Origin of the sequence: Clostridioides sp. ZZV14-6153 (assembly GCF_020657855.1) — a bacterium.
Taxonomy (GTDB): domain Bacteria; phylum Bacillota; class Clostridia; order Peptostreptococcales; family Peptostreptococcaceae; genus Clostridioides.
In genome coordinates this window covers 1-57,671 of sequence record NZ_JAGWCZ010000007.1, presented here as the reverse complement: position 1 = coordinate 57,671, position 57,671 = coordinate 1, and the positions used below count along the sequence as shown (strand labels likewise).

Genomic DNA, 57,671 nt, shown 5'->3' with positions numbered 1-57,671 from the left:
CTAGTTCATTCTAAAAATTCAGCCTGTACTGGAATAGTAGTAGTTTTAAATGGTCAGCTTAGAAGTTTTATGACTTCAAATTCAGGTAAAGAAATTACTCTTTTTAAATTGTTTGAACGTGATATTTGTATGTTATCTTCTTCTTGTGTATATCAAGATCTTACTTATGATATCAATTTAGAAGCCGAAAAAGATTCTTCAGTTATTATAATTGATAGTAAATTTTTCAAAGAAATTTCTAGTAACAATCTTAGCATACAAAACTTCTTTCTTACTTTAACTCAAGATAAATTGTCTCAAATTATGTGGGTTCTTGAGCAAGTTGTATTTTTTAGCTTAGATAGTAGAGTAGCTAATTTTTTAATAGACCAATACTATTTAAATGATTCTATAAACATTAATATAACTCATGATACTATAGCTAACAATTTAGGCTCCGCCCGAGAAGCTATAAGTCGAATGCTTAAGAGGTTTGAAAATGATAAAATAGTAGAACTTTCAAGAGGAAGTATCAAAATAATTGATATAGAAAAATTAAAATTTTTATCAAGTCCGTAAAATCGAGTCTATAAAATAAAATGTGTATTCTTCTAAAAAATGGTGATAAGCAGGGTATTAATCCAATTATCAAAATAGGAGGTACACATTTTTATGTGTAATAAAACAGGACTATCAAAACATTTAATCCAAGATTATGGAAATGACATATCTGTAATAGAAAACTAATTTATTGGTATGTATTCAAAAGGTATGTCAACCTTGAGACAACTAATTTTAATGTTTAAGATTAAACTATATTTGGCTCTAGAAAATATTTCAAAATATTTAAAGAGAGAATAAACAAAAACCAAAATTGACAAAATATGGTACATAATCTAAAATAATAACAGTAATCGTTATTAATATTGAAAATTAAAGCGTAATTACGAGAAAGTCAAAATTATAAGGAGAAAGATTAGATGAAACACTCATTTACTGAAATTAGAATTCCTATTGAAAAGGATAACCCTGCAATATTTAGGGATGAATCAAAATGTGTAAAATGTGGTCAGTGTAGAACTGTTTGTGAGAAAGAAATCGCTGTAGGGAAAATGTATGACTTAGATAAGACAGGAGATAATGCCATCTGTATCCATTGTGGGCAATGTGCAGTTGTATGTCCAGTTGAATCAATTACACAAGTGTATGATTATGAAAAAGTGAAAAGTTCTATTAATGATTCAGAAAAAATAGTTATATTCAGTACATCCCCATCTGTAAGAGTTGCACTTGGTGAAGAATTTGGTATGGAACCTGGTACATATGTTGAGGAAAAGATGGTTTCTGCTTTAAGAAAATTAGGGGCAGATTATGTATTTGATACTACATTTTCAGCTGATTTAACCATTATGGAAGAAGCATCTGAATTAATAGAGCGTATAACAAAGAATGATAAATCACTACCTCAATTTACAAGTTGCTGTCCAGCTTGGGTTAAGTTTGTAGAAACATTTTATCCAGAACTGATACCAAATTTATCTACTGCTAAAAGTCCAATAGGTATGCAAGGTCCAACGATAAAAACGTATTTTGCTAAAAAGAAAGGTCTTAATCCAAAACAAATTGTAAATGTAGCTGTAACTCCATGTACAGCTAAAAAATATGAAATATTAAGACCAGAAATGAATGATTCAGGAAAATACTATAAAGATGAATCCATACGTGATATGGACTATGTGATTACAACTAAAGAATTAGCAAAGTGGTTAAAAGAAGAAGAAATTTCATTTGAAAATCTAGAGCATTCATCATATGATGATTTACTAGGTAGAGGAAGTGGAGCAGGAATTATATTTGGCAATACTGGTGGAGTTATGGAAGCAGCTATAAGAACTGCCTATTATCTAATTACAGGAGAGCAACCTCCTCAAAATATACTAAATTTCACTCCTATTAGAGGAATTGATGGAATAAAGGAGGCAGAAGTTAAAGTAGCTGATAAAGTCATAAATGTAGCAGTAATACATGGTACTGCTAATGCTAAAAGTCTAATAGAGAGTATGAATGATAATAAACATAAATATGATTTTATAGAGGTCATGACATGTAGAGGTGGATGTATAAGTGGGGCAGGTCAGCCAAAAACATCTTTTGAAGTCACAGATATGATTAGGTTTAAGCGTATAGCTGGTCTGTATAATAAGGATAATACTATAAAAATAAAATCTAGCTATGAAAATCTAGATATAAAACAAGTTTATAAAGAATTTTATGGAAGTCCACTTTCTGATTTAGCAGAAAGTATGTTACATACAGCATATAATTCTAAAAATTATATGCTAAATAATATATTAGAAAATGAGAATATTTAAATAAAAAAAATAATATTATATATAGTTGACAAAAAGTGGAAATTAATATATTATATAAATATAGAAATAGTAATCATTACTATTATTAAAAAGGGAGGAATTAATTATGAACTTAAAAGGAACTAAAACAGAGAAGAATCTAATGGCAGGATTTGCAGGGGAATCAGAAGCAAGAAATAAATATACATACTATGCATCAAAAGCTAAAAAAGAAGGGTACAATCAAATAGCTGCTATATTTGAAGAAACTGCTAACAACGAAAAGGAACATGCTAAACTATGGTTTAAACTTTTACATGATGGAATGCCTTCAACAGAAGAAAATTTAAAAGATGCAGCAGCAGGTGAAAATTATGAGTGGACTGACATGTATGCAACATTTGCTAAAGAAGCTAGAGAAGAAGGATTTGACAAAATAGCTTATTTATTTGAAGCTGTTGGAAGAATAGAAAAAGAACATGAAGAAAGATACTTAAAACTTTTAGAAAACCTAAATGAAGGAAAAATCTTTAAAAGAGAAGAAGAAGTTGTTTGGCAATGTCAAAACTGTGGTCATGTGTATGTAGGTACTGAAGCACCAGAAAAATGCCCTGTATGTGACCATCCAAAGGCTTATTTCAATATAAAAGCTGAAAACTATTAAAAATTATTATAATTAAAAAGGAATGTTAACTATGAAATTTTCTAAACAAAGAGAACTGATTTTAAATGAAATATTAAATAATCCAGTTCATCCTACTGCTGATTGTTTGTATGAAAATCTAAAAAAAGATAATCCGAGTTTAAGCTTAGGGACTGTGTATAGAAATTTAGCTCAGCTAACAGAACATGGTTTTATAAAAAAAGTTAGTATTCCAGGAAATCCAGATAGATTTGATGGTAGAACAGAAAATCACTATCATATTATATGTGAAGTATGTGGAGAGGTGTACGATTTAGAATCTGAAATTCTTAGCAATTTAAAAGAATCAATATCAGAAGAAACAGACATAAAAATAACATCTTATAACATAAGTTTTAAAGGGATTTGTAATAATTGTAGAAAGTGTAGCCAAGTAGGTTAACTTTTCAAATTCTAAAAATAATTAATGAGGTGAGTTTATGTGTAGTGAAAAAAGATTTTTTATATGTGAGACTTGTGGTAATCTTATAGGGATGATACACAGTGCAGGTGTTCCTGTTTTATGTTGTGGAAAGCCTATGAAAGAGCTTGTTCCTAATACAACAGATGCAGCAGTTGAAAAACATGTGCCTGTGATTGAAGTAGACGGAAATAATGTTACTGTTAAAGTAAGTAGTGTTGCTCATCCAATGACTAAAGAACATCATATAGCATGGGTGTATCTTATGACTGAACAAGGAGGTCAACGTAAATGTCTAGCAGTAGATGGAGAGCCTGTAGTTAAATTTGCTTTGAATGATGATGATAAAGTAGTATCTGCATATGCTTATTGTAATTTACATGGATTATGGAAAGCTGAATTGTAATATTTAAATAAACTGAATTAAAAAGGAGGCTAAAAAATAGAAATTTATTTCTATAAAAATAGCCTCCTATAAATTTATATAATTTCAAATCTTAATTTGTTTTTTTTATTTGTTTTGAGATTAATAGAGTATAAGGAGAAAATAATATGTCAATTTATAAATGTAGTGTTTGTGGATATATTTATGATGAATCTAAAAATGATAAAACATGGGATGAGTTAAGTGAAGACTGGACATGTCCTGTATGTACAAAAGGTCGTAGTTATTTTGGAAAAATAAGTACTGTGTATTTTGAAGGTGAAGAAAATAAAGAAAATAAAATAGAAGCATCTGTTCAAGAAAAATCTGATGTAAATAGTGAAAAAACAGGTGATTTAAATTATTTAAATACATATTTAAGAAGAGATGATGAAGTTGAGCAACATATGGATATAATTCATGAAATGGCTGTTACAGGAAAGTCTATAATAGAGCCTATGAAAACTAAACTACCAGTAATTTCTTGGGATGATATTTTAATTATGGGAGCTCAATTAAATCCATTACCTCTAAATGAACATGATGAAGTAAATACAACAACAATAATAGGAAAAAAAGCAAAAAAGCCTATGGTAATAGAAAATCCAGTTTATATTTCTCATATGTCATTTGGCGCTTTGTCTAAAGAATTAAAAATAGCTTTAGCAAAAGGTGCAGCTAAAAATAAAACAGCTATGTGTAGTGGTGAGGGTGGTATATTACCAGAAGAAATGGAAGCTTCATATAAGTATATTTTTGAATATGTCCCAAATAAGTATAGTGTAACTGAAGAAAATCTTAAAAATTCTGATGCTATAGAGATAAAAATTGGTCAGGGAACAAAACCTGGTATGGGAGGTCATCTTCCAGGTGAAAAAGTAACTGAAGAAATTGCCAAAGTTAGAAATAAGCCTGTAGGACAAGATGTTATAAGTCCATCTTGTTTTGAAGAAATACAATCAAAAGAAGACTTAAAGAAACTTGTAGATGAGCTTAGAGAGGTCTCAGAAGGACGTCCAATTGGTATTAAAATTTCAGCTGGGCACATTGAGAGAGATATGGAATTTATAGCTTATGCTAAACCTGACTTTATGACTATTGATGGACGTGGTGGAGCTACTGGAGCAAGTCCAAAGTTACTTAAGGATGCAACTTCAGTTCCAACAATATTTGCTCTTTATCGTGCTAGAAAATACATAGATACACATGGATTAGATATAGACTTAGTTATAACAGGTGGTCTTCGTATATCTACTGACTTTGCTAAGGCCATAGCTATGGGAGCTGATGCAATTGCAATTGCTAGTTCTGCTCTTATGGCAGCAGCATGTCAACAATATCGTATATGTGGTTCTGGTAAGTGTCCTGTAGGAGTAGCTACTCAAGATGAGGAATTAAGAAAAAGATTACATATGGAAAATAGTGCAAATAGAGTGGCAAATTTCTTAAATGTTAGTTTAGAAGAGCTTAAGACTTTTGCTAGAATTTCTGGTCATAAAGATATACATGATTTGAGCGTTGATGATTTATATACAGTTAACTCTGAGATATCAAATTATACGAATATACAACATGTATAAATTTTTAATTTAAAACTATCTAATAATACGAGTTTATAAAAGAAAATAGATTTAATAAAAAGAGAATTTTATATTATAGAATTCTCTTTTTTAATATGAAATTGAAGAGATTAAATTGTAAAATACATTGTAATATCGTACTATTAAACTAAACAACAATTTAAGGAGTGATTATTATGGAAAAGATGCAGATACAAGTTCTCGTTGATAATAATACATATATTGATAGGTACTTTGTTGGAGAACCAGCAGTTAGTTATTATATTGAGATTGATGGAAATAGAATTTTATTTGATGCAGGCTATTCAGAGGTATTTATATCAAATGCTGAAAAAATGGATATAGATTTAGGAGACTTGACTCATGTTATTTTTTCTCATGGACATAATGACCATACAAGGGGTATTCAATTTTTAGAAAATAAATATGATTTATCTAAAGTTAAGCTTATAGCACACCCTAATTGTTTTGAAACTAAAAAATGTGGAGATGATAATATAGGAGCACCATTTTCTATTGAGAAAGCTAGAAATACTTTTATGTATAAACCAAAGAGTAAACCTTTTAAGATAAGTGAAAATTGTATATTCTTAGGAGAGATTCCCTCTATAAATAAATTTGAAAAAAGAGCAAAAATAGGAAAATATAAATCAGAAAATTTATGGGATGATGATTATGTTTTAGATGATTCGGCTATAGCATGTAAGACTGATAAAGGTATTTTTATTGTTACAGGATGTTCTCATAGTGGAATTTGTAATATAGTGGAATATGCCAAAAAAGTATGTGGTGATGATAGAATTGTTGGAATCTTGGGTGGTTTTCATCTTTTTGAATTAGATGATAGACTAAGTAGTACTATTCAATATTTGAAAAAAGAAGAAATAAACATGTTGTATCCTTGTCACTGTGTTTCTTTTAAGGTAAAGGCTAAGATGAATGAAATGTTAAATGTAAATGAAGTTGGAGTAGGATTAACTATAAGTATATAGGACTTGAATTAAGTTATATAGTTTTAGAAAAGCCAATAATGAGTTTGAAAAAAATAAGTTTGTTTCAAAAAAATTAAGGGAATTAACAACAACTACATAGGTATAAATTAAAAGCAAAAGGGGCTGTCTCAAAATAGAGATAAGCCTCTTTTTCATTGTTGAAATGATGAAAATATATCTGATTTCATACAAAAAGAGTGCCTCATGAACTAAAAAGTTCATTTTGAGACACCCCCCTTTTTATATTATGTATTTATTTTAAGATAAAAGGAGATGTATAGTATTAATTAAAAAAAAAGATGTTTTTAATTATTTAATATTTTCATTAGTAGATAATTTTATTATGTATTAATAATGATGATATAAAGAGAAGTAAATTAAATTAGTTTATCTAAATACAATATTATTTTAAATATAAATTTATTTTTATATATAAGTCTTAACGATTTCAATAAGAATGCAAATATAGTAATAAATGATTATAACTATTATAGGTATGTTAAGCATTATCTAATTACATAAGTTCGTTTGTAAAAAATTTAACGTTATAAAAACAGTTTCATATAAAAAAATATAATATAAAAATATTATTAATTCATAATAATAAAATAAACGCATGAAATTTACCTGATTAGAAATAAAAAAATTAAAATTGTAAATTTTTAGAAAAATTACTGTTGAATTAACTTGACAAAAATGTTATTATTTTGTCAAATGTATGTTAAATTATAAATTTTTTACTATTATTTCTAGAGAGGATGATTTTATGCAAAAAAATGTAAAAAAAGCAAAAGCAACAGGCTCTATTCTAGCTATATTTGGAGTTGCAAGTGTTCTTTTTAGTTCGCATGCAGGTGGAGGATTTGCTACAGGAAATCAAGAAACTCAGTATTATGTGCAATATGGATGGATTGCACCACTCATGGCAATTTTAGCAATGATTATACTTACTGCTACTATGAGAGAAGTTATTATAATGTATAATAATAATAATTGTAAGAATTATAAGGATTTATTTTGTGAACTTTGGAGTCCATATCCAAAACTTGAAATAATATGGGAGATATATTATTATCTAATGGTTTTAATAGCTGTAAGCGCTGTTATAGCAGGTGCAGCAGCAGTTTTTCAGAGTATAGGAATTAATTATTTTATAGCCGTCTTTATTATCGGAATTGTACTTCTTATTTTTACTATATTTGGAGCTATGCTTGTATCTAAAGCAGCAACAGCAATGACCATAGCTATATTAGTATGTACTCTTACTATTTTTATAGTGGGTATAAAAGCTAAGGTACCAGAAATATCTGAAATATTCTCAAACAGAACAAGCTTCACACCTGGATACTTTAAGCCAATACTTAATACTTTTATTTATGCAGGATTCCAATCAGTTGTTATACCTACACTTGCAAGTTGTTCAAGACCACTTCTTAAAAATTCTAAAGAAGCTACTAAAGCAATGATAATTTCATTTGCTATGAATGCAGTTGCGTTGGGGCTTGCTGTAACTATGCTAATGGGATGGTATAGAGAATTTACTGCTGCTGGACAAACAACGCTTCCTACTCTTTATGTTGCAGGTCAATCTGGAAATAACACTATATACATAATTTATAATGTAGCACTATTCCTTTGTTTGATGTCTACAGGAGTAACTACAATATTTGGTCTTGTAAATAGATTTGAAGACCATAAAGCACTTTCTTTCCTTTCTTCAAAAATGAAAAGAAGAGTATTTACAGCATGTGCAATAATGGTAGTATCAATGCTTATATCTCTTACAGGGTTAAGTAACATAGTTAAGTATGGATATGGATATTGTGGTTATCTTGGTCTATTCACTATAGTTATACCTTTTCTAACATTGGGTCATTATAAGAATAAGAAATTTGCAAAAGAACATCCAGAGGCTAAATGGCCAGCAGATTTAGATGAGAATGTTGAGAATTTATAGTATAAATTAGTAGCTTAAGTATAAAAAGATGGTCTATAAAAGATTCATTAATGATGACTTAAGTGCAAAATTAATATAAGATTAATATCAGAAAAAATTTAAAATGATATTAACAATATTATTAAAATGAAACAATATAAAAATGTATGTGAATTTATCTAAGATAAGTACACATACGTTTTTATTTATTCAATTTTTATAAATTAAGGCGTAAAACCACTATACCTTTAGGTTAGTGGATGTAAGCCTATCCCTGACTTTGTATATATCTTTCAATAGTTTCTTTAGAAACATTTCCTATACTACAAGCAAAGTATCCATCTGACCAAAAAGTTTTTTCCTTCCAGAAATATTTGTTAAGATATAATTGGTTATTGTTAATTCTCCAAATCCTATAAGTTGAAATTTGCTTAAACCATCTTACTATCTCTAATATAGAAATTGTTGGTCTATATTTAACTAATAGATGCACATGATTTTTATCAACTTCCATTTCACTATGATTAAATCTTTTTCTTTTGCTATATTACTAAGAATATGTTTAATTTCATCACCAAATTTAATTAACAAGTTTTTTCTGTATTTACATACAAATATCAGATGTACCAATAACAAACACTTAGAATGATTTCTACTAACATAATCCACAACTCCAATTCAATCCCTTCTTAAATATATATGGTTTAATTAGTTTTACATTTGGCACTTTTTTGATTTCTTTTAAAGCTATATATTGCCCCTCATTTTGACTGCCTTTAACTGTATAAACTTTTCCATCATATTTAATCAAGTCATTTGGCTGATACAATGATTTTTGCTTCCTTATTCTTCTTTGACCTTTAGATATTTTCTGACCTCTGAACACTCTAAGATTTTCAGAATTTAAATTCTTGTTTCTAGTTCTTCTTCCACAATTAAGTTCACTTGCAGAAACTTTCTCACCAGTTCTATTATCTATATATTTAGCATCATAGAATTTTTCAAGACTTCTATTGTTTAATCTTGATTGTTCAACTTTAAATACTTCTAAATTTCTAACTTGATTAACACCTTTAGCTATAGCAAAAGCATCATTAAAATGACTTTTTTCTATACCATGTTCAATTCTATGATTTTTAGTCAAATAACCATAAGTTGCTTTAATGTTAGTATATTTTTCTTTCAACTGTTCCAATAAGTACCATCTTATCATTGACATAAATGTAGCATCTTTAAAATCTTTAACCTTTTTACCATTTTCACACCAATCATACAGAAATTTACCCTTTTTATGATTAGGAGATGTATGACACTTATTACACAAAGTTATTAAATTACTAGGAGCATCAGAACCACTATCACTCTTGTACTTAATATGATGAATTTCTAATATCTGTTCTTTATTCTTATTCTTACAATTAGGATTTTGACATTTATGTCCATCTCTATGAAGTACATATTCCCTTACATTCCAAAAACCAATTTGTTCTCCCTGCTGATACTTTACTCCATATATATCAGGATTCTTGATTTTTTGTATATCAAAGTTGGCAACCTCTATTACTATATTTTTAATAGGCAGTATTGAATTAAGATAATCTATAAATTTAACATGAGTATCTAACTTATGTTGTAAACTTGGTGCTAACCATCCATTTTCTATTTTTCTATTGTTCCATCTAGGTTTTCTATATCTTAATCTTTGTCTTCTAATTCTTCTATATTGACTTTTTTCTAATAATCTATCTTTCATACCTTGAAGCAACTTTACTTCTCCAACTATCAATTCTTTACTATCTGTTATAGCTGAAAATCCTATATTTAAATATCCGCTATCTATCCCTAATGTTACAGATTGAATATATTCAGTATCCGTTTTATACAGTAATTGTATAGTAAATGGATTAACTCTTTTAACAGTAGCTTTCTTTTGTTTTAATAATTTTCTAGCTTTTGCATTATTAGTAGGCATTAACGGTTTTCCTTCAAAGCTAATTACATACACCATAATATTAATCCTTTCAGATAATTTAACCTCACCTTACGGTGGTAAGCTCTCTTCGCCAATGTTATGAAAGGTTTTAAATATACCACACTTCGCCTGCCATCAGTGATGTTTAATGATACACCGTAGAGTTTAGGACTAGAGAAGTATCCTAAAGTACCTATATATTCTTACATAACGTAGTTAAAACTTAGGCTATTCAACTAACTTGTAATCTCCTACAAGCCACTACCCTTTAGGGTAGTTGACAATTTGATAGTTAGCCTATATATTATAATTTTACAATTCTTCTATTAATTTTAGATTCTATAGCTGTTTCAATTTCACTTAATATTCTCTCGTTTTTAGGGTCAATAAAAGCACAAGTATAACCCTGTTCTCCAGCTCTACCAGTTCTACCAATACGGTGAATATAGTCTTCAGGCGTTTCTGGTAAATCGTAATTATATATGTGACTTACTCCTGATATATCAAGACCTCGAGAAGCTACGTCTGTAGCTATTAAATATTGTATTTCTAAATTTCTAAATGATTTCATTATTCTTTCTCGCTTTGATTGGGCGATATCACTATGCAACTTTTGACAATTATATCCTCGTATAGCAAGAGCCTCTTCAAGGTTGTCAACTCTTCTTTTAGTTCTACAGAATATTATAGCCATAAAAGGATTGTCTTCGTTTAAAACACTGCATAAAGCATCTAATTTCTTTCTATCTGTAGTTTCTACTACTTCTTGTTTTATATTAGTAAGAGTAATTTCTTCTTTTTCAATAGAAACAACAACAGGATTTTTTGTATATCTATAAGCTAATTTTTTAACTTGAGAATCCATAGTTGCAGAAAAGCATAATGTCTGTTTTTTATTTGAAGTTTCTTTTAAAATAGCTTCAACCTCATTTTTAAATCCCATAAGCAACATTTGGTCTGCTTCATCTAAAACAAAAGTTTTTAATTTGCTAAGGTCAATTGTTTTTCTATTTAAGTGGTCTAGAAGTCTACCTGGTGTTGCTATAATCATATGAATATTTCCTTTTAGTTTTTTTATCTGAGAACCAATGTCTTTTCCACCATAAGCTGCTAGAATATTTATATCCTTAGATTCTTTAAGTTTTATAGCTTCTTCTGTTATTTGAATAGCAAGTTCTCTAGTTGGAGACAGTATAAGTACTTGTATATCATCTATATCCAATGATATATTCTCAAATATCGGAAGCAAGAAAGCAAGTGTTTTACCTGTCCCAGTCTGAGCTTCTGCTATGACATCTTTTCCTGATTTTATTAAAGGAATACTTTCTTTTTGTATAGGTGTAGGTGTTGTTATTCCTGATGTTTTTATAATATTTATAGTATCTTCGCTAATTCCTAAGCTCTTAAAATCCATTATTATCTTACCTTTCATGAAAAATTTTCTATTTTATTAATCAATTAATAATATCATATTTGTAAGTATTTTTAGTAATTTTTTCGATTATTATTTATATAGTTTAAAAATATAGTGTATAACTCTTAAAATATAGTGTAGATTAAATTAAATTTTAGCTAGAATTTTAGAGGTTTAATTTAAAAGGTTTTTTGAAAATAAATCTATTTATAAATTAAATTAAAATGCAAGAAAAACATAATAACTTTCATTTTTAAGAAGTTTTCACAAAAAGGAAAAAATATAGTGCAATAATTAATATAAAGTAATATAATAGATTACAAGATATGAAAAGCTAAAAAAATAAATTGCAAATGAAATTAAAATGAATAAAAAATAAAAAAATAATCAAAAGTTAGAGACATCACTGAAAAATAAGACCTAATATTATTAAAACTAAATGTATACTAAGGGGGGCATTAATATGTGCATTATATCAAAAGATAGAGCAAAGGAAATCAAAATAGTAGATACTACTTTAAGAGATGGGGAACAAACAGCTGGGGTTGTATTTGCGAATAGAGAAAAAATAATGATTGCTGAAATGTTAAGTGATTTAGGTGTCGACCAAATTGAAGTTGGTATACCTACTATGGGTGGAGACGAAAAAAATGTAATAAAGCACATATGCAATAGAAATTTAAAAGCAGATATAATGGCTTGGAATAGAGCAGTGATAAAAGATGTTGAAGAATCTATTTCTTGTGGTGTTGATGCAGTAGCCATATCAATATCAGTATCTGATATTCATATAGAAAATAAACTTAGAACTTCTAGAGGTTGGGTTTTAGAGAATATGGCTAAGACAGTTGAATTTGCAAAGAAAAATGGATTATATGTTTCAGTAAATGGAGAAGATGCTTCAAGAGCGGATATCGACTTCTTAACTGAATTTATAAATGTTGGAAAGCAAGCAGGAGCAGATAGATTTAGATATTGTGATACTGTAGGAGTTATGAATCCTTTTTCTATAAAAAATGCAATAGAAACTCTTTATGAAAGAACTAATTTTGACATAGAAATGCATACACATAATGATTTTGGTATGGCAACAGCAAATGCACTTGCAGGATTAGCAGCAGGAGCAAACTATGTTGGAGTTACAGTTAATGGCTTAGGTGAGAGAGCTGGAAATGCAGCGTTAGAAGAAGTTTTAATGGCACTTAAATGCATCTATAAATGTGATTTAAATAACGTAGATACTAGAAAGTTTAGAGGGATATGTGAGTATGTGTCACAAGCATCAGGAAGAATACTTCCTACATGGAAACCAGTAGTTGGAGATAATATGTTTATACATGAATCAGGTATACATGCAGATGGAGCTTTAAAAGACCCACATAACTATGAGCCATTTGACCCAAGTGAAGTAAATCTTGAAAGAAAGATAGTAATAGGAAAGCATTCAGGAAGAGCAGCAGTAATAAATAAATTGAGTGAATATGAAATGTATATTTCTCCAGAAAACGCTACCAAATTATTAAATGCCATAAGAGCTACATCTATAAGATTGAAAAGAAGTTTGATGGATAAAGAGATTCTTCAATTATATTGTGATATACTAGCACATGAAAAAGGTACAACAGAAGAAGAAGCAGTTAGAGGTTCATATATTTAAGATATAATTGTTTAGGAGGAAAGTATGGGAGATAATATAGTTTATAAAATAATCAAAAAACATATAGTGGATGGAGAGGCTGTTGCTGGCAATTCAATTGGGATAAAAATAGACCAGACTTTAACACAAGATTCCACTGGAACAATGACATATCTTCAATTAGAAGCTATGGGCATAGATAAAGTAAAAACAAAAAGAAGCGTTGCATTTGTAGACCATAATATGTTACAACAAGGATTTGAAAATGCAGATGACCATAAATATATACAAACAGTAGCTGATAAATATGGTGTTTATTTTTCTAAACCAGGAAATGGTATCTGCCATCAAGTGTTTTTAGAAAGATTTTCAACACCAGGAGATACACTTTTGGGTTCTGATAGCCACACACCTACTGCTGGTGGTGTTGGTATGATGGCTATTGGTGCTGGGGGATTGGATGTTGCTCTAGCTATGGCAGGAGGAGCATACTATATAAAAGCACCAAAAGTCTGTAAGGTAAACTTAGTTGGAAAATTAAATAATATGGTATCTTCAAAAGATATAATATTAGAAGTGTTGAGAAAACAAACTGTAAAAGGAGGCGTAGGTAAAGTCTATGAATATGGAGGAGAAGGTGTCAAAAATCTATCTGTTCCACAAAGAGCCACAATAACAAATATGGGAGCTGAACTTGGAGCAACTACTTCAATATTCCCAAGTGATGAAAAAACACTAGAGTTTTTTAAGAGTCAAGGAAGAGAAGATGTTTGGATGGAGCTAAAATCTGATTCAGATGCAATTTATGATGAAGAGATTACTATAAACTTAGATGAATTAAAACCATTAGCTGCAAAGCCTCATAGTCCAGACAATGTAGATGAAGTCGAAAATATAGGAAAGATTAAAATAGACCAAGTTGCGATAGGAAGCTGTACAAATTCTTCTTATGAAGACTTAATGAAAGTAGCCCAAATTTTAAAAGGCAACAAAGTTCATAAGAATGTAAGTTTGGTAATAGCACCAGGCTCAAGACAGGTTATGGAAATGATAGCTAGAAATGGAGCTTTAGGAGATATAATAAGTGCTGGAGCTAGAATATTAGAAAATTCTTGTGGGCCATGTATAGGTATGGGTCAATCTCCAGGAACTGATTCTGTATCTTTAAGAACTTTCAATAGAAACTTCTATGGAAGAAGTGGAACTCTATCAGCACAAGTATATTTAGTGAGCCCAGAAGTAGCAGCAGTAAGTGCTATAAAAGGAGAACTTACAGACCCAAGAGAATTTGATGTTAAATTTGAAAACTTAGATGTAAATGAATTTTTAATAGATGATAGTATGATAATAAAGCCTTCTGATGTAGGAAGCGATGTAGAAGTAGTTAGAGGTCCTAATATAAAGCCTTTCCCTCTTAATACAGAACTAAGTGAGTCTATAAGTGGAAAAGTAATATTGAAGACAGAAGATAATATAACTACTGACCATATAATGCCATCAAATGCTAAGTTACTTCCTTTTAGAAGTAACATACCATATCTTGCAAATTATTGTTTTAATACTGTAGATACAGAGTTTCCTCAAAGAGCAAAAGATAATGATGGTGGATTTATAATTGGTGGAGACAACTATGGACAAGGTTCAAGTAGAGAACATGCTGCCTTAGCACCATTATATCTTGGTGTTAAAGGAGTAATAGTAAAAAGTTTTGCAAGAATACACAAAGCCAATTTAATAAACAGTGGTATAATTCCAATGGAGTTTTGTGATGAAAAAGATTATGAAAATTTATCTCTTTTAGATAGTCTGGAAATACCAAATATTTTAGATAATTTAGATAGTGGTGTTTTAGAGGTTAAGAATTTAAGCAAAGGAACTTCTTTCAAAGTTAAAGTAGAATTATCATCAAAAGAAGTTGATGTATTAAAAGCAGGTGGAAAATTAAATTACACTAAGAATCAAGCTAATTAATATGAAAAGAGGGAATATTAATGTATAAAGTGACACTTATACCAGGAGATGGAATAGGACCAGAAGTTGCGAAAGCTATGAAAAAGGTTGTAGAAGCTACTGGGGTAGAGATAGAATGGGAAGAAGTTAATGCAGGAGAAGCAGTTATTGAAGAATATGGAACTCCACTTCCTCAATATATTATAGATAGTATAAAAAAGAACAAAATAGCTATAAAAGGTCCAATCACTACTCCTGTAGGGAAAGGATTTAGAAGTGTAAATGTAACTTTAAGACAAGCATTAGATTTATATGTTAACTTAAGACCAATTAAGAGTTTTAAAGGTATAAAGTCAAGATATGAAGATGTTGATTTAGTGGTAGTAAGAGAAAATACAGAAGACTTATATGCTGGTATAGAACATAAGATAGGTGATTATGCAGCTGAAAGTATAAAGATAATAACAAGAGGTGCAAGTGAGAGAATTGTTGACTTTGCATGTAACTATGTTAAAGATAACAAGAGAAAAAAAGTTACAGCTATACATAAAGCAAACATAATGAAAATGTCTGATGGCTTGTTTTTAGATGTATTTAGAGAAGTAGCATCAAAACATGGTGTCGAGTATGATGATTTAATTGTAGATGCAGCAGCTATGAACTTAGTTTTAAATCCAGAAAACTACGATGTAATGGTAATGCCAAATCTTTATGGAGACATACTATCTGATTTGGGAGCTGGTCTTGTTGGAGGCTTAGGTATAATTCCAAGTGCAAATATTGGTAAAGATTGTGCTATATTTGAAGCTGTTCATGGAAGTGCTCCACAAATAGCTGGGCAAAATAAAGCTAATCCAACAGCTCTTATTCAATCGTCAGTAATGATGCTTAGATACCTAGGGGAATATGAAAATGCACAAAAGATAGAAACAGCTTTAGAAAAAGTATTTCTTGATGGAAGTAAATTAACTGTAGATTTAGGTGGTTCAGCTTCAACTACTGAATTTGCAGATGAGGTATGTAAATATATTTAGTTGTTATTTATAGTAATAATATGATGTAAGCCTAAAAAGAGCTGTTAATTGTATATGGGACAATTAACAGCTCTTTTTTTAGCTCTGTAATTATATATTTATAAGCATCCATTCAAAAATATGAATAAAAATAAATGTAAAAAAGTTATTTTTTTAGTTGAATATTCAACCAATATATGGTAATATACAAATATAGTTGAAAATTCAACTAAATATATTTTAAACTTAGAGGTATTGATTGGAGGTGTATTTGATTAAAACTTTAGACAGTAATATATTAAGAGAAGTTGGTACTTTATCTAGAGCAGTAAATTCAATAAATGATATGAAGTACAAAGAATTAAAGTTACAAAAAGGGCAATTTACTTTTTTAACACGAATTTGTGAAAATCCTGGTATAAACCTTGTAGAATTATCAAATGTGTTAAAAGTAGATAAGGCTACTACAACCAAAGCTATACAGAAGTTAATAAAAGCAGGATATGTGGATAAAAAGCAAGATGAGTTTGATAAAAGAGGATACAATTTAACTCCAACTAATAAATCTTTAGAAGTATATGAGTTAATAATTGAAGAAGAAAATAGAAGTATAGAAATCTGTTTTAATAATCTTACAGATGAAGAGAAGCAAACAGCAAACAATATACTAGAGAAAATGAGAAAAAATATAGAAGAAGAATGGTTTAAAGTAAAAAGGTAGTAAATTAATATATGAATATAAGGAGATATTTTTATGATTAGAAAAGCAAATATAAATGATTTAGATAGTATCATGGGAATTATAAAATCAACAGTAGAGGAAATGAAAGGCTATAATAATACACAATGGGATGAAAACTATCCATCAGATAAAGACTTTGTTTCTGATATTGAGAAACAAGATTTATATGTAGAAGAAGTAGATGGAAAGATAGCAGGATTTATATGTATTAATTATGATGAACCTAAAGAATACATAGATTTAAATTGGTCGTCTAATGAGAAGGCTATGGTAGTACATAGAATGGCAGTAAATCCAAGTTTTAGAAAGATGGGAATTGCATCTAAACTAGTTGATTTTGCTGAAGAATTAGCTAAAGAAAACGATGTATCATATTTAAAGAGTGATACATATTCAATAAACTCAAAGATGAATTCATTGCTTATAAAATGTGGATTTATCAAAATTGGTGAAATGAGTTTCCTAGGAAAAGAGAAATCTTTCTATTGTTATGATAAAATATTATAAAAAGTATTTATCATACAAAGGCTAGAGAATACATTTTCAGTATTAGTAGGGGCATGATGTAAGCCAGATGTATGCTATTATGAAAGGGTTGATTTAGATGATTGAATTTCTAAAAAAAAGAAGAAGTAACTTCAATCTCATGAGCTTGGATTAGGTTCTTGCTGGATACAAGTAAGAAATAGGATGCATGATGATAGTATAGATGCTGATAAATATATTAGAGATGAACTGAACATACCTGATAAGTACAGTGTAGAATGTATAATTTCTATAGGCTACCCTGATGAAGAAAAAAAATCATACTGTGACTCTGATTTGGACTATGAAAAAGTTCATTTTAATAAATTTTAATGTATAATATATTATATTAAGACAGTATGTTTTTTTGATATTGTTAATATATATTTAAAATTGTAAAAATATATCTGAATTTTACTAACTTATATAGGGGTTATGTACAAGGATTTTAAAGATAAGTATAGAAATTAATGTTTATAATCGATACATAACTAGAGTAACAAAATTTAAGGAGGTTCAAATATGGGTATATTTAAAACAAAGATTGATGAGGATTGGAAAGTAAACTACATCAAAGAATTTAATGAAATGAGAGACTCTTATGAGAGTAAGCTTCAAAAAAAACAGTTTGAAGTAGATAGTTTAAAATCAGAATTAGATAGACTTAGAAGCTACAAAAATAGTCTTAAGCCAAAGGAAAAACAAATTACTGATGATGATATAAATAATATAAAAAACTTGAGAAGAGATGGTTTAAGCTATAAAGAAATTTCAAGTGAAACAAGTTGGAGTAAAGCAACTGTGAGTAGAGTATTAAATGGACTTTACGATTAGTATATACATGGGGTGATTTAAATTGGGGATGAAGTATAGTTATAAAAAATGTATAATGGATTCTATTTCATTGATGTTCATAGTTCAGATAGTAAGGATGATTTTAAATTATATACTTCTAAGTCAATTTGAATTTACCCTTGAAAATTTTAACATTGTAAATTTAATTTCTTTTACAATAGTTGGGTTATCATTAATTTTATTTTTAAAAAATAGTCCTTTGTATAATAAGGTGAGAAATAGAAAAATCACAGAAGCTTTCAATGAAAATAAAGATAATGTACTTATAAAAAGATGTAAGTTGATACTTTTTATAGTAGCTTTATCTCTAGTGGTAATCTCAATTTATTACAATAGAGGCTATATGTTTTTTTATGTAACTATGATGACTTTATCTGTATTAATAGTTCCAGTATTTGAAGAATTATTTTTTAGAGAGTACATATGGAATTATTTAAACAATTTTATAAAATCAAAGAGTAAAGTTATATGTATAACATCTATATTATCTGGTATTTATAATATAGGATATATAGATGTTATACATAATTACATAATGTTATATAATAACTCTTACTATACATTTGAAGTTATTATTTCAAAAATTATTATAGGTACTGTTTTTGGTATTGTACTTGGTATTGTTAAGTCAAGATTTAAAGATGTAAGCTTTTGTATAATATTGAGAAGTCTGTTTACTATACTTATTAGACAGATAATATGATTATATCTACTTAAATAATATAATTATCTTGTAATAAGTATATAAATAATATCTACTTAGATAATATAATTATCTTGTAACAAGCATATAAAGGTAATGAATGATAGCTATATATATAAAATAAACTCTAATATTTGGAGTTTATTTTTTTGTAGGAAATTATTTTAAGAAATTAATTATATTACTTATGTAATTTATTGCTTTAAAGATTAACAAGACTATTTGACAGCTTAGCCCATAATATGATATTTATATAAAATGAGATGAGTGTACAAACTAAAACTAATTATGAATGAGAGTGATTTACTTGAAGAAATTTTATGAAATATATTTAGATTTAGAGAAAGATATAAGAAATAATGTATATGCAGTAGGAGAGCTTTTACCAACCGAAGTAAAGCTTGCTCAAAAATATCGAGTATCAAGAGAAACTATTAGAAAAGCGCAGTCGCTTTTATTGGAGAAGGGGTTTATACAAAAAAAACAAGGTAAAGGGGCTATTGTTTTAGATATAAATAAATTTGAAATAGAAGGGTCAGGGTTGATTAGTTTCAATGAATTACAAAAGAATAAAAATTTAGATACAGAAATAAGTGTACTAAAAAATAAAAAGGAGATTATGCCTTTAGAAATTTGTAAAAAACTAGATATAGACACAAAAACTAAGGTTATAGCAGTTGAAAGACTTAGAAAAATTAATGGAGAAGCTGTTATTTTAGATAAAGATTACTTTATATCTGAAATAATACCAGAAATACCATTAACAGCAGTTCAAAGTTCAATATTTAATTATATAGAGAAAAATCTAGAACTAAAAATAGGTTATGCAAATAAAGAAGTAACAGTAGCTCCTGTTACAGAAGAAGATAAAATATTGCTAGATATTGGAACAGATACACATGTTGTAGTGATACGAAGTGAAGTTTACTTAGAAGATACAAGATTATTTCAGTATCATGAATCTAGACATAGAGTTGATACATTTAGATTTGTAGATTTTGCAAGAAGAAGAAATCTTTAATTATATAAAAGAGTGTCTGTTTTGTACTGTACCCTCAATTGTTGAATCAAAATTCTAATGATTGGATTTCAGTATATTTAGACACTCTTTTTTTATTAGACCATATATTATTTAATTTTCTATAAATTCTTTATTAAAGTATTTGCTCTTTGAGAATATGTATGTAAGGATACAAGTAATGGCTATAGAAAGCCCCATTGCTAAGAAGTAAACATTCCATTGGTCTGTAAATATAGATAAAAACGCTGGTAACCCTGATATACCTATAGAACTTGCTTTAACATTAAAGTAAGATACAACTCCTCCAGCTATACCTGCACCTATCATAGATGCTATGAATGGGAAACGATAACGTAAGTTTATACCAAATATTGCAGGTTCAGTAATACCTAACCAAGCTGAAATTGAAGCTGTTAATGCAACACCCTTGATTTTTTTATTTTTTAATATAAAAAACATTGTCAAAGCTGCTGCGCCTTGCCCAAGGCTAGCCATAACTTGTATTGGCCATAATGTAGCAAATCCTAAAGTACCTATCATTTGTAAATTTATACCTAAGAATAAGTGATGCATACCTGTTATAACTAATGGAGACAATATGAATCCAAAAAGTGCTCCTGCAAGTACTGCATTAATTTCAAACAATCCAAGAATTCCACTTGTAATTAAATTGGCAAATGACATTGTTATAGGTCCTATGATAGAGAATGTTAAGAAACCAGTTATTAACAATGTAAGAGGAGCAACAAAAATAAGCTGAACCATCTCAGGAATTTTTTTAGTTAAGAACTTTTCGATTGTCGCTAAAAGATAAGAAGAACATAAAACAGGGATTACTTGTCCTTGATAGCCTATTTTAGCAATATTAAAACCTAATATATTCCAGTAAGTAACAGCTTCAGGTGTTTTAGAGTATTGTGCACCAGGCATTAAATCTGGATTAATTAAAATAAGACCTAATACAATACCAAGTACAGGATTTCCTCCAAACTTTTTGACAGCTGACCAACCTATTAGTGCAGGTAAAAATGAAAAAGAAGTATTTGCTATAAGATTAATCATATTAGATATACCAGCCCAATTACTATGAACTTCTAAAAAGGGTTGTTCATAGAAAATTCCTGGGTTAGCAAGTAGATTATTTATCCCCATCAATAAACCAGAGGCAACTATAGCAGGCAATATAGGAATGAATATATCTGCCAACACCTTTATAGCTTTTTGAAGTGGATTTAATTTTTTATTAGAAATCTCTTTAACCTCAGCCTTTGTTGCTTCTTTAAGTCCAGTAATTTCTATTAATGTAGCATAAACTTTATTTACAAGACCTGGCCCTATAATAACTTGAAATTGACCATTTGAGGTAAAGCTTCCTTTCACTATATCTATTTGTTCTAATTGCTTTATATTAACTTTACTTTCTGAGTTTAGAGCAAATCTTAATCTAGTAATACAGTGTGTTGCAGAGATTATATTCTCTACTCCCCCAATTGCTTCAAGGATTTGCTCAACCTGCTCTTTATGATGTGTATTTTCTTTTAATGTGCTCATAAAATTACCTCCCTCTTAAAATACGATGTTGTATAGACAAATCTTGAAAATAATATACCATAGAGAAATTTTTATGTCAACGTTATCCTAAATATTTTTAAAATTTAATTGCTAAAAGATAAATTGTATATTATTGGAAAATCAGAAAAATAAGAGAAAATATGGAAGGATTATAGGGAATATATTTTTTTGTTTAGAGTAAATATTGATTTTAACAAAAAAAAGGTTTATTATAAAAATATAAAAGTTGTCTAGACAAAAATGAAAGGGGAAATTTGCATATGGATTTTAAGAAGAAAGTTATTTATCAAATATATCCAAAATCATTTAATGATTCTAATGATGATGGGATAGGAGATTTAAAAGGAATTATAGAGAAATTACCTTATTTATATAAATTAGGTGTAGATATAATTTGGATTAACCCATTTTTTGTTTCTCCACAAAGGGATAATGGATATGATATTGCTGACTATACATCAATAGATTCTATGTTTGGAACTATGGAGGATTTTGAAGAGTTAGTAGATGAAAGTAAAAAATATAATATAGAATTGATGCTGGATATGGTCTTAAATCACACATCAACAGAACATGAATGGTTTAAAAAAGCTTTGGCAGGAGATAAAAAGTATCAAGATTTCTATTTTATTAGAGAGGGCAAAGAAAATAATCAACTACCGACAAATTGGAAATCTAAATTTGGAGGAAATGCTTGGGGAAAATTTGGAAATACAGATAAGTACTACTTACACTTATATGATGTTACACAAGCTGACCTCAACTGGCGTAATCCTAATGTTAGAGAAGAATTATATAAAGTTGTAAATTTTTGGATAGATAAAGGTGTTAAGGGGTTTAGGTTTGATGTAATAAATGTGATTGGTAAAGATGAAGAATTGAACGATTCTACAAATAATATAGGAAAAGAAATGTATACAGATAAACCTATTGTCCATGAATTTATTAAAGAAATGAACAAAGAAACTTTTGGAAGAGTTGAGGGCATAACAACTGTTGGAGAAATGTCTTCAACAACTATTGAAAATTGTATCTTATATTCTTCTCCAGAAGAAAAAGAGCTTTCAATGACATTTAATTTTCACCATTTAAAAGTAGATTATAAAAATGGAGAAAAGTGGAGCGATATACCTTTTGACTTTATGATGCTGAAAAAACTCTTAAATGAATGGCAAGAAAATATTGAAAGTGGTGGTGGATGGAATGCACTATTTTGGAATAATCATGACCAACCAAGAGCTATTAGCAGATTTTGTAATGAAGAATATAGAGTGGAAGCATCGAAAATGTTAGCTGCTACAATACATCTATTAAGAGGAACTCCGTATATATATCAAGGTGAAGAAATAGGTATGACAAATCCAAACTTTGAAAAAATAGATGATTATTTAGATGTTGAAACTCATAACGCGTATAATGAATTTTTAAAAAATAAAATCGAAAAAGAAACAATAATGAATATTATAAAGTCCAAATCCAGAGATAATAGTCGTACACCTATGCAGTGGTCAGACAAATTAAATTCAGGTTTTACAAATGGAAAGCCATGGATTAGAATAGCAGAAAATTATAAAGAGATAAATGTTGAAAAGGAACTTAAAGAAGGGTCAATTTTTAATTTCTATCAAAAGTTAATATCTTTAAGAAAGCAATTAAATATTATATCTGAAGGCTCTTATAAGGGAATTTTACTAGATGATGATAAAGTTTATGCTTATGTTAGAAGCTTAGAAAATGAAAGATTAATAGTATTTAACAACTTCTATGATTGTGAAGTTGAAGTTGAGATTAGTGAGGAATTTTTAGGAAAATCACTTACATATTTGATAGGGAATTATGAAAAGCGAGATTTAGAACCTAAGTTAAAGTTAAGACCTTATGAAACAGTAGCATTTTATAGTAAGGATATAAAAAAATAATGGAAAGAGGTAGTATTAATGAAACCAAATATTTTACTTATGATTTCTCATGATAGTGGTAGAAAATTCAGTAACTATGGATATAATGTGGAAACTCCATGTATAAATAAATTAGCTCAAGAAGGAATTCAATTTGATAATTATTTTTGTGCAGCACCTCAATGCAGTCCAAGTAGAGGAAGTATATTAACTGGATTATACCCTCATAATAATGGGTTAATGGGACTTGCACATCTAGGTTTTTGTATAGATTCTAAACATACAACACTTCCTATGGAGTTACAAAAAAACGGATATGAAACAACATTAATAGGGCTAAGCCATGAAACAATAAATGAAGCACCACCAATAAAAGATAGAGTATTTTCTTCAACCTATGACTTAGGATATGATAATTTTATAGCGGTTCCAGGGGATAGAGCTCCTAAGGTTGCTAAAGAGGTAGTTAAATTCTTAGAGGAATATAAAGAAAATCAAGAAAAGCCATTTTACTTAAGTGTAGGATTTTTTGAAACACATAGAGATTTTGATGAATATGAACCTTATGCAGATAAATTGGATGAAGTAGAAGTATTTAAGTTTTTACCTGATACAGAAGATGTAAGAAAAGATATAGCTTTATATAATGGTTCAGCAAAAGTACTGGATGAGGCAATAGGCAAAATATACAATAAATTACAAGAAACAGGATTAGATAAAAATACAATTGTTATACTGACAACAGACCATGGAGTTGCATTTCCAGGAGCGAAAGGAATGCTAAAAGAAGCAGGATTAGAGACAGCGCTTATAATTTTATTACCTAATTCTTCTCAAAAAAATGTGAAAAAAGAAGCACTATTATGTAATGTTGATTTATTGCCAACTATACTAGATTTAATTGAAGCTGAAATTCCTAAGAATATAGATGGAGAAAGTTTTGCCAATTTATTAAAAACAAATGAAGATATAGGTAGAGACTCATTCTTTACAGAGATGACATGGCATGATCAATATAGACCAATGAGAGGCATAAGGACTAATGAATATAGCTATGTTAGAAATTTTGAAGATGGGCCTAAAGTATATATTACAGTTGATTCACATTTGAGTTTATCAGGTAAAGCTGTTAGAGATAAATTTTATGTTCCTAATGATAAAGAAGAACTTTATGATTTAAGAAAAGACCCACTAGAAGAAAATAATCTAATAAATGATTCAGATTATCAAGACATAGCAAATGAATTGAGAAAGAAAGTTGATAATTGGATGTTAGAAACGAATGACCCACTTTTAAAAGGACCTGTAAAAGGGACAGGTTCAAGTAGATGGAAAACAGAAATAGAAGAGGGTAGAGCTTATCCAGGAAGAGAAGAATATTATAGACTATTATCTGATAAGTAGAAAATATTAAACAAGTAAAAAACATTAAATAAGTAAAAATATATAAAAAAGAAGGTTTTTTATAATGAAAAGTATATCAGTTTTGATTAAACCAGTCTCATCGTTATGTAATTTGAGATGTAAATATTGTTTTTATGCAAATGTGAGCGATTTAAGAGAAGTAAAATCCTATGGTATTATGCAGGAGGATACTGTAAAAAACATAGTAAATAATACATTTGAAATTTTGGATAATGGAGATAGAGTTACATTTGCTTTTCAAGGTGGAGAGCCTACTTTAGTGGGATTAAAATTTTTCCAATATTTTATTGAGTATGTTGGTAAAATGGAAAAAAATATAACAGTAAACTACTCTATTCAAACGAATGGAACTCTTATTGATAATCAATGGTGTGAGTTCTTAAAGAAAAATAATTTTTTAGTAGGATTATCATTAGATTTACTAGAAGATTTACATAATAAAAATCGTGTATATTCAAATAATAAGGGAAGTTATATAGATGTAATAAATACAAAAAAACTACTGGAAATATACAAAATAGACTTTAACATACTATGTGTTCTGACAAATCAGATTGCACTTAATCCAAAAGAGGTTTTTAATTTTATAAAAGCAAACGATGTGAAGTATATACAGTTTATCCCTTGTTTAGATGATTTAGACTGTAAAACTAAGTCAGAGTACTCTTTAGAACCTAAATATTTTGCATACTTTTATAAAATAATATTTAAGCTTTGGAAAAATGAGTTCAATAAAGGAAATTATATAAGTATTAATTTGTTTGATAATCTTATATCCATTTTAATTACAGGAATTCCTAGTACCTGTGGGATAATTGGAAAATGCCAACCACAATTTGTAATAGAGGCTGATGGAAGTGTATATCCATGTGATTTTTATGTACTAGATAACTTTAATTTAGGTAATATAAAAGATAACACTTTGTTGGATATTTTAAGAAAATCTAAAATGCAAGAATTTTTGCATAAAGATATAAAGAAAGAAAGTATTTGTTTAAATTGTAATTTTTACAAAATATGTGGTAGTGGATGCAAAAGAATGAAAAATTCTATGTATATTGACTCTAGTAACAATTACTGTGGATATAAAGAATTTTTAATGTCTACTTTTAGTGACCTAGAAAAAATATCAGTATTAGTATATAAAAATCAAATACTAAAATAATTTTAGTATTTATAATTCTAAGTTAAAGTGATTAAAAATTATGTATAATTAAAGGGTTTTGAGCAGAGTAAATTTAGTTAGGATGATTTTAAATGAATGTAATTTTATTTGTAATAGCTATACTTTCAACAACTATAGGAGCTATAACGGGTATTGGTGGAGGGGTAATAATAAAGCCAGTGCTAGATTTGATTGGAGTATTTGATGTTTCGACAATAAGTGTGTTATCATCATTTACTGTATTATCGATGGCAATTGTTTCTGTATATAAACAAATTAAATCAAAACTTTTTAAAATAAACTTTAGACTTATTTTAATTGGTGGAGCATCAGTATTAGGAGGGACTATAGGTCAAAGGTTATTAGATTTATCTATTTCATATGTAAATAATCCTTCTATAATAAAAATAACTCAAAATATTATAATGATTATTTTGTTAGTAATGGTTTATTTATATAAAGATAAAAGTTTAAATGTTAAGTTTAATACTAACATTACATATTTTATTGTTGGCATTTTTTTAGGGGTTATATCTTCATTTTTAGGAATAGGTGGAGGTCCTATAAATGTGGCTGTGTTTACAATATTATTTGGATTATCAGCTAAAGAAGCTGCGTTTAATTCCATTATAACTATTTTATTTTCTAATATTTCAAAGTTAGTTACAGTTTTCATAAATACAGGGTTTGGTATATATGATTTATCTGGATTACCTTTTATGATAATAGGAGCAGTATTAGGAGGAATTATAGGTTCCTCGATTAGTAAAAATATGGATGACAAAAGAGTTAAATATATGTTCTCGTATATGACTATAATTATTACTGGAATAAATATATACAGTATATTTCAAGTAATATATTTTATGAATTAAAGTGTATAATGTAGATAACACGAGAAGTCAATTTAAATTATTGGAATGAGGAGATTTAATATGTTCAAAAAGTTATTCTCAAAAAATAAAAATGAAGAAGTAAAAAGTAATTATATAAAAGGAGTATTACAATCGCCACTTACAGGGAAAGTATTAAGTATAACTGATGTTCCTGATGGTGCTTTTTCTAGTAAAATGCTAGGTGATGGGATTGCTATAGAACCACAAGAAGGAGTCGTATCTTCTCCTGTCGATGGGGAGGTAATTCAAGTATTTTTGCCATCTAAGCATGCTATATGCATAAAGAGTGAAGATGATTTGGAGATACTAATACATATAGGATTAGATACTGTAAAGATGAATGGAGATGGATTTGAAGTATTAGTAAATGCAGGAGATAAAGTCTACTGTGGGCAAAAACTTATAAGATTTGATTTAGAAAAAATTAAAAAAAGCGTTAAATCTGTAATAACTCCTATAGTTATAACCAATTCTTATGACATAGATAAAGTTGAAATTTTAAGAACCGGAGATATATGTATTGGAGAAGATTTAATGAAAGTTTATAAGTAAATAGGTTTTACCAAGAGGTTTTGTCTAAATAAAAAATATTATAACTATAAAATGGCTGGATATAATAATATTGAAAGAGTGTAGGTATGCTTATTTTATTAAGGGTACCTTTTTTTATTGTGTTTTATAGAAAATTTATCTGCATAAATAAAGTTTTTTAAAACAATCTTCTTATAATTATATTACTTTTACTAATTATCTTATTTTTGATAATTTCTGATATTTATGAATTGTTATACTTTTTAGAACTCTATTTTTAAATATATATTGACATATATATATTATCTATTACAATTGATATAAACTAATAAAAATAAAATATTATTAATCAACTTATTGAATGGAGGAATAGAAATGAAATTTGTAACTTTCTGTACTGGCAATGAAGAAAATATAGGTGTATTTAACTCAGAAACAAATAGTATATATGAAATTAATAGTTTGGGATTAAGCAAATTATATACAGATATGAATGATTTTATTGAAAATGTATCTACTGGAGATTTAGAAAAAATAAAAAACCATTCATTTGAAAATGCAAAGTGTTATAAGTTAGAAGAAGTGAAATTATGTTCCCCAATTGTAAGACCTAAAAAAGATATTATATGTTTAGGTTTAAACTATAAAGACCATGTCAATGAAATTCCAGATGGTGTTATAAAAAATGTAGTTATGCCAGACTATCCAATTTATTTCTCTAAAAGAGCAGATAAGGCAATTGGAGTGGATGATAAGATAAGTTTACATGGAGATTTAGTAGAAAAGTTGGATTATGAATCAGAACTTGCAGTAATTATAGGAAAAGAAGGTATAAACATATCAAAAGAAGATGCCTATGAATATATATTTGGATATACAATAATGAATGATATAAGTGAAAGAGCACTTCAAGATAAACACGTGCAGTGGTATAGAGGAAAAAGTTTAGATACACATACATCTATGGGACCTTGCATAGTACATAAAGAAGAATTTGAGCATCCTTTAAAACTAGATATAAGTAGTGTGGTAAATGGAGAAGTAAGACAAGATTCTAATACAGAATACTTTATATTTGATATACCTACTGTAATAAGTGATTTATCAAGAGGAATGACTCTAAAGCCAGGAGATATAATTTCAACTGGAACTCCAGCAGGTGTTGCTATGGGAATGAATCCTCAAGTATATTTAAAACATGGTGATGTAGTCGAATGTAAAGTCGAAGGGATAGGAGTTTTAAAAAATATAGTTGATTAATGGATAAATATGCCATATAATTTTATTAGTACGAATAATTTAATTAATATGGAATTAATCAAATTCAAGATTAATTTACTATAGAGAGGGATGAGTGTATGGCAAAAGAACTAGAACTAAAGTATGGCTGTAATCCAAACCAAAAACCATCAAAAATTTATATGAAAAATGGAGAACTTCCTATAGAAGTATTAAATGGAAAGCCTGGATACATAAATTTTTTGGATGCATTTAATAGTTGGCAACTTGTAAAAGAATTGAAAGAGGCTACTGGTCTTCCAGCAGCAACTTCATTTAAACATGTAAGTCCAGCAGGTGCAGCAGTAGGAATACCTTTATCAGATACTTTAAAACAAATATACTTTGTTGATGATTTAGAGCTTTCTCCATTAGCTTGTGCTTATGCAATGGCAAGAGGGGCAGATAGAATGTCTTCTTATGGAGATTTTATAGCACTTTCAGATGTGTGTGATAAAGAGACTGCGACTATTATAGCGAGAGAAGTTTCTGATGGTATAATAGCCCCAGGGTACACAGACGAGGCTCTTGAGATATTAAAAGGAAAGCGTAAAGGGAATTACAATATTGTAAAAATTGATGAAAATTATACTCCTGAACCTATTGAAACAAAGGATGTTTATGGAATCACTTTTGAACAAGGTAGAAACGAAATATTAATAAATGAAGACTTATTAAAAGATATTCCAACTGATAATAAAATCTTTACAGATAGTGCAAAGCGTGATTTAATTATAGCTCTTATCACATTAAAATATACACAGTCAAATTCAGTTTGCTATGCTAAAGATGGACAAGTAATAGGAGTAGGTGCAGGACAACAATCACGTATTCACTGCACTAGACTTGCAGGTAATAAGGCAGATATTTGGTATCTTCGTCAACATCCTAAAGTATTAAATTTAAAATTTAAAAAAGATATAGGTCGTCCAGATAGAGATAATACTATTGATGTATACCTTTCTGATGATTATATGGATGTACTTGCTGATGGTATATGGCAGAATTTATTTGAAGAAAAACCAGAACCTCTTACTGGAGAAGGTAAAAGAGAATGGCTTAAAACTTTAACAGGAGTAGCTCTTGGTTCTGATGCATTTTTCCCATTTGGAGACAATATAGAACGTGCTAAAAGAAGTGGAGTAAGTTTTATAGCACAACCAGGTGGCTCTATTCGTGATGATAATGTTATATTAACTTGTAACAAGTACAATATAGTTATGGCATTTACTAAAAATAGATTATTCCATCACTAAAGTATAAAAAATATAAAATAAATACTGATTAAATTAAAAATCTACAACGAGTTTTGTTGTAGATTTTTTTATTTGCTGTATAATTTTAAATAGAACTTTATTTTTAGATATTCAATTTGGAGGATGATATGGCTTTAAATATAAGAGACTATAGCCTATTGTGTAGTCAAGGTACAGCTAAATTTAATGAAGATGTAGTTGGTATAAGTCCATTTGGAGCATGGGTTTTGGATGGTGCAACAGGGCTCAATGGAAAAAACTTAATATCAAATGAAAGTGATGCAAGATGGTATGTTCAGTGGTGGAATAAGTATTTATATAAAAATATGAATAGAGAAGAATCATTAAAGAGCATTATCAATAGTGGGATAATAGAAATTAAAAAAGAGTATGAGATGAAATTAAATGGAATAAAGGTGGAAAAATTAGATTTACCATCAAGTTCTATAGCTATTATTAAATTTCATGAAAATAAAGTAGAGTATTTTTTATTAGGAGATTGTTCTTTATTTATTAAAAATGGAGATTCTAAAGTCATAAAAGATAGAACTATTTGTAAATTTGATAATGCTGTGTTTGATGAAATGAGTAAGCTTTCTAATTTAGAAGAAATGACTTTTGATGAGATAAAGTCAAGTGTCATGGATACAATAGTAAGCAATAGATTGAAAAAGAATACTAAAGATGGATACTGGATATTGGATTTTGATGAGGATGCTGTAGAAAACTCAATATACGGATACTTAGAAATAAAAAAAGATTTTCAATTGATGTTAACAAGTGATGGTTTTACAAGTGCCTGTGATAGGTATAACCTCATAAAAGAAGAAGAATTGATACGTATAGCAGAAAAATTTGGCATAGGATATATACATAATAAAGTTAGAGACTTTGAGGATAATGACTATAAAGCAATTAAGGTTCCAAGATTCAAAGTAAAAGATGATTCTTCCTGTTTGTATCTGGATATATATAACGATTAAATTATATGAAATTGTTTAATTTTAGAGGGGCGGTAAGTAAAAAAGTGAAAATTCTTCATATAATAACACAAAAACCAAATAGTACGGGTAGTGGAATATACATGTGTGGTATGATAAAAGGGTTTGAAAAAATAGGTCATGAGCAAGCTGTAATTGCAGGGATAGATGTTAATGACAATGTAAACTGTTTTTCAAGTGATGTAAGTTTTTATCCAGTAAAGTATAATTGTGGAGAACTAAATTTTCCTGTTGTAGGAATGAGTGATTCTATGCCATATGAAAGTACTAGATATAGAGATTTAAATGTAGAAATGCTAAATAGATTAAAACATCAATTTAAAATAAATATAGACAGAGCTATGGAAGATTTTAAGCCAGATATTATAATATGTCATCATTTATATCTTTTAACTGCATTTGTCAGAGAGATTGTGAAAGATATTAAAGTTATGTCTGTTTGTCATGGGACTTGCTTAAGACAGTTAAATACTATCGATTTAGAAAAAGAATATATAATATCAAATATAAAAAATTTGGATTTAATATTTGCTCTTCATAAAAAGCAAAAAGATGATATTATAAAGACTTTTGGAGTAAGCGACAGTAAAGTAGTTGTAATTGGTAGTGGATATAATGATAGTGTATTTTATGATAAAAATTATAAAATAAAAAATGATAAGATAAGGATAGTATTTGCAGGAAAGATATGCAAATCAAAAGGATTGATTCCATTTATAAAAGCTATATCTGGACTAGTATATCGTAAAGATTTAATAGAAGTCAATTTTGCAGGTACAGGAAGTGATGTTGAATCTTATAATGAGATTGTTAAGCTTGCAAGTCAATCTCCATTTAAAATGAATTTCTTAGGAAAATTAGACCAAAGTGACTTAGCTGAGTTATTTAATAAGTCACATATATTTGTTTTACCATCGTTTTATGAAGGGTTGCCAGTTGTAGTTTTAGAGGCCTTATCATGTGGACTTGATGTAATTACCACTGATATTCCTGGCGTTAGAGAATGGATTGGTAGTGAGATTAATGATTCTGGAAAGATAGAATATGTAATGTTGCCTTCTATGAGTTTAGATGGTATTCCAAACGAAGAAGAGTTATCTATCTTTGAGAAGAATTTATGTAATGCAATAGATTTTAAAATACAATATCTATTGTCTCATTTGGAGAAAAGGTCATCTGTAGATATGTCAAAAAAAACATGGGATGGTTTAGCTTATAGGATGAATGAAGTTATTTTAATGGACGAGATGTGTCTAATTTAGAGTGATTTAAATTATAAAAAAAGTGTAACTATTTTTACACTACTTTTAAGCGAATTTATATTATACTGATACTAAATATATTTATTTTGAGGGAGGTAATTTATGAAGTTTAGTAAAAGAATATTAGCATTAGGTATTTCAGCATTATTATTAAGTGTTAGTTTTCCAACATCAGCAAATGCACTAGATAAAATCGAAAATATCCAGGGAACAGATAAATATGAAACAGCTGGTATTATTGCAGATAAGCAAGATTATACAACAGCTGTACTTATCAATTCTGATTCTACGATGGTAGATGGTATTTCTGCTAGTGGTCTTGCAGGGGTAAATAATGCAGCAATTTTATTAACTAATAAGGATGATATACCAGAAGCCACTTTACAAAGGCTTAATAGAGTTACTAAGATATATGTAATAGGTGGCGAAAATACTATAAGTAAAGATGTAGAAAAAATGCTACTTATGAGAAGAATGCAGGTCATAAGAATTGATGGAGTAGATAGAGTAGATACAAGTTATAAAATTGCAGCTGAAATAGAAAAGATAAAAAGCAGTGATAAGACGTTTTTAGTAAATGGATTTAAAGATGAAGCTGACGCAGTGAGTGTTGCATCTGTTGCGTATAGAGATGGTGCTCCTATTTTATTGACAAAAGATATAGCTTCAGCAGAAGAAGATACAGATTTAGACCCATGGTTTGGTGTTTCACCTGTTCCAGTATATGCTGTTGGAGGAAAATCTGCACTAAGTGATTATATAGTAAGTAGATATAGAGCAACAAGAATTGATGGTAGTGATAGATATGAAACTAATAAGAATGTAATTAAGAAGTTTTATAATGAAACAAAAGAGTTTTATGTGGCAAGTGGAGATGATTTAGTTTATGCTTTAGTTGCTTCACCAATGGCTAAAAACGCTCCTGTTGTTTTAGTTTCAGATAAAAGTGATAAGAGTGTATTAAATAATGCTAATAAAGTCACTGCAATAGGTATAAATGATAAGAATGTTATAGAGCAATGTTTAGAAGCTACAAAATAATAGAATGTTATCAGTAAAATGAATACATAATATATAGTAAAAGTAAGTATAATGCTTATATTTTAGTGATATATAGTGTATAAATATTAAACTATATAAATCTTCTAGTTGATTTTATGACAAAAATCAATTAGAAGATTTTTTTTATTAAAATTATGTATCAAAGTTATATACTAAAATTGAACTGTATATGTTAAAAAATAATGCATGAGCTATTCATATATAAGAATCAATTATCCTCATAAATGACAAGATGAATGGAGTCATACACAAAATTGTATGACAATTCCATCCTATCATGTTCACATCAAAAAAGAAGATATGATGCGTATTTTTTATAAAGAATAAATCTCATAAGAGTTATCTTCTTTTAGCTTTTCTAACCAAACCATTTCTAAAATATCTAATTCTTCTAAGTAATCTTTTTCAGTTTTATTATCATCATGTTTTATAAGTTCTAAAATTTCAAATGTAAATGCTTTTTCTCCATATTTTTTCCAATCATTATTTAAATCTCTTACCATACATGACCCAGCACAAAGTTGAAATTTGAGGGAGTTAAACTTGCTTTTTATATCATTGCTTTTTCCAAGATAAATCTTTTTAGTAATATCACTTTTTATCATAAATACACCAATGTCAAATTTCATTTCCCTGTATAGTTGTTTTAATTCACGTTTTCTATCCATTTTCTGAGTACCTCTCTTTATAATAATATGTAATATGTAAAATTATTTATATATTACATATTATTATAAAGATATTAATTAGAAATGTAAATAGATTTTGATAAAATTAATTATAATTTTACTATTGCTTAGTATTAATATTTAGGCTAATTAGAGTTATTATATGATTTAATGTTATATAAAATTAAAAAGAAGAGTTGACATGATGAAAATTATAGAATAAACTAAAAATGTAATAGTAAATAAATATTAACTATTACATTGAAAGGGAATTATTATTATGAAAGGGAGGAAATTATTAATATGAATAAAAATATAGAATTAATTGGAAATTTTGCTAGTGATTGGATTCGCTATAGTGATTATGAATATAAAATTACTGAAGAAGATGAACTGTATATAGTACCAACAGAAGATGCTGTATTTACTATGTACAATCCATTTGATGTTGCAGATGAAATTATAGTAGATATAATTCGCATAGGGCAAGAAGCATTACAAGATATATCAAAAGAAACTAAAGAAATGAGATTAAAAAAAGAAGTACTTGAATTTGTAAAGAAATATGGATTGTTAGGATTGATTTATTCAAGTGTATATAATAGAGATATTGTTGGTGAAGAAAGAGTACTGATGATTGAAAAGAATTATATTACAAAAGAGAATATATTGAATACTGATGAGTATGTAAATATGTTTATCCCATTTGCAAGTGATGAAGATGTATACTTTAAAAAATATAAACGAGGTATAGATGTATCAAAACGAGAGGAATCACCTAAGTTTTTTGGAAAAAGACCACTGATTTTGGATTTAGTATTTTCAAGGTTTTATACAGAACAATTGGATTGGATTGTAAATTTTGCTAAGGATATGTGTAGACATTTTAATCAAATTTGTGTCTATAAAAATATGTCTAACTTATTAACTGAAAGTGTGACTATTATGTCTGGAGGGTTTAACCCTCAAAAGATAGGATTTTCTATAAGTCAATTAGATAAACCCACTATTGCATGGGAATTTAATTCTTTAAAAACAGCTATTGAAACTATATATGCATTTGCAATTACAAGTGAACCTGCATCTTTAAATAAATGTAAGTATTGTGGAAAGATTTATATACCTACAAATTCTAAATCTCAATACTGTTCACCTTCCTGTAGAAATTGCTCAAATGTAAAGAAAAGCAGAAGTAGAGCTAAAAAAGATAAGTAAATTAATATATCATTGTTTAGATTTTAATTATAAATAACTATTAAATGAATAAATAGTTATAAAAAATATATCTGAGTAATGATATATTTTTTTATTGAAAAATTTAATTAAAATAGTAATTTTGAGTTGACAAAAACTACTTATAATAATACTATTATAAGTAGTTTTGTGAGTTGATATATATACTAATTTAAATATATCATAAAATAAGTTAAAAGTCAATAGAAAAATGGAAAAGGAGAATTTTAAAATGATATCACCTATTATTTTGAGTTCTATGCATCAAAATTTAAAGGAAATAGAAAGAAATGAATTGCTTGAAACTAATAAAGAATCTAAGTGTTATGGTCTAGTACTTTCAGAGGAGGATGTAAAAGATATAATAACTTCAAGAAATGATACTTTAAAGGGATATGGAAGAATAGAATTGGAGATAAAAGTTACAAAAAAATTAATAGAAAATATATATACATCACAGTTTACAAATATGGATGATTATTTAGAGACTATTAATGATATGCAAGAAATCTTTTATTACTTAAAAAATGAAACAGATGATAAAATTTGTGATGATGAAATTATAGAAATACTTGATGAACTTTATGAAAAATTTACAGGGAATATGGATAATGTAAGAGGGGAAGCAGAGGAATTTGCAAAAAAGTTTAAATTTGGAGAAGTTTAATCTAATGAGAGGGGAAACTTACTATGTCAAATAATAATCTAACCAACATCAATATAAACGAAAATAATCTAATAAAAAATCAATATGCAATATCTCTACTTAAAGAATGTATGGATTGTAAAGTAATAAATGAGAGAGAAGTATATAACATACAACAGGAAATATCCTTAATTCTTATAAATTTAATTAAAAAATATACAAATGGTCAAAGTACATCAGTAAAGACTGAAGTTGCTGAAAAATTATTGCTTTCAATTTGGTATGCTATTGATGCATATGTAAGTAAACTTGAAAATATAGAAAAAAGAATTGTAGGATTGACGTCTAAAAATATTAAGAATATATATTTAGAAGGCATTAAAATTCTTGAATATGATTTACTTGAGTTAGAAAAATTTTATGAACTAATGAAAAGTAGAAAATTATATACTAACTCAATAGCATATAATGATACTTTAATGGAATTGTCTGGTTTCTTTAAAAACTATAGTATAAAATTTGAAGCCTATGATATTCCAGTGAGTATAGATTATCCATTGGCATTAGATGATATGGATATTCAAGGAATTTATTATGTAAAAAATTATATTGAGAGTATAGATATAGAAAATAGATTTTGTAATTTATTTAAAAAGAAAGATAGAGAAAAATTATTTTATGATTATGGAATAACTTATAAAATAGATTGTGATGTTATACTTATAAACTTATTTGAACTTATTATAAATAACTCTATTTTCTCTACAATTTTAGGCAATGAATCAACTAATTTGAAAATTTCAGAATATGAATATGAATTTTTAGAAAAACAATTTAGAAACATCTACAATCATATCTTTGAAGGTGAAATTAAGGTATATGAGGAAAATAATGTAGTTGAATTTATTGAAGAAAATAATAGTTTTGATTTTAATGATTCTGAAGAACTCGATAAACAAAGTACAATAAATGAAAAAATAGTTTTATTGCTTGAAGAAGCAATTGATGTATTGATAGAAAGATTAAATATAGAAGATGAAGCCATGATAAAATACATAAAAGCATATGAGAAGATATTTATTGAGTCTGTACTAAGTTCAATAAAAAGTGGCACTTTTAAAAGTATGATAACTGTAAGTAAGAATGAAAGTGAACCTTTAGAAAAGTATATTGTTGATGATGAAAATAAATTAGATGATGATTCATTTAGAGCGATATTCAATGCTGTACTAGAGAGTACTTCTATAATTGAAAAAATAAAAATAATAAAGGAAAACATCAATGCAAAAAAAGACTTTATTGATATTCTTGAATCTGAGTGCTTATTTGGGGATGATTATCTAATGCTATTTGCTTCATTAAGTGAATTTGAATTGGCAATACTGGGAAGTGTAGTATTTTATGAAGATATGAGAATGGAAGAAATTAATTTATTGGAATTCTTATTAAATAAAAATAGTGAAACTACACTATGGAAAAGAGAGTACATTGAATTTATGAAGAGACAAAATAAGGAAAAAATACATTGTATAGAAGAATATATAAATCAAATTAATTAACAAAAAATTGTGAATAAATAGAATGTTAGTATATAATATAATTTGTAAAGCATATCAAAAATACATATCTGTGGAGGAGATTATGAAAGAATATATTATAAATAATATTGAGGAGATAAGAGAAGAATTAATTGATTTATCTAAAAAAATATGGGAAAATCCAGAATTAGCTTTTGAAGAAAAGTATGCAAGCAGTATTCAAAAGGAATATCTAAAGTCAAAAGGATTTGAAATTGAAGAAGTAGACAATTTACCTACTGGATTTATAGCAAGTTTTGGAGAAGGGAAGCCAGTAATTGGAATACTTGGCGAATATGATGCTTTGCCAGAACTATCACAATCTGTGAGTACAGAAAAAAATCCATTGGTAGAGGGAGAATCTGGACATGGATGTGGTCATAATTTATTGGGTGTAGCAGGTGTAGGAGCAGTCGTTTCTATTAAAGAACTAATGGAAAAAAGTAAATTTAATGGAACAATAAAGTATTTCGGTTGCCCTGCTGAAGAAGAAGGTGGAGGAAAGACTGTAATGTGTGTAAATGGATGTTTTGATAATGTAGATTGCGCATTTACATGGCATCCTTTTGATATAAATGCCACATGGAGAGGTGGAAGTCTGGCAAATTTATCTGCTAGATTTAAGTTTAAGGGAATAACAGCACATGCAGCTCAAGCCCCTCATAATGGTAGAAGTGCATTGGATGCTGTTGAACTTATGAATGTAGGAGCAAATTATTTAAGAGAACATGTAATTGACTCTATAAGAATGCATTATGTTATAACTAATGGTGGGGGAAGACCTAATGTAGTTCCTGGTTTTGCAGAAAGTTGGTATTTTATAAGAGGTAAAAAAGCAAAGGATGCAGAGCATGTTCTTGACAGGCTAATAAAAGTGGCACAAGGAGCAGCTATGATGACAGAGACTGAAATGGAGTATGTAATTACTGATGGGATTTATGATTATATACCAAATCAGTGTTTAACTGATTTAGTATACAATAATATGATTCTTGTTGGTCCTCCTAAAACTACTCCTGAAGAAGAAGAATTTGCAAAAAAATTATGTGCTACTCTTACTAAGGAAGAGAGACTAGGTGTAGCTACAGCATTCCAAGATGATAAATCTATTATGGACAGTTATATACATCATGGTATAGCTGATGGAGCAGAAGGTAAAGGATTAGCTGGCTCTACTGATGTAGGAGATGTAAGTTATGTGATACCAGTAGCTCAATTTGCAATGGCAGCATGGCCTGTTGGTGTGGCAAGCCATACATGGCAGTCATGTGCATCAGCTGGTTCAAGTATAGGATTTTCAGCTATGATAAATTCAGCTAAGGTATTGGCTTGTAGTGCTTATGATGTATTTATGAATACTAAGGTTATTGATGAGGCAAATATAGAATTTAAAAAATCATTAGATGGACAAAAATTTAAACCATTGGTATAATCTTGGTAATAAAAATATTTCTGGGGGGAATAACTATGAGAGAACAAGTTGAAAAAGTGCTTGAACAAAAGATAAAACCTGTATTACAAAGAGATGGTGGAGATGTAGAGCTTATAGATGTAAATGAGAATGGAGTAGTTTTAGTTAGATTACAAGGTGCTTGTAGTGGATGTCCAGGAGCAACTATGACAATAAAAGCTATTATTGAAAATGTTTTGGTAAGCGAAGTTCCAGGAGTAACTCAAGTATTAGGTGTTTAATAAATTTAAATTATACATAAGGATTTATGAAGTTGTGTAAAAGAGTAAGTAAAACATTATAGATAGATATGAAAAAGTGTGTAAGTGTATATTCATTTTCTTACACACTTTTTTTACTTATTATCCAGCCATACCAATAAACATACCTATAAAGTATGGAATTAACCAGATAGTCCATACAACTATACTAAACTTATGGAAGAATTTTTTCTTATCTTCATCATCCTTATACAAAACAAAAGTAGCCCATCCTGCATGAAAAAGCATAAGCACAATTGCTAGGAGACCTGTTATACTATGAAGATTTTGGGACAATACAGATTTTACTTCAAAAGAGTGGCTATTAGCTATATTACTCATTGTAAATGTTCCTAAAGTATCAAATATTAAACCAAGCCAAAATATAATTACATGTTTCTTTTTTAAAATTTTAGCTTTTCTCTCTCCAAATACACCTATAGTATAAAAAATTAAAGCTGATGTTATAAACACTATTGCAAGTATTAATTTAAAATTCATAATTATCTCTCCTTTATTTTTGCTAATATATTTCTAAGATTTTTTACTAATTCATTTAATTCTTTTTCATCACAATTTTTAAAAATATCATCAAAGCTTTCTTGCATTTTACTTTTAAAATTTGTGGCAAATTCAAGTCCATCTTCTGTAAATTTAACATATGTATTTCTCTTATCATCATATTTTTTGAACTTTTCTACATAGCCAATTTGTTCTAACCTACTGACTATACCTGATACAGTTCCTTTAGCTAAAGACATCTCATCGCATAGTTGTGATATTGTTAGCTCTTGATTATGAGCTATTAGTTTTATAACTATAATCTGTTGATGTGTCAATCCATTTTCTTTAAAATTTTCTTCCACTGTGTACATTGTTTTAGAATAGAGTTCTTTGAGAAGCATAGCTATTCTAAAACAATCATAATTAGTTTTCAATAAAATCACCTCTTAGATAGTTTGCATAGAAACTAATATAATATAGTTTTAATAAATAGTCAATATAAAACCAATAATTATATAATAAAAAACTTAATAATTATATAAAATAAGAGATTCGTAACATCATAAAAATTTAATTTTAGGTAAAAATAAAACAATTTGATGAAATTTTAACAATTTTTCAAAAGTTTGTTTACACACAACATAAATGATGCTAAAATTGGTTTATAGATAAATATTTAAAATTTAATTTTTATTTAATGATAATAAAACCACGAAGGTTTAAACGTCGATTGACGCTTGCTTTTGGTGGTTTTTTTTATTGCAACAAAGGGGGAATAGAGGTTTGTTAAAGGATATAGTTAAAAAGTTGTTGCAGTTTATTTTAGTAATGTTTTTATTATCTTTTGTAGTTTTTTATATGGCAAGACTTGCTCCAGGAGACCCATTAATTTCTTACTATGGAGATGGTGTAGAAAGAATGAGTACTCAAGAGAAAGAAAATGCTATGAAAAAACTTGGTCTAAACGAACCAATATACAGTCAATATATAAAATGGATTTCAGATGCATCAAGAGGCGAATTTGGAATTTCATTTAAATATAAGCAAAATGTTACTTCTGTTATAAATGATGTTTATATAAACACTATCATATTAGGTGGGTCAGGATATATACTTACCTTTGTGCTAGCATTACTTCTTGGAATCTTTTGTACATTGCATGAAGACAAGCTCATAGATAGGATTATATGTAAACTAGGAACAATAACCAACTGTATTCCATCATTCTGGGTTGCTTTAGTTCTTATACTTATATTCAGTATAAATTTAAGTATACTTCCAAGTAGTGGAGCTTATTCAATGGGAGAGGAATCTAGTATATCAAGTAGGATATCTCATTTAATATTACCTCTTACAGTACTTATATTGAGCCATTTATGGTATTACACATATATGATAAGAAATAAATTGCTAGAAGAAATAAGGGAAGATTATGTATTGCTATGTAAAGCAAAAGGTTTAAACAATAGAACCATTGTTTTTAAGCATTGCCTGAGAAATATAATGCCATCCTATATAAGCATTATGGCTATTTCAATACCTCACATATTAGGAGGAACTTATGTAGTTGAAAAGGTTTTTTCTTATCCTGGGTTAGGAACTCTTTGCTTTGAGAGTGCAAAGTATCACGATTATAATATGTTATTAGTTTTATGTCTAATAACAGGGGCTTTAGTAGTATTTGGAAATATGCTAGCTCAAATTATAAACAATAAAATAGACCCTAGAATGAAGTACGATAGAGGTGATAACAATGAAGCTGCAATGTAGTGATTTTGAGATTGTAGGAGAAAATTATATTTCAATAGTAGAAGACGAACAAATAGAAATAAAAAAAACTCTGTTTGAAAAATTTAAACAGTTACCATATATATCAATCATCATTTTATCCATTATAGTTATTGGAAGTGTATTTTCATCTTTGATAATGACACATGAGCCAACATATATGGATTTAGTAAGTTCTAATTTAGCTCCAAGTAAAGATTTTTTCTTTGGAACAGATTCAATGGGAAGAGATATATATTCTATGATATGGTATGGAGGAAAAATATCTTTATTTATAGGAATATTTTCGACAATAATATCAACTATCATAGGAATTGTTTATGGTAGCATAAGTGGTTCAGCATCTGAACTTGTAGATGATGCAATGATGAGATTTACAGAAATCATACTTAGTATACCATCAATATTAATTATAATATTTGTACAAGCGATACTTGGGAATTCAAATCCAATATCTATGTCCATCGTAATAGGGATAACAAGCTGGATGAATATATCTAAAATTGTAAGGACTGAAGTTAGACAAATAAGAAATAGTGAGTACATACTAGCAGCTAAAAGTATGGGTGGAGGATTTTTCTATATATTAAAACAGCACTTACTTCCAAATTTTGTTGCATCAATAATGTTTATGGTAGTAACAAATATAGGTGCAGCTATTGGAACTGAATCAACACTGAGTTTTTTAGGAATTGGTTTGCCAATAGAAATTGTTTCTTGGGGAAGTATGCTATCTTTATCAGAGGAAGCACTGCTTTCAAATAGATGGTGGGTTATCCTAATTCCAGGTATATTTTTAGTTACTACATTGGTTTGTATAACTAATATTGGTAATTATATAAGAAAGAGCAATAATAAAAAATCAAGTAATTTATAAATCAGCGTTTCAAGTGTTAAATAAGCAAATACTAAGGTATTTGAAATATCTATTTAAATAAATGGGGTCAAAGCTTTAAAAAATATTTATTATTAAAGGCAAAAGGGGGAGCATCATGAAATTAAAGAAATTAAAAGTTTTAAGTCTAGTAATGATACTTAGTCTAATGGCAGGCTGTTCTAGTGCAGGAAATGGGGACAAAAAAACAGATAAACCTAACGATGGTAAAGTGCTTGTTTATGGAAGTAATGACTATACAAGTATAAATCCGGCACTATATGAACATGGAGAAATAAATTCATTGATATTTAATGGATTAACAGCTCATGATGAAAATAATAAAGTAGTTCCTTGTCTAGCAAAAGATTGGAAATTTGATGAAGCAACAAATACATATACGTTTAATTTAAGAGATGATGTTAAATGGCATGATGGAGAGAAGTTTACAGCAAATGATGTTAAATTCACAATGGAAACTATAATGAATCCAGACAATGCTTCTGAAATAGCATCAAATTATGAAGATATAACAAAAATTGATGTAGTTAATGATACTACTATAAAAATTACTTTAAAAGCACCAAATACAGCAATGCTTGATTATCTAACAGTTGGAATATTACCAAAACATGCATTAGAAGGTAAGGATATAGCTACTGATGGATTTAATCAAAAACCAATAGGTACTGGACCATTTAAACTTGAAAAATGGGATAAAGGTCAAAGTATAACACTTGTTAAAAATAGTGATTATTTTGTAAAAGAGCCAGGTCTAGATAAAGTAGTATTTAAGATTGTACCAGATGACAAAGCTAAAGCAATGCAATTAAAATCAGGCGAATTAGATTTAGCACAAGTAACTCCTAAAGATATGTCTAATTTTGAGAAAGACGAAAAGAATTTTAAAGTAAATATAATGAAAACTGCAGATTATAGAGGGATACTATATAACTTCAATTCTAAATTCTTTAAAGATGAAAAGACTAAAGGATTACCAAATGCTTTAAGTTATGCAATAGATAGAAAAGCAATAGTTGATAGTGTATTATTGGGACATGGTGTACCAGCATATTCACCTTTACAAATGGGACCATATAATAATCCTGATATAGAGAAATTTGAGTATAATCCAGAAAAAGCTAAGCAAGAAATTGAGAAATTAGGTTGGAAATTAGGTTCTGATGGAATATATGAAAAAGAAGGTACTAAATTAGCTTTTGAAATAACAGCTGGTGAAAGTGACCAAGTTAGAGTTGATATGGCTAAAATATGTGCACAGCAGTTAAAAGAAATAGGTGTTGATGCTAAAGCTGTAGTTGTAACTGAAACAGATTGGGCTAATCAAGATGCACATTTAATCGGTTGGGGAAGTCCATTTGACCCAGATGACCATACATATAAAGTATTTGGAACAGATAAAGGTGCAAACTATAATGCTTATTCTAATCCTACTATAGATAAAATACTTCAACAAGCAAGAGAAACAGAAAATAAAGATGAAAAATTAAAGTTATATAAACAATTCCAAGTAGAGATGACTAAAGATATGCCATACACATTTATTGCTTATATAGATGCCATATATGTTGGAAAACCAAATATAAAAGGTTTAACACCTGATACAGTTTTAGGTCATCATGGTGTAGGTATATTCTGGAACATAGCTGATTGGACAATAGAATAATAGTTAGATTAATTAGAAACCTTAGGGATAAAATATATCCCTAAGGTTTGAATAGCATAGGGGTTGATGGTTTTTGGAACATTTATTGGAGGTTAATAATCTATCTGTAAGCTTTAAAATTGAAGAAGGTGAAGTACAAGCTGTGAGAGATGTGTCTTTTACTCTAAAGAAGGGTGAAACACTAGCTATAGTAGGAGAATCTGGTTGTGGAAAATCTGTATTGTGTAAAAGTTTGATGAAGATACTTCCATATAATGGATATATCAAAGGTGGAGAGGTTCTACTTAAATCAAAGGACTTAGTTAAAAAATCTGAGAAAGAAATGGAAAAGATTAGAGGAAGAGATATATCAATGATATTTCAAGACCCTATGACATCTTTGAATCCAACCATATCAATAGGAAAGCAAATAACTGAAGCTATAGTAATCCATCAAGGCATAAGTAAAAGTGAAGCTAAAAAAAGAGCTATAGAACTTATTGAATTAGTTGGGATAGATAATCCTGAAAAAAGATTTAAACAATTTCCGCATCATTTTTCAGGAGGAATGAGGCAACGTATAGTAATTGCTATAGCACTGGCTTGTAATCCAGAAGTATTAATTGCTGATGAGCCTACAACAGCCTTGGATGTGACTATACAAGCTCAGATAATTGACTTAATAAAAGAACTACAAGATAAAATAGGTTTATCAATAATATTTATAACTCATGATTTAGGTGTAGTTGCAACTATGGCTGATAGGATAGCAGTTATGTATGCAGGTAAGATTGTAGAAATAGGAACAGTAGAAGATATATTTTATGACCCTAGACATCCATATACTTGGGGATTATTAGGTTCATTACCTACTTTAGATTCACAAGAAGAGTATTTGTATAATATACCTGGAATGCCTCCAAATTTATTAAATCCTCCAAAGGGGGATGCATTTGCAGTAAGAAATAAAAATGCTCTTAGGATAGATTATGAAAAGGAGCCACCAATGTTTAAAATTAATGATACACACAGTGCAGCAACTTGGTTATTGCATCCAGATGCACCTAAAATAAATATACCAGTTAGGGTAAATGGTGGAAGGGTGATTTCTAATGAATAAAGAAAAATTACTAGAAATAAAAAATTTAAAACAATATTTTCATTTGGATAAAAGTACTACTGTAAAAGCAGTTGATGATATAAGTTTTGATATATATAAAGGAGAGATATTTGGTTTAGTAGGAGAATCTGGTTCGGGAAAATCTACAACTGGTAAAACTATAATAAAGTTACATGAGCCTACTGGTGGAGAGGTAATTTATAAGGGAAATTGTATCTCAGATAAAAAAGCATATAAATTTGTAAAAAAAGATGTAAATAAAAGTATGCAGATTATTTTTCAAGATTCTACTTCATCATTAAATCCTCGTATGACAATTGGAGATATAATTTCAGAGCCACTTAAAATTCAGGGTGTCTGTAAAAATAAAGCAGAAAGACTGGATAAAGTCTATGAGATGTTAAATTTAGTTGGGCTTGATAGAAGCTATGCAAATAAGTATCCTTCTGACTTTTCGGGTGGACAAAGACAACGTATTGGTATAGCTCGAGCTCTTTCAGTAGACCCAGAGTTTATAATAGCTGATGAACCTATAGCTTCTTTAGATGTATCTATACAAGCACAAATAGTAAATTTATTTAAAAAATTACAGCAAGAAAAAAACTTAACTTGTTTGTTTATAGCGCATGATTTATCTATGGTGAGACATATTAGTGACCGTATAGGAGTTATGCATAATGGAAAATTAGTAGAATTAGCGGATTCAGAAGAGTTGTATAATAATCCTATTCATCCATATACAAAGTCTTTACTTTCTGCAATTCCTATTCCTGACCCAAGATATGCTAAGCTAAGAAATAGAGTGGAATATAATTCTAGTATGTATAATTGTTCAAATGATGAGTTATCAAGTTGGATTGAGGTTTCAGATGGTCATTTTGTATATGCTTCTAAATCAGATATAGATAAATACCAACAAAATTTAAAAGTTGTTTAGTGTAAAAACCACTCTAGGTAAGAGAGTATATAGATTTAGAGTGGTTTTTATGTATATAAATTTATGTGTAAAAGTGTCAGTTTTAGAAACTTTCGCCTTTAATTATTATATTTAAAAATTTTATGTTTAAAGTGTTAGCAAGTAGCATATTATTTCTATAAAGGGTTCTATAAAATACTTAAAATAGTTCTATATTTTGTCTTTAAATATATTAATATTAAAAAATTTACACTTTTAACAGGATTTATGTAAGTGTTTATAGAAATAAATAAGTATGTACATAATACATAATTATTTTTTATAATTCTAAAATACAAGAATGGAGAGATAGCTATGAAGTGGAGAGATTATGCTGATGATGTAAACTTATTTGAGGATTTTGATAGAAGTATCAAACCTCTAACTGACGAACAAAAAAAGAAAAATATAAACACTTTAATTGCATATTTTTCAAAAGAAGTTCCTTCTAAAATATACAATTTATCAAATGATGAAATCAAGCCTAGAGATATACTTAGAGGACTTCTTAATGTATATCCACCAAAAGAAATTGCTCCAGAGATACTGAGTATGTTACATAATTTATTGTTAATTGAATGTGAAGAAAGAGAGTTAGTAGATGTAAATGATATAGAAGAAGTAGAGGAAGGTATTGCTATATGGAGAGGCAATATAACTAATTTAAAAGCAGATGCAATAGTAAATGCTGCAAATAATAAGTTATTGGGATGCCTGCAACCATTACATTTATGTGTAGATAATGAGATACATTCATGTGCAGGTCCTAGACTTAGAGAAGATTGTGACAAAATAATAAAAAAACAAGGACATTTAGAATATACAGGAGATGCTAAAATAACTAGAGGTTATTGTCTACCTGCAAAATTTGTAGTACACACTGTTGGACCTATTGTATCTGGTGGTCAGCCAAGTAAAGAACAGGAAAAACAATTACTACATTGCTACAAATCATCTCTAAATACTATAAGAGAAATTGATGAAATAAAGAATATCGTTTTTTGTGGTATTTCTACAGGGGTATTTGGATATCCAAAAAAAGAAGCAGCTAATCTTGCTGTAAATAGGGTGAGATTGTGGTTAAAAGAAAATCATGAGAAAAATTTAAAAGTTGTATTTAATGTATTCACAGAAGAGGAAGAAGAAAAATATAGAAGAATATTTAGATAGTACTTGTCAATAAAGTATATAGTAATATTTATTAGATGAGGTAATAGCTTATAAATATTAATGATTAAAAAAATATAATTTGTAATTTTAGTAGATTAATAGGTATAATAGAAATCATAAGAGTAGTATAAGTAGTGATTGTATTACTTTTAAAAAACACAATATAGGAAAATTAAATGGTAAATAAATATGAAAAATAGTTTTAAAAATTATATTAGTTTAACAAATAAGGTAATAGTTGTGTCAGTTGTATTTCTGTTAATACTATTAATCATATCGTACATATTTGGAAAATTGGTGTACGATAGCTCAGTTGGCTCAGAACAGTTAATAAAAAAAGAGGATGTAGTAAAAGTATTTTCTGAGAGAAAAGATAAACCATTAGATAAATTAAAAAACTACAAGACAGAGGAGTTAATGATACAAAGTTCTAATAATTACAAACTGGAAAGTCTTTTTATAAATTCAAATATAAAAACAAAAAATACTATTATAGTTGTTCATGGAATTGGAAGTAGTCACTATGAAATGTTAAAAATAGCATATGAATACTTAGATAAAGGTTATAATGTATTGATTTACAATCAAAGAAATACTGGTAACAGTGGAGGCGATAATTTCACATTTGGTCTTTATGAGAGATATGATTTAGATAGTATGGTTAAGTTTGTAAAAAATAAATTCCCAGATGGTGAATTGGGAATCCATGGATTTTCTATGGGTGCAGGAACGGCTACTATGCATACAGCTATAAATTCAGAAAGTCAAGAGGTCGATTTTTATATATTAGATTCTCCATATTCTGAAATGAAGGATGCCATTAGAATGGGAGTAATAGAAAAACATATACCAAATATATTAGTAAATTATGTAGTAGCATGTGGAGATTTGTATAATAAATTTAAATCTGGATTTTGGTATAGTGATGTAGAGCCATATAAGGCAATCGAAAAGAGTAATGTTCCTATACTATTTATACATGGAACAAAAGACACTGTTTGTAATTATCAAAATAGCCAAACAATGTATGACTTAGTCAAACATAATAAAAAAGAGCTATGGCTTATAGAAGGTGTTGAACATGTCGCTGGATATGACTCTGATAGTAGAACATATTTCAATAGAATTTTCAAGTTTATAGATAGTAGTATTATTAATTAATAGAAATTAGTTGTATATTTCAAGGGGGTGTCTCAAAATGAACTTTTTAGTTCATGAGGCACTCTTTTTTGTATGAAATCAACTATATTTTCATCATTTCAACAATGACAAAGAGGCTTATCTCTATTTTGAGACAGTCCCTTTTTCATATTAAATATAAATGTTTAATATGAATTAATTGATTATGAAAATGAAAATAACTACCAATTAAATTCACTTATACCTCAAATAAAAGAGTTAGTATTATATATAACAAAATCTAACGAAAAGAGAGGTAGTATATATGAAAAACAAAAATAATAAAGAAAAAGGCATGTTGAATGTGAGAGCATTAAGAGTTTTGGGATTACTATTGATATTTTTTGATTATACAGGAGATACTTTAAATTTTTATAACTTTTTTGCTAAACCCTTAGTATCAGGAAGTTTATATCAACCAGGAGGAGCCGACTATATAGTATTGTTATTATTTGTTGCAGAATGTGTATACTTAGTAGGAAGATACACATTAAAAATTAAAATAAATTGGAGTGAAGTTATTGAAAATGAAAAAGATAATTTTATTAATAATTTATTAGTTGAGAAAATACAAGAAGAAAGCAACTTTGTATATAACCTATTAAACTCATTTATTTTACCACATGTATACAAGAGAGGAGAATTATTCATATTTAAAACACATAACGCGTTAATCTACATTAAGGAAAAATACTATTATGTAAATATATATTAATATATATTTAACTGTTTAGTGTATTGAATTCTATATATGACTATTAAGACGAATAGTATAGGTTTCTTTGATAGGTTAAGTTTTTTGATATACATAAAAATCGCAATTTACCTTACTATTAATTTATAAGTCTTGTAAAAATAGATTGCGATTTTTATTTTTAAACTTCTGCTATGACTTTACCTGTGTCAATCAAATCATATCCACCAAGACCCTGAAGTTCAGCCTTAAATTCAGCTGAATTAATTATACTAATTATAGTTTGGTAGACAGGGTTTTTTAAGTCTTCTTTTTTTATGACCAAATCATAGCGTTCCTTGTGAAGAGGAATAAAGTCAATATTGTTTACTTGTAGAGCAGCTTTTTCATTGCCCAATCCAACATCAGCTATACCACGAGAAACCTTGCTTGCTACGCCTAAATGTGATAATTCTTCATTATAATAACCATTTATATCAGTGCCATTAAAATTTAAAAGTCTAAGTTTGCCATCAAGCAAAACTCTAGTTCCAGCCCCTTTTTCTCGATTTACAAGTGTTATATTTGGTCTGGTTAAATCCTTCCAATTTTTTATTTCCTTAGGATTTCCTTTAGCAACGTAAAAACCTTGCATTCTATAAGCTAGATTTATAAGTACACATGGGATTCCTGGTAACAGTTTTTTAACAAAAGTACTATTGTATTCATCTGTTTCAAAATCCCATAGATGGGATGATGCTATAGAAACCCTGCCATTATACAATTCATATAGAGCATTATAACTGCCTATATAAGAGCGAAATGTATTTACTCTATCTAATTTTTTTTCAACAGACCTAGCTAAAATATCTAATATTACATCTTGACCAGAAATAATAATTTTAGAATTATTATCAATATCTATATTTTTATTGTTAAAATGTGTATCTTTAATTTTACTAGTTTTCTGATTGTTGATATATTCTTCAACATCTTTAATATCAACTCTTATTTTTTTACCTACTTTGTAAGAAGGAAGCTCACCTCTTTTGATTAATTCATATACAGTATTTTTTGTTATTTTTAATAGTTCAGCTACTTCAACAGGTGTCAAAGATGATAATGAGTCCATAATCCACCTCCATATAAGGTTATTTTAACATTAAAAAAAGAAAAATGTAGAAAAATATTTAAAAGTAATATAAATAATTTACTTGAAAATTTATTAGCAGGTATATATAATTAAGTTATACATAACAAAACATGATAAAACATGATAAAACGAATTAAAATATGTATCAAATTTACAAAAAGGGAGAGTATTATGAAAAAAATATTGGGAATATTAGGACTAGTTGCATGTTTAACTTTGGGGACAGTTGGATGTAGTAGTAAAGAAAGTCCAAAAGATGATGGAAAAGAAGAACAAACAAGTAAAAGTAGTGAGGCAGTAGAATTAAACATATCAGCTGCAGCAAGTTTAAAAGAAGCAATGGCAAAAATTGAAGAAGAATACAAAAAAGTTGATTCCAATGTAAAACTTACAGTTAACTATGGAGCATCAGGTTCGCTTCAACAACAAATAGAACAAGGTGCACCATGTGATTTATTTATTTCAGCAGGCCAAAAACAAATGAAAGCTTTAGATGAAGAAAAGTTATTGGTTTCTGATACTATGAAAGATTTAGTTAAAAATGATTTAGTTCTTATTTCTTCTGCTGGTAGCGATGTATCTAGTATGAAAGACTTAACTACAGATAAAGTAAAGAAAATTGCAGTTGGAGAAGCTGAAAGTGTTCCAGCAGGTAAATATGCAGATGAAGTATTAACTAATTTAAATTTAAAAGATACATTGAAAGATAAATTAGTGTTTGCAAAAGATGTAAAAGAAGTTTTAGCATGGGTACAATCAGGAAATGCAGATGTTGGATTCGTTTACTTTAGTGATACTGTTAATAATGATAAAATAAAAGTAGTTGAAAAAACAGATGAAAAAACTCATTCACCTATTACATATCCAGTTGCAGTAATTGAAGCTAGTAAAAATGCAGATGCTGCTAAGAAATTTGAAGAATTTCTATTAAGTGATGCAGGACAAAAGATTTTTGAGGAATTTGGATATAAAAAAGTAGAATAAGTTTAAAAATAATTTATATATAATTAAAAAGAAATTGTATATAGATAAATGAAAATTGAAAATAATTGTATATTATAATAAAATGGAAATAGTGAAATTAATAGATTTATTAATTTCACTATTTCCATTTAAATTAAGGAGGGAAAAAATGGGGACAGATTGGTCACCTTTATGGATATCACTTAAGACAGCTTTTTTGTCAACGATAATAACTTTTATAATAGGAATATTTGTGTCATATATTATGGCTAACTATAGAGGTAAGTGGAAAGGTTTTATAGATGGTATATTTACACTTCCATTAATTTTGCCACCCACAGTTGTTGGATTCTTTTTATTGTTGTTATGTGGGAAAAATGGCTTTGTAGGTAAATTTTTACTGAATTTTGATAAAACCTTAATATTTAGCTGGACAGCAACTGTAATCTCAGCAGTAGTAGTATCTTTTCCTATGATGTATAGAACCTCAAGGTCAGCTTTTGAACAAATTGATAACAATATGTTGTCTGCTGCTAGAACCTTAGGTCTTAATGAATGGAAAGTTTTTTTAAAGATTGCAGTACCATTAGCTTGGCCTGGGATAATAGGTGGACTTGTGTTGTCGTTTGCCAGAGCACTTGGAGAATTTGGTGCTACACTTATGATAGCTGGAAATATACCTGGAAAAACTCAAACGATGCCAATCGCTATATTTTTTGCAGTTGAAGGTGGAGATATGAATAAAGCTATGATGTGGGTTATGATTATTGTAGCAATATCTATAGCAATGATTTTATTATTAAATTATTGGTCGGAATTCCAGCAGAAAATAATAGGAAAGAGGTGTAGATAGTTGAGTTTATATGTAGATATTGAAAAAGATTTATCCTCTTTTAAATTAAAAGTAAAAATTGAACAGGAAAAAGGAATTTTAGGATTTTTAGGTGAATCTGGTTCTGGAAAAAGTATGACATTAAAATGTATAGCAGGACTTGAAAAACCTACAAGAGGTAAGATTATATTAAATGAAAGAGTGTTGTTTGATTCTGAAAAAAAGATAAATTTATCAACACAAGAAAGAAACGTTGGTTTTTTATTTCAAAATTATGCATTATTTCCACATATGACTGTAAGCCAAAATATCGAACTTGGTCTTTCGAAGTTAAGTAAAGATGAAAAAAAGGAAATAATAATGAAATATTTAGAAATACTTAAATTAAATGGATTTGAGGGGAGATATCCTTGGCAATTATCTGGCGGGCAACAACAAAGAGTGGCACTAGCTAGAGCATTAGCTACATCTCCAGATATACTACTTTTAGATGAACCTTTTTCTGCATTAGACCATCATTTGAGGAGTAATATGGAAAAAGAACTTATGAACATGTTAAAAGATTATAAGGGAGATATATTGTTTGTTACTCATGATATTGAAGAAGCTTACCGAGTTTGTGATGATATTATGGTTTATAATAAAGGAGAAGGTCTTCCCAAAAGACCTAAAAAAGAACTATTTGAGTTTCCAAAATATCTTATAGAAGCAAAAATAACAGGATGTAAAAATATATCTCGATTAAATAGAATAGATGAAAATACTATTTACGCCACAGATTGGGGATGCAAGTTGACATTAACTGGAAACATAGGTGATAATATAGAATATGTGGGAATCAGAGAGCATCATATTAAGGTTTTAGATTCTAGTGAAAATTTAGATGGCAAGTTATGTTTTCAATTAATTAACATCATAGAAAATCCATTTACATATACTATATATGCTAGAAACCATAATTTATCTAGTGAAAGTATGCCTATTCAAATAGAATTAGAAAAAAACAAAATGAGATTTGAGAAGGGAGACAGCATTTATTTAGATTTTCCACAGGAATATTTATTTTGCTTTAAGTACAATTACAACGAAAAGGAGTAAATTATATGACTGAAAAAGAAAAAATGTTGTCAGGTCAAGGTTACTATGCAAGTGATGAATTGTTAGTAAAAGAGAGAGAGTATTGTAGAAAATTAACTAGATTATTTAATAATACTTTGGAAGATGAGTATGAAAAGAGAGCAGATATTTTAAGACAACTATTTGGTTCAGTTGGTAATAAAATAAATGTGGAACAAAGCATAAAGTGTGACTATGGATATAATATATATGTAGGTGAAAATTTTTTTGCAAATTATGACTGTATTTTTTTAGATGTATGTAAAATTGAAATCGGTGATAATGTAATGTTAGCTCCAAATGTTCAAATTTATACAGCTTATCATCCAATTGATGCACAGCTTAGAATTTCAGGAATAGAGTATGGCTCACCTGTAAAGATAGGGCATAATGCATGGATAGGTGGAGGAGCAATTATAACTCCAGGAGTTACTATAGGTGATAATGTGGTAATAGGTGCAGGAAGTGTGGTTACAAAAGATATACCATCAAATACTATAGCAGTTGGAAATCCATGTAGAGTAATAAAGAAAATAGAAAAATAAGCTTATTTATATAAATAAGTTAAGAGTATTTACATACTATCTTTAAATAAATAATGTATTAAAAGTAAAAATATATGCCTGTTTTATGTCTTGAAAAACTCATAGAAACAGGCATATTGATTGTATACAAAAATCTCATTGAATTTTACTTTGTTTTAATATTTTATATTAATTAGAGTAGCCAAATTATTTATTTTCAGTTTTAATATAAACTATATTCTCGTCAGAAGGTTTATCTATAGAAAGTGCCTTTAGAGTATCTTCATTAATAATTAAATTAGTTTCTTCTAAACTTGTTATAGGCATATCTGAAACTTTAGATTCTCCTTTTAGAATCTTAACAGCCATCTCACCAGTCTTATAACCTAATTTTTCATAATCTATACCTTGGCAAGCCAATGCTCCACCTTTTAGCATACCCTCTTCTGCAGCTATTATAGGTATTTTGTTTTTAGTAGCAAGTTGAGAAACTATAGGCATAGAAGATGCAAGTAAATTATCTGTAGGAGCGTAAATAACATCTACATTACCCATTAAACTAGAAGCAGCTTGATTTATTTCACTAGAAGAACTAATTCCTTTTTCAACAATTTTAAGGCCTTTATCATTTGCATATTTCTTCAAGTTATCAACTTGAACTTTAGAATTTACCTCGCTAGTATTATATATAACACCTATAGTCTTTGCTTGTGGGATGAGTATATCAAGAGCCTTTAAACTCTTATCAATAGGTGTAAAATTGGAAGTTCCAGAAACATTTTTACCTGGTTTATCTAAAGAATCTGCAAATCCAGCAGAAACAGGGTCAGTTACAGCAGTTATAAGTATAGGTATATCTTTAGTAGCATTGTATGCTGCCTGAGCAGATGGAGTAGATATAGCAAATATCAAATCTTTTTTATCAGAAACAAATTTACTAGCTATAGTTTGTGTAGTAGGCATATCATTTTGAGCATTTTGATAATCTATTTCTATATTTTTACCATCTTTAAATCCATTATCTTCTAGAGCTTTAATGAATCCTTCTCTAGATGCATCTAAAGCTTGATGCTCAACCAATTGAGTAATACCAATTTTTTTAATTTCATTATTTTTATCAGATGATTTATTTGAATCATCCTCATTATTTTTAGAACAACCTGTAATGGTGGATACACTAAGAACACCAATTAAAATTAAATTTATCAACTTACTGGACTTCATTTTGACCACTCCCTCATAAAAATCTATTATATTTATTCTTGTTTAGTTTTTACATAAGAAATATTTTCATTAGAAGGTTTTTCCATACCTAAAGCTTTTAATATATCTTCATTAACAATGATATCTGTATCATCTGATGTAGCTACAGGCATATCAGAAACTGATTCACCATTTAAAATTTTAACAGCCATCTCACCTGTTTTGTAACCAAGTTTTTCATAGTTTATACCTTGACAAGCAAGAGCACCTTTTTCAACTGGACCAGATTCAGCTGCTATAACTGGAATCTTATTTTCAGTAGCTATTTTAGAAACTATAGGCATAGAAGAAGCTACTAAGTTGTCAGTAGGAACATATAAAACATCTATCTTACCAACTAAACTAGAAATTCCCTGATTGACTTCATTTGAAGTAGTTATCCCTTTTTCAACAACTTTAAAACCATTTTTAGAAGCATATTCTTTTAAAGCATCCACTTGAACTTTTGAATTAACTTCACTAGTATTGTACATAACTCCTATAGTTTTTGCCTTAGGAGCAAATATTTTAAGAAGTTCTAAGCCTTTTTCCACAGAAACGAAATCTGATGTTCCAGATACATTTCCACCTGGTTTTTCAATTGATTTAACTAAGCCAGCAGCAACAGGGTCACTGACAGCAGTTATAAGTATAGGTATATCCTTAGTTGCATTGTACGCTGCTTGAGCAGATGGAGTAGATATGGCAAATATTAAATCCTTTTTATCAGATGCAAATTTACTTGCAATACTTTGTGTAGTAGGCATATCATTTTGAGCATTTTGGAAATCTATATCAATATTTTCTCCATCTTTAAATCCATTTTTTTCTAAGGCTTTTACAAATCCTGTTTTAGTAGCATCTAAGGCTGGATGTTCAACCAATTGAGTTATACCAATTTTTTTCACTTCTTTATCTTTAGAGCTATTTTCTTGTTTAGAATTGCCAGAGTCTCCACCTTGTGAACATCCTGTAAGCATAGATACTCCAAGAGCACCAGCTAAAATTAAACTTACCAATCTTTTTTTATTAATCATTTTTATATCCCCCTCAAAAGTTTTATTGTTATATATGTTCATATATTCATATGAATTGTTGTAGTATTGCTAAAAATATTATGACTTTAAAATTATTTTATAAATAAACTAATTTGTAACTAAGCTAAAATTAAATTATCATAATAGATACTTTTAAACTGCATATTCAAATTTTTCTAATATTTCTTCAACTGTTAATTTTTCTTTTTCTTTTCCCTTTACATCTAAGACAACTTCACCTTTATGGAGCATTATCAATCTATCTCCATACTGAAGAGCATGCTTTAAGTTGTGAGTTACCATAAGGGTAGTTATATTTTTTTCTCTTACAATCTTATCAGTTAATTCAATTACTTCATTTGATGTCTTTGGGTCAAGTGCCGCTGTATGTTCATCAAGTAATAAAACTGAAGGGCTTGTTAAGCATGACATAATTAGTGAAAGTGATTGTCTTTGACCTCCTGATAAAAATTGTACTTGTACGTCTAGGTATTTTTTTAAATCCAGAGAAACTCCTTCTAATAAATTTTCTAGAAAATCTCTTTTATAACGAAGACATTTTTTTAGATTCAATAACTTACCTTTATTAAGAGCCAAGGATAAGTTTTCTCTAACTGTCATAGAAGGACAAGTTCCTAAACTTGGGTCTTGAAAAACTCTACTTACTATTTGAGTTCTTCTATGTTCAGCTAAATTAGATAGATTGTGTTTATTTAATAATACTTGACCAGAAGATTCTTTTATAAGACCCGATATTATATTTAATAAAGTGGATTTACCAGTTCCATTACTACCTATGATACTTACAAATTCACCATCTTCTATGTCAATTGATAAATTTTCAAATATAGTATTAGGTTGACCGTATGGATTTGGGAAACTCTTTGAAAGATTTTTAATTTGTAACATCTATAACACCTCTTTTTTCAGATTTATTTTTGGTACTAGCTTTGCACTTGTTTTTTTTTAGTGAGATATTTAAGTTACCAGTAGCTAAGAAAGCTATTATAACTATGGCAGTTATCAGTTTTAAATCAGTTGATAGCATACCTAAACTCATTGCAAAGTATATAGTGAATTGGTATATGAAAGAGCCAACAATTATTGCAGTAGTATCTTTAATAAAAGTGAATTTCTTAAATAATGTAATACCAATTATGATAGAAGCAATTCCAAGTACTAAAGTTCCAATACCCATATTTACATCTGAAAATCCTAAGAATTGAGCCATCAAACTACCAGATAAAGCTATAAGTCCATTTGAAATCATAAGTCCTAATATTTTTATAGAACCGATATTTATACCCAAAGATTTAATCATTTGAGAGTTGTCACCAACACCTTTTAGAGTGTATCCAAGACCTGTCTTTAAGAATAAATCTAAAAGCACTTTACAGATAAATACAAATACTAAAGCTAAAGCTATAGGAGATATTTCTCCATTGAATAAATGTTTAAAACTAAATAGTGGGATATTTGATTTTCCCATTATTCTTAAG

Annotated in this window: 54 protein-coding genes and 2 pseudogenes (1 of these 56 running past the window's edge); 44 read left to right on the top strand and 12 right to left on the bottom strand. The window is 28.4% G+C overall.

The window, feature by feature from the left end:
* The 8 genes from KGF46_RS10555 to KGF46_RS10520 form a co-directional block, all read left to right on the top strand.
* Positions 1-558, top strand: partial view of a Crp/Fnr family transcriptional regulator gene (locus tag KGF46_RS10555; protein ID WP_227829641.1) — the 3' portion only. 123 nt of this gene lie to the left of the window's left edge; only the last 558 of its 681 coding nucleotides appear in the window; its start codon lies off the left edge, out of view; the stop codon is at positions 556-558.
* 401 nt (positions 559-959) lie between these two features.
* Positions 960-2,351, top strand: coding sequence for a [FeFe] hydrogenase, group A (locus tag KGF46_RS10550; RefSeq protein ID WP_227842803.1), 1,392 nt, complete (start codon positions 960-962; stop codon positions 2,349-2,351).
* A gap of 106 nt (positions 2,352-2,457) precedes the next feature.
* Positions 2,458-2,994, top strand: coding sequence for a rubrerythrin (gene rbr, locus KGF46_RS10545; protein ID WP_227433364.1), 537 nt, complete (start codon positions 2,458-2,460; stop codon positions 2,992-2,994).
* Positions 2,995-3,025: 31 nt separating this feature from the next.
* The gene (locus tag KGF46_RS10540; protein ID WP_227829639.1) at positions 3,026-3,415 is read left to right on the top strand and encodes a Fur family transcriptional regulator; all 390 of its coding nucleotides are present in this window, start codon (positions 3,026-3,028) and stop codon (positions 3,413-3,415) included.
* A gap of 37 nt (positions 3,416-3,452) precedes the next feature.
* Positions 3,453-3,839: a desulfoferrodoxin family protein gene (locus KGF46_RS10535; protein ID WP_227854712.1), complete on the top strand. Its 387-nt coding sequence runs from the start codon at positions 3,453-3,455 to the stop codon at positions 3,837-3,839.
* Positions 3,840-3,985: 146 nt separating this feature from the next.
* On the top strand, positions 3,986-5,437 hold the full coding sequence (locus tag KGF46_RS10530) for a glutamate synthase-related protein (protein WP_227842805.1): 1,452 nt from the start codon (positions 3,986-3,988) through the stop codon (positions 5,435-5,437).
* A gap of 176 nt (positions 5,438-5,613) precedes the next feature.
* A complete protein-coding gene (locus tag KGF46_RS10525; protein ID WP_227829636.1) occupies positions 5,614-6,429 on the top strand; it encodes an MBL fold metallo-hydrolase in 816 nt (271 codons plus the stop codon).
* 766 nt (positions 6,430-7,195) lie between these two features.
* A complete protein-coding gene (locus tag KGF46_RS10520; RefSeq protein ID WP_227843016.1) occupies positions 7,196-8,386 on the top strand; it encodes a hypothetical protein in 1,191 nt (396 codons plus the stop codon).
* Positions 8,387-8,633: 247 nt separating this feature from the next.
* Here the strand turns inward: KGF46_RS10520 and tnpA are convergent.
* The 3 genes and pseudogenes from tnpA to KGF46_RS10505 all read right to left on the bottom strand — a co-directional run bounded on the left by tnpA (position 8,634) and on the right by KGF46_RS10505 (position 11,769).
* Positions 8,634-9,034 (bottom strand): annotated as a pseudogene (gene tnpA, locus KGF46_RS10515) (IS200/IS605 family transposase).
* Complete coding sequence (gene iscB, locus KGF46_RS10510) at positions 9,021-10,373, bottom strand: RNA-guided endonuclease IscB (protein ID WP_227843015.1); 1,353 nt, start codon at positions 10,371-10,373, stop codon at positions 9,021-9,023. The pseudogene tnpA and the gene iscB overlap by 14 nt, the downstream one beginning before the upstream one ends.
* 268 nt (positions 10,374-10,641) lie before the next feature.
* Positions 10,642-11,769, bottom strand: a complete 1,128-nt coding sequence (locus KGF46_RS10505; protein ID WP_227830128.1) for a DEAD/DEAH box helicase — start codon at positions 11,767-11,769, stop codon at positions 10,642-10,644.
* Positions 11,770-12,214: 445 nt separating this feature from the next.
* Between KGF46_RS10505 and nifV the strand changes: the two genes are divergently transcribed.
* The 9 genes and pseudogenes from nifV to treR all read left to right on the top strand — a co-directional run bounded on the left by nifV (position 12,215) and on the right by treR (position 20,196).
* Positions 12,215-13,408: a homocitrate synthase gene (nifV, locus tag KGF46_RS10500; protein WP_227433357.1), complete on the top strand. Its 1,194-nt coding sequence runs from the start codon at positions 12,215-12,217 to the stop codon at positions 13,406-13,408.
* 24 nt (positions 13,409-13,432) lie between these two features.
* On the top strand, positions 13,433-15,358 hold the full coding sequence (locus KGF46_RS10495) for an aconitate hydratase (protein WP_227850778.1): 1,926 nt from the start codon (positions 13,433-13,435) through the stop codon (positions 15,356-15,358).
* A 20-nt stretch (positions 15,359-15,378) separates the two neighbouring features.
* The gene (locus KGF46_RS10490) at positions 15,379-16,371 is read left to right on the top strand and encodes an isocitrate/isopropylmalate dehydrogenase family protein (RefSeq protein ID WP_227482972.1); all 993 of its coding nucleotides are present in this window, start codon (positions 15,379-15,381) and stop codon (positions 16,369-16,371) included.
* Positions 16,372-16,621: 250 nt separating this feature from the next.
* Complete coding sequence (locus KGF46_RS10485; protein ID WP_227830131.1) at positions 16,622-17,071, top strand: MarR family winged helix-turn-helix transcriptional regulator; 450 nt, start codon at positions 16,622-16,624, stop codon at positions 17,069-17,071.
* A 33-nt stretch (positions 17,072-17,104) separates the two neighbouring features.
* Positions 17,105-17,599: a GNAT family N-acetyltransferase gene (locus KGF46_RS10480; protein WP_227843014.1), complete on the top strand. Its 495-nt coding sequence runs from the start codon at positions 17,105-17,107 to the stop codon at positions 17,597-17,599.
* A gap of 144 nt (positions 17,600-17,743) precedes the next feature.
* A pseudogene (locus tag KGF46_RS10475) lies at positions 17,744-17,950 on the top strand (NAD(P)H nitroreductase); the annotation flags it as partial.
* A 189-nt stretch (positions 17,951-18,139) separates the two neighbouring features.
* On the top strand, positions 18,140-18,451 hold the full coding sequence (locus KGF46_RS10470) for a helix-turn-helix domain-containing protein (RefSeq protein ID WP_227433351.1): 312 nt from the start codon (positions 18,140-18,142) through the stop codon (positions 18,449-18,451).
* A 28-nt stretch (positions 18,452-18,479) separates the two neighbouring features.
* On the top strand, positions 18,480-19,175 hold the full coding sequence (locus KGF46_RS10465) for a CPBP family intramembrane glutamic endopeptidase (RefSeq protein ID WP_227830133.1): 696 nt from the start codon (positions 18,480-18,482) through the stop codon (positions 19,173-19,175).
* A 307-nt stretch (positions 19,176-19,482) separates the two neighbouring features.
* Complete coding sequence (gene treR / locus KGF46_RS10460) at positions 19,483-20,196, top strand: trehalose operon repressor (RefSeq protein ID WP_227830134.1); 714 nt, start codon at positions 19,483-19,485, stop codon at positions 20,194-20,196.
* A gap of 111 nt (positions 20,197-20,307) precedes the next feature.
* On the opposite strand, the gene treB is transcribed toward treR, so the two are convergent.
* Entirely contained in the window at positions 20,308-21,747 is a 1,440-nt protein-coding gene (gene treB / locus KGF46_RS10455; protein WP_227861968.1) for a PTS trehalose transporter subunit IIBC, read from the bottom strand.
* A 281-nt stretch (positions 21,748-22,028) separates the two neighbouring features.
* On the opposite strand from treB, the gene treC reads away from it, so the two are divergent.
* From treC to KGF46_RS10405, 10 genes are all read left to right on the top strand, one after another.
* Positions 22,029-23,687, top strand: coding sequence for an alpha,alpha-phosphotrehalase (gene treC, locus KGF46_RS10450; RefSeq protein ID WP_227850780.1), 1,659 nt, complete (start codon positions 22,029-22,031; stop codon positions 23,685-23,687).
* Positions 23,688-23,705: 18 nt separating this feature from the next.
* Entirely contained in the window at positions 23,706-25,070 is a 1,365-nt protein-coding gene (locus KGF46_RS10445) for a sulfatase (RefSeq protein ID WP_227830137.1), read from the top strand.
* 64 nt (positions 25,071-25,134) lie between these two features.
* Positions 25,135-26,256 (top strand): radical SAM/SPASM domain-containing protein, encoded by a 1,122-nt coding sequence (locus KGF46_RS10440; protein WP_227843010.1) that lies wholly within the window; start codon positions 25,135-25,137, stop codon positions 26,254-26,256.
* 92 nt (positions 26,257-26,348) lie between these two features.
* Positions 26,349-27,131: a sulfite exporter TauE/SafE family protein gene (locus tag KGF46_RS10435; protein WP_227840108.1), complete on the top strand. Its 783-nt coding sequence runs from the start codon at positions 26,349-26,351 to the stop codon at positions 27,129-27,131.
* A gap of 60 nt (positions 27,132-27,191) precedes the next feature.
* On the top strand, positions 27,192-27,704 hold the full coding sequence (locus KGF46_RS10430) for a PTS glucose transporter subunit IIA (protein ID WP_227830140.1): 513 nt from the start codon (positions 27,192-27,194) through the stop codon (positions 27,702-27,704).
* A 354-nt stretch (positions 27,705-28,058) separates the two neighbouring features.
* A complete protein-coding gene (locus tag KGF46_RS10425) occupies positions 28,059-28,943 on the top strand; it encodes a fumarylacetoacetate hydrolase family protein (protein WP_227861967.1) in 885 nt (294 codons plus the stop codon).
* A gap of 98 nt (positions 28,944-29,041) precedes the next feature.
* Complete coding sequence (locus KGF46_RS10420) at positions 29,042-30,217, top strand: phosphoribosylaminoimidazolecarboxamide formyltransferase (RefSeq protein WP_227861966.1); 1,176 nt, start codon at positions 29,042-29,044, stop codon at positions 30,215-30,217.
* Between the two features lie 128 nt (positions 30,218-30,345).
* Positions 30,346-31,200, top strand: a complete 855-nt coding sequence (locus tag KGF46_RS10415) for a hypothetical protein (protein ID WP_227840105.1) — start codon at positions 30,346-30,348, stop codon at positions 31,198-31,200.
* Between the two features lie 44 nt (positions 31,201-31,244).
* On the top strand, positions 31,245-32,480 hold the full coding sequence (locus tag KGF46_RS10410; protein WP_227840104.1) for a glycosyltransferase family 4 protein: 1,236 nt from the start codon (positions 31,245-31,247) through the stop codon (positions 32,478-32,480).
* Between the two features lie 102 nt (positions 32,481-32,582).
* The gene (locus tag KGF46_RS10405) at positions 32,583-33,521 is read left to right on the top strand and encodes a cell wall-binding repeat-containing protein (RefSeq protein ID WP_227840103.1); all 939 of its coding nucleotides are present in this window, start codon (positions 32,583-32,585) and stop codon (positions 33,519-33,521) included.
* 335 nt (positions 33,522-33,856) lie between these two features.
* Here the strand turns inward: KGF46_RS10405 and KGF46_RS10400 are convergent, their stop codons facing one another.
* A complete protein-coding gene (locus tag KGF46_RS10400) occupies positions 33,857-34,210 on the bottom strand; it encodes a GIY-YIG nuclease family protein (protein WP_227840102.1) in 354 nt (117 codons plus the stop codon).
* Between the two features lie 303 nt (positions 34,211-34,513).
* Here KGF46_RS10400 and KGF46_RS10395 point away from each other — a divergent pair, with 303 nt between their 5' ends.
* From KGF46_RS10395 to KGF46_RS10375, 5 genes are all read left to right on the top strand, one after another.
* Positions 34,514-35,425: a recombination protein NinG gene (locus KGF46_RS10395; RefSeq protein WP_227830147.1), complete on the top strand. Its 912-nt coding sequence runs from the start codon at positions 34,514-34,516 to the stop codon at positions 35,423-35,425.
* 250 nt (positions 35,426-35,675) lie between these two features.
* Positions 35,676-36,110 carry a DUF6323 family protein gene (locus KGF46_RS10390; RefSeq protein WP_227840101.1) on the top strand — a complete coding sequence of 145 codons (435 nt, stop codon included), beginning with the start codon at positions 35,676-35,678 and terminating at the stop codon, positions 36,108-36,110.
* Between the two features lie 23 nt (positions 36,111-36,133).
* On the top strand, positions 36,134-37,648 hold the full coding sequence (locus KGF46_RS10385) for a DUF6179 domain-containing protein (protein ID WP_227840100.1): 1,515 nt from the start codon (positions 36,134-36,136) through the stop codon (positions 37,646-37,648).
* 82 nt (positions 37,649-37,730) lie between these two features.
* Entirely contained in the window at positions 37,731-39,098 is a 1,368-nt protein-coding gene (locus tag KGF46_RS10380; protein WP_227840099.1) for a M20 family metallopeptidase, read from the top strand.
* 35 nt (positions 39,099-39,133) lie between these two features.
* Entirely contained in the window at positions 39,134-39,358 is a 225-nt protein-coding gene (locus KGF46_RS10375) for a NifU family protein (protein ID WP_227840098.1), read from the top strand.
* A gap of 120 nt (positions 39,359-39,478) precedes the next feature.
* Here the strand turns inward: KGF46_RS10375 and KGF46_RS10370 are convergent, their stop codons facing one another.
* Both KGF46_RS10370 and KGF46_RS10365 read right to left on the bottom strand, forming a co-directional pair.
* Entirely contained in the window at positions 39,479-39,877 is a 399-nt protein-coding gene (locus KGF46_RS10370; RefSeq protein ID WP_227840097.1) for an HsmA family protein, read from the bottom strand.
* 2 nt (positions 39,878-39,879) lie between these two features.
* Positions 39,880-40,314 (bottom strand): MarR family winged helix-turn-helix transcriptional regulator, encoded by a 435-nt coding sequence (locus KGF46_RS10365; protein WP_255287880.1) that lies wholly within the window; start codon positions 40,312-40,314, stop codon positions 39,880-39,882.
* A 349-nt stretch (positions 40,315-40,663) separates the two neighbouring features.
* Between KGF46_RS10365 and KGF46_RS10360 the strand changes: the two genes are divergently transcribed.
* The 8 genes from KGF46_RS10360 to KGF46_RS10325 all read left to right on the top strand — a co-directional run bounded on the left by KGF46_RS10360 (position 40,664) and on the right by KGF46_RS10325 (position 49,347).
* Positions 40,664-41,650: an ABC transporter permease gene (locus KGF46_RS10360; protein WP_227840096.1), complete on the top strand. Its 987-nt coding sequence runs from the start codon at positions 40,664-40,666 to the stop codon at positions 41,648-41,650.
* Positions 41,634-42,545, top strand: coding sequence for an ABC transporter permease (locus tag KGF46_RS10355; protein ID WP_227861965.1), 912 nt, complete (start codon positions 41,634-41,636; stop codon positions 42,543-42,545). The genes KGF46_RS10360 and KGF46_RS10355 overlap by 17 nt, the downstream gene beginning before the upstream one ends.
* A gap of 115 nt (positions 42,546-42,660) precedes the next feature.
* The gene (locus KGF46_RS10350; RefSeq protein ID WP_227861964.1) at positions 42,661-44,229 is read left to right on the top strand and encodes an ABC transporter substrate-binding protein; all 1,569 of its coding nucleotides are present in this window, start codon (positions 42,661-42,663) and stop codon (positions 44,227-44,229) included.
* A 73-nt stretch (positions 44,230-44,302) separates the two neighbouring features.
* Positions 44,303-45,328 (top strand): ABC transporter ATP-binding protein, encoded by a 1,026-nt coding sequence (locus KGF46_RS10345; RefSeq protein ID WP_227856655.1) that lies wholly within the window; start codon positions 44,303-44,305, stop codon positions 45,326-45,328.
* Entirely contained in the window at positions 45,321-46,265 is a 945-nt protein-coding gene (locus KGF46_RS10340; RefSeq protein ID WP_227830157.1) for an ATP-binding cassette domain-containing protein, read from the top strand. Before KGF46_RS10345 ends, KGF46_RS10340 begins: the two co-directional genes overlap by 8 nt.
* 333 nt (positions 46,266-46,598) lie before the next feature.
* A complete protein-coding gene (locus KGF46_RS10335; protein ID WP_227830158.1) occupies positions 46,599-47,453 on the top strand; it encodes a protein-ADP-ribose hydrolase in 855 nt (284 codons plus the stop codon).
* A gap of 240 nt (positions 47,454-47,693) precedes the next feature.
* Positions 47,694-48,614 carry an alpha/beta hydrolase gene (locus tag KGF46_RS10330; protein WP_227861963.1) on the top strand — a complete coding sequence of 307 codons (921 nt, stop codon included), beginning with the start codon at positions 47,694-47,696 and terminating at the stop codon, positions 48,612-48,614.
* Positions 48,615-48,897: 283 nt separating this feature from the next.
* On the top strand, positions 48,898-49,347 hold the full coding sequence (locus KGF46_RS10325) for a hypothetical protein (RefSeq protein ID WP_227843002.1): 450 nt from the start codon (positions 48,898-48,900) through the stop codon (positions 49,345-49,347).
* 160 nt (positions 49,348-49,507) lie between these two features.
* Here KGF46_RS10325 and KGF46_RS10320 read toward each other — a convergent pair whose 3' ends face one another.
* On the bottom strand, positions 49,508-50,437 hold the full coding sequence (locus tag KGF46_RS10320) for a helix-turn-helix transcriptional regulator (protein ID WP_227830161.1): 930 nt from the start codon (positions 50,435-50,437) through the stop codon (positions 49,508-49,510).
* Between the two features lie 192 nt (positions 50,438-50,629).
* Between KGF46_RS10320 and modA the strand changes: the two genes are divergently transcribed.
* From modA to KGF46_RS10300, 4 genes are all read left to right on the top strand, one after another.
* Positions 50,630-51,442, top strand: a complete 813-nt coding sequence (modA, locus tag KGF46_RS10315; RefSeq protein ID WP_227830162.1) for a molybdate ABC transporter substrate-binding protein — start codon at positions 50,630-50,632, stop codon at positions 51,440-51,442.
* Between the two features lie 148 nt (positions 51,443-51,590).
* Entirely contained in the window at positions 51,591-52,274 is a 684-nt protein-coding gene (gene modB, locus KGF46_RS10310) for a molybdate ABC transporter permease subunit (protein WP_227843001.1), read from the top strand.
* Positions 52,275-53,351, top strand: coding sequence for a sulfate/molybdate ABC transporter ATP-binding protein (locus tag KGF46_RS10305; RefSeq protein WP_227830164.1), 1,077 nt, complete (start codon positions 52,275-52,277; stop codon positions 53,349-53,351).
* A 5-nt stretch (positions 53,352-53,356) separates the two neighbouring features.
* A complete protein-coding gene (locus KGF46_RS10300) occupies positions 53,357-53,914 on the top strand; it encodes a sugar O-acetyltransferase (RefSeq protein ID WP_227843000.1) in 558 nt (185 codons plus the stop codon).
* Between the two features lie 186 nt (positions 53,915-54,100).
* On the opposite strand, the gene KGF46_RS10295 is transcribed toward KGF46_RS10300, so the two are convergent.
* The 4 genes from KGF46_RS10295 to KGF46_RS10280 all read right to left on the bottom strand — a co-directional run.
* A complete protein-coding gene (locus tag KGF46_RS10295) occupies positions 54,101-55,117 on the bottom strand; it encodes an ABC transporter substrate-binding protein (RefSeq protein ID WP_227861962.1) in 1,017 nt (338 codons plus the stop codon).
* A 32-nt stretch (positions 55,118-55,149) separates the two neighbouring features.
* Entirely contained in the window at positions 55,150-56,172 is a 1,023-nt protein-coding gene (locus tag KGF46_RS10290; RefSeq protein ID WP_227830167.1) for a CD0873 family tyrosine ABC transporter substrate-binding lipoprotein, read from the bottom strand.
* Between the two features lie 153 nt (positions 56,173-56,325).
* Entirely contained in the window at positions 56,326-57,081 is a 756-nt protein-coding gene (locus tag KGF46_RS10285; RefSeq protein WP_227840084.1) for an ATP-binding cassette domain-containing protein, read from the bottom strand.
* The coding region (locus KGF46_RS10280; protein WP_413927281.1) for an ABC transporter permease at positions 57,068-57,671 on the bottom strand (604 nt) is incomplete at its 5' end. The genes KGF46_RS10280 and KGF46_RS10285, both read right to left, overlap by 14 nt.

Excerpts from the sequence above, each read along its gene's own strand:
- KGF46_RS10430 (WP_227830140.1), top strand. The coding sequence starts at position 27,192 with ATGTTCAAAAAGTTATTCTCAAAAAATAAAAATGAAGAAGTAAAAAGT.
- KGF46_RS10335 (WP_227830158.1), top strand. The coding sequence starts at position 46,599 with ATGAAGTGGAGAGATTATGCTGATGATGTAAACTTATTTGAGGATTTT.
- treC (WP_227850780.1), top strand. The coding sequence starts at position 22,029 with ATGGATTTTAAGAAGAAAGTTATTTATCAAATATATCCAAAATCATTT.
- KGF46_RS10490 (WP_227482972.1), top strand. The coding sequence starts at position 15,379 with ATGTATAAAGTGACACTTATACCAGGAGATGGAATAGGACCAGAAGTT.
- KGF46_RS10465 (WP_227830133.1), top strand. The coding sequence starts at position 18,480 with ATGAAGTATAGTTATAAAAAATGTATAATGGATTCTATTTCATTGATG.
- KGF46_RS10535 (WP_227854712.1), top strand. The coding sequence starts at position 3,453 with ATGTGTAGTGAAAAAAGATTTTTTATATGTGAGACTTGTGGTAATCTT.
- KGF46_RS10355 (WP_227861965.1), top strand. The coding sequence starts at position 41,634 with ATGAAGCTGCAATGTAGTGATTTTGAGATTGTAGGAGAAAATTATATT.
- KGF46_RS10285 (WP_227840084.1), bottom strand. The coding sequence starts at position 57,081 with ATGTTACAAATTAAAAATCTTTCAAAGAGTTTCCCAAATCCATACGGT.
- KGF46_RS10495 (WP_227850778.1), top strand. The coding sequence starts at position 13,433 with ATGGGAGATAATATAGTTTATAAAATAATCAAAAAACATATAGTGGAT.
- KGF46_RS10375 (WP_227840098.1), top strand. The coding sequence starts at position 39,134 with ATGAGAGAACAAGTTGAAAAAGTGCTTGAACAAAAGATAAAACCTGTA.
- rbr (WP_227433364.1), top strand. The coding sequence starts at position 2,458 with ATGAACTTAAAAGGAACTAAAACAGAGAAGAATCTAATGGCAGGATTT.
- modA (WP_227830162.1), top strand. The coding sequence starts at position 50,630 with ATGAAAAAAATATTGGGAATATTAGGACTAGTTGCATGTTTAACTTTG.
- KGF46_RS10405 (WP_227840103.1), top strand. The coding sequence starts at position 32,583 with ATGAAGTTTAGTAAAAGAATATTAGCATTAGGTATTTCAGCATTATTA.
- KGF46_RS10425 (WP_227861967.1), top strand. The coding sequence starts at position 28,059 with ATGAAATTTGTAACTTTCTGTACTGGCAATGAAGAAAATATAGGTGTA.
- KGF46_RS10400 (WP_227840102.1), bottom strand. The coding sequence starts at position 34,210 with ATGGATAGAAAACGTGAATTAAAACAACTATACAGGGAAATGAAATTT.
- KGF46_RS10350 (WP_227861964.1), top strand. The coding sequence starts at position 42,661 with ATGAAATTAAAGAAATTAAAAGTTTTAAGTCTAGTAATGATACTTAGT.
- KGF46_RS10505 (WP_227830128.1), bottom strand. The coding sequence starts at position 11,769 with ATGAAAGGTAAGATAATAATGGATTTTAAGAGCTTAGGAATTAGCGAA.
- KGF46_RS10390 (WP_227840101.1), top strand. The coding sequence starts at position 35,676 with ATGATATCACCTATTATTTTGAGTTCTATGCATCAAAATTTAAAGGAA.
- KGF46_RS10445 (WP_227830137.1), top strand. The coding sequence starts at position 23,706 with ATGAAACCAAATATTTTACTTATGATTTCTCATGATAGTGGTAGAAAA.
- KGF46_RS10530 (WP_227842805.1), top strand. The coding sequence starts at position 3,986 with ATGTCAATTTATAAATGTAGTGTTTGTGGATATATTTATGATGAATCT.
- KGF46_RS10340 (WP_227830157.1), top strand. The coding sequence starts at position 45,321 with ATGAATAAAGAAAAATTACTAGAAATAAAAAATTTAAAACAATATTTT.
- KGF46_RS10325 (WP_227843002.1), top strand. The coding sequence starts at position 48,898 with ATGAAAAACAAAAATAATAAAGAAAAAGGCATGTTGAATGTGAGAGCA.
- KGF46_RS10435 (WP_227840108.1), top strand. The coding sequence starts at position 26,349 with ATGAATGTAATTTTATTTGTAATAGCTATACTTTCAACAACTATAGGA.
- KGF46_RS10370 (WP_227840097.1), bottom strand. The coding sequence starts at position 39,877 with ATGAATTTTAAATTAATACTTGCAATAGTGTTTATAACATCAGCTTTA.
- KGF46_RS10480 (WP_227843014.1), top strand. The coding sequence starts at position 17,105 with ATGATTAGAAAAGCAAATATAAATGATTTAGATAGTATCATGGGAATT.
- iscB (WP_227843015.1), bottom strand. The coding sequence starts at position 10,373 with ATGGTGTATGTAATTAGCTTTGAAGGAAAACCGTTAATGCCTACTAAT.
- KGF46_RS10420 (WP_227861966.1), top strand. The coding sequence starts at position 29,042 with ATGGCAAAAGAACTAGAACTAAAGTATGGCTGTAATCCAAACCAAAAA.
- KGF46_RS10520 (WP_227843016.1), top strand. The coding sequence starts at position 7,196 with ATGCAAAAAAATGTAAAAAAAGCAAAAGCAACAGGCTCTATTCTAGCT.
- KGF46_RS10300 (WP_227843000.1), top strand. The coding sequence starts at position 53,357 with ATGACTGAAAAAGAAAAAATGTTGTCAGGTCAAGGTTACTATGCAAGT.
- KGF46_RS10550 (WP_227842803.1), top strand. The coding sequence starts at position 960 with ATGAAACACTCATTTACTGAAATTAGAATTCCTATTGAAAAGGATAAC.
- modB (WP_227843001.1), top strand. The coding sequence starts at position 51,591 with ATGGGGACAGATTGGTCACCTTTATGGATATCACTTAAGACAGCTTTT.
- KGF46_RS10380 (WP_227840099.1), top strand. The coding sequence starts at position 37,731 with ATGAAAGAATATATTATAAATAATATTGAGGAGATAAGAGAAGAATTA.
- KGF46_RS10385 (WP_227840100.1), top strand. The coding sequence starts at position 36,134 with ATGTCAAATAATAATCTAACCAACATCAATATAAACGAAAATAATCTA.
- KGF46_RS10295 (WP_227861962.1), bottom strand. The coding sequence starts at position 55,117 with ATGAAGTCCAGTAAGTTGATAAATTTAATTTTAATTGGTGTTCTTAGT.
- KGF46_RS10415 (WP_227840105.1), top strand. The coding sequence starts at position 30,346 with ATGGCTTTAAATATAAGAGACTATAGCCTATTGTGTAGTCAAGGTACA.
- KGF46_RS10320 (WP_227830161.1), bottom strand. The coding sequence starts at position 50,437 with ATGGACTCATTATCATCTTTGACACCTGTTGAAGTAGCTGAACTATTA.
- KGF46_RS10525 (WP_227829636.1), top strand. The coding sequence starts at position 5,614 with ATGGAAAAGATGCAGATACAAGTTCTCGTTGATAATAATACATATATT.
- KGF46_RS10540 (WP_227829639.1), top strand. The coding sequence starts at position 3,026 with ATGAAATTTTCTAAACAAAGAGAACTGATTTTAAATGAAATATTAAAT.
- KGF46_RS10395 (WP_227830147.1), top strand. The coding sequence starts at position 34,514 with ATGAATAAAAATATAGAATTAATTGGAAATTTTGCTAGTGATTGGATT.
- KGF46_RS10470 (WP_227433351.1), top strand. The coding sequence starts at position 18,140 with ATGGGTATATTTAAAACAAAGATTGATGAGGATTGGAAAGTAAACTAC.
- treB (WP_227861968.1), bottom strand. The coding sequence starts at position 21,747 with ATGAGCACATTAAAAGAAAATACACATCATAAAGAGCAGGTTGAGCAA.
- nifV (WP_227433357.1), top strand. The coding sequence starts at position 12,215 with ATGTGCATTATATCAAAAGATAGAGCAAAGGAAATCAAAATAGTAGAT.
- KGF46_RS10440 (WP_227843010.1), top strand. The coding sequence starts at position 25,135 with ATGAAAAGTATATCAGTTTTGATTAAACCAGTCTCATCGTTATGTAAT.
- KGF46_RS10290 (WP_227830167.1), bottom strand. The coding sequence starts at position 56,172 with ATGATTAATAAAAAAAGATTGGTAAGTTTAATTTTAGCTGGTGCTCTT.